Raw genomic sequence first — 57,671 nt, 5'->3', positions numbered from 1 at the left:
CGCCGACGAGCCGGGCGGTGCGCACATGCACCGGAGCCGGAGAGAAGGAGAGCCGAACGGTCGCCATCACGAAGCGGGACCGCTGCCGTCGCGCTCGGTGGCCGCATCGACGGTCGGGAAGATCGGGAAGACCTGATCCAGAGCGGTGATCCGGAAGATCTTGAGAAGTGGCTCCTTGGCGCAGACGAGACCGAAAGTACCGTGCGCGGTACGCAGCCGCTTCAAAGCGCCGACCAGCACGCCCAGCCCGGTCGAATCGAGGAAGTCCACCCGCTCCAGATCGACGACAACGTCACGGGCGCCCGCGTCCACCAACTCGATCAGCCGCTCGCGCAGCCGGGGGGCGGTGTAGACATCCACCTCACCGCCGACCTCCAGCACGGTGTGCTCGGCGACGGTCCGGGTCGTGAGTGACAGCTCCATCGGTCCTCCTCCCTGATCTCTCCCCCCGCGAAATCTAACCACCGACCGATCGGGGCCGACGCGTGGCACCCACCCGTCCTACCCGTTTGAGGTTCGGGGCATACCGGTGTCACAGTGCAATGCGTGACCTCCACCGCCTTCGGTCCTGCTGAACTGCTGCACCGGCTGCGGGCCCGCACCACTGGAACGGCGGTGTCGCCGGTCACGCACATCGAGCGGGTGCCCGCCCGTGCCGGCCGCACGGCGCCGTGGCCCGCATGGACCGACCCCGCGGTGCGTGCCGCCCTCGTCGCGCAGGGGATCGCCGCACCGTGGGAACACCAGGCGACCGCGGCCACCCTCGCCTGGGAGGGCGCCCATGTGGTGCTGGCCACCGGTACGGCGTCGGGCAAATCGCTCGCCTACCAACTGCCGGCGCTCAACGCGCTCGCCACGGACCCTAAGGCGACAGTGCTGTATCTGTCACCCACCAAGGCGCTCGCCGCCGACCAGCTGCGTGGTCTGGTGCGGCTGGGAGTCGACGGGGTGCGGCCGGCCACCTACGACGGTGACACCCCGCGCGAGGAACGGGAGTGGATCCGGCAGCACTCGCGCTTCGTGCTCACCAACCCCGACATGCTGCATCACAGCCTGCTGCCGGGCCACAGCCGCTGGGGGGTCTTCCTCCGCCGGCTTCGGTACGTGGTGATCGACGAATGTCACACGTACCGCGGTGTGTTCGGCTCGCACGTGGCGCACGTGCTGCGGCGGCTGCGCCGGGCGGCGGCCCGCTACGGCGCCTCCCCCACCTTCGTGCTGGCCTCCGCCACGTCGGGCGATCCGGCCGGATCGGCGTCCCGGCTGACCGGCCTGCCGGTGACCGCGGTGACCGACGACGCCTCCCCGCGCGGCGCCGTCACCTTCGCCCTGTGGGAGCCGCCGCTGCTGCCGGTCTTCGACGGCCCGGAGGACGTGGCCGTCGAGGAGGCGGCGCCGATTCGGCGGTCCGCGCTGCGGGAGACCGCCGACCTGCTCACCGACGCGGTCGTGGCCGGCACCCGCACGCTCGCCTTCGTCCGGTCCCGGCGCGGGGCCGAGGTGGTCGCCTCGCTGGCCCGGCAGTCGCTGAACGAAGCCGTTCCCGGGCTCGGCGACCGCGTCGCCGCCTACCGGGCCGGTTACCTGCGGGAAGACCGGCGGGCCATCGAACGGGCGCTGCTCTCCGGCGAACTGCTCGGGCTGGCCTCCACCAACGCACTCGAGCTCGGTGTCGACCTGGCCGGGCTGGACGCCGTGCTGATCTGCGGCTATCCGGGCACCCGGGCGTCGCTGTGGCAGCAGGCGGGCCGGGCCGGGCGGGCCGGCGGGGAGGCGCTCGCTGTACTGGTGGCCCGGGACGATCCGCTCGACACCTACCTGGTGCACCATCCGGAGGCCGTGTTCGGGCGACCGGTCGAGGCCACCGTGCTGGACCCGGCGAACCCGTACGTGCTCGGCCCGCAACTGTGCTGCGCCGCGTCCGAGGCGCCGCTCACCGACGCCGACCTGGCGCTCTTCGGCGACGCGTCGGTGGAGATCGTCCAGCGGCTGGCCGCCGAGGGGGTGCTGCGGCGGCGGCCGTCCGGCTGGTACTGGACCCATCGCGGGCGGCCCGAGGTGGACCTGCGCGGAACCGGCGGGGCCCCGGTGGCGGTCGTCGAGGCGGCGACCGGCCGGCTGCTCGGCACGGTCGACCCCGGCTCGTCGCACGTGATGCTCCACCCGGGGGCCGTCTACCTCCACCAAGGCGTGTCGTACGTGGTGGACGACCTCGATCTGGAGGACGCCATCGCCCTTGTCCACCAGGAGGAACCGGACTGGACCACGCACGCCCGGGATGTGACGAATCTCTCGGTGGTGAGCGTTCGGTCGTACGTGGACGCCGGCCCGGTCGGCTTGTTCCTCGGCGAGGTGGACGTGACCAACCAGGTCGTCTCCTACCAGCGGCGGCGGATCGGCAGCGGCGAGGTCATCGACACGCGACCGCTCGACCTGCCGGCGCGGGAACTGCGCACCGTCGCCGTCTGGTTCACCGTCTCGCCGCGGGCGCTGACCGCGGCCGGGGTGGAGCCGAGCGAGTTCCCGGGCGCACTGCACGCCGCCGAACATGCCGGGATCGGCCTGCTGCCGTTGATCGCCACCTGCGACCGGTGGGACATCGGCGGGCTGTCCACGGCCAACCACGCCGACACCGAGGCGCCGACCGTCTTCGTCTACGACGGTCATCCGGGCGGCGCCGGATTCGCCGAACGGGCCTACGGCGCCGCGGCGGAGTGGCTGCACGCGACCCGCGAGGCGATCGCGTCGTGCGTTTGCGATGCCGGATGCCCGTCGTGCGTACAGTCCCCGAAGTGCGGGAACGGCAACAACCCGCTCAGCAAGGAGGACGCCGTGAAGGTCCTCGACATCGTCCTCGCGGCTCTCCCGCCCGGGTGACCGGGCAGCGGACGCCGCCGTCCCCCTTCGCGCCGGAAGCCGTGCGGGACCGAATGCGACGGGAGTGACCGGCCCGGCCCGCGAAGCCGCCTCCGCACCGAGAGGGGCGAGATCGAATCGGACCTCGGCCCGAACCACGATCTCCAGCCCGGAGACGGCGCAGCCGGTCATCCGGGCCCCGTTGGCCTCGACGTAACGCCGTGCCGTGGCGCAGGCCGCCTCCTGGCCCTCGATGGCATGCGCTCCACCGGCCAGGGCGCCGAAGTCGGCCGCCACCTTGGCCTGGTGGCGAGCCACCCGGGCGGCGCCGACGGCGGCCAGGCCCGCCGCCAGCACGATCAGAACCGATCCGACGGCCGCCACCAGGATCGTCGCCGACCCGCGGTCGCGGGAGTCACCGTCCCGTCCATGTGCGCGGTCCCACCTGGCAGAAGGTTCCCCGCCCTCGGGAAACCCTCGGTCGCGGGCCCTCACGAGATCATCGTTCCGCCCGCGTGCGCGGTCCCGCCGGCCCTCACGGAATCGCCGTTCCGCCCGCGTGCGCGGTCCCGCCGGCCTCACGGAATCGCCGTTCCGCCCGCGTGCGCGGTCCCGCCGGCCGGAAACCCTCGGTCGTGGGCCCCTCACGGAATCGCCGGCCCGTCCGGCTCGCGGGCCGCGTGGGCGCTCGCCCGCACGGTCATCCCGGGCAGGCCGGTCCCGAACACCCGGACCGGCGCCGACACCTCGGCCGTGACGGAGTCGCCGCCCCCGGACACCCGGACGGTGGCGCCTTCCGGCGCCGTCCGGGCCGCCGCGCCGGCAGGTTCGCCCCGAGCAGCGGCCAGTGCGGCCTCCCGGGCCGCGTCCAGGCACTGCATCCGGGTCGCCACCGCGGTGACGGCCGTGATCCCGGCACTGAGCAGCACCATCAGCGCCGGCAGCCCGGCCGCGAGCTCGGCGGTGAACGAACCCCGGTCCCGGCCGGGCCACCGGCGCCGTCTCACTTCAGCGCCCGGGCGATGAGCGCGCTCAACGCCGATTGCACGGCCCCGCTCGTGACGACCTTGAGCAGGACACCGGCGAAGGCCACCGCGGCGATGGTGGCCACGGCGTATTCGGCGGTGCTCATCCCGGCGTCCCCGGCTTCCGCCTGGAGCCGCCGGTAGTGGGCGATGAGTTTGTGCACAGGACCTCCTCGGTCGGTCGGGTACGGCGCCGGACACGCCGTACCGGGTTTCACAGCACGTCGCGGAGGATCGCGACCATCGTCGGCACCAGGCCGGCGAGTACGAAGGCCGGCAGGAAGCACAGCCCGAGCGGCAGCACGATGAGGACGTTCGCCCGTTGGGCGGCGGCTTCGTTCTCGACGGCCCGTTCAGCCCGCAGATCACCGGCGAACCGTTCCAGCGCACCGGCCAGGGCACCGCCGCTCGCACTGGAACGCACGGCCGCGGCGACCATCCGCTCGCTCTGCGGCACCCCGGCCAGGTGCGCCCACGCCTCGGCCGGGCTCGCCCCGAGCCGCAGCGACCGGGCCACCCGCTGAAGCCGGTCGCCGAGCGGCCCGCCGAGGGCGTCGGCCACGGCGGCGATCGACCGGTCCACCGAGGTGCCGCCCTGCAGAGCGGCGGCCAGGAGATCCGCACCGAGCGGCAGGTCGGCAAGCGCTTCGCGGCGCTCGCGGCGGACGTCGGCCGGCTCCCGGCCACGCAGGAATCGTTCGGTCCCGAGGCCGGCCGCGAGACCCAGGGGGATCCCCCAGCGGCCACCGAGCAGGCCGGCGACGGCCAGTCCGGCCAGCACCGACAGCAGCACCCGGGTCCGCGGCCCGCCGGGCTGCCGAGACCGGGGACGCGGCAACCGCCGCCGTCCCGCGGGAAGCATCACCAGCGCGGCGGCCAGCGCGGCACAAACGGCCACCACGATCATGGTCACCGGGCCACCTCGGCGCGCCGTCCCAGCCCGTCGTCAGGCCCGGCCGCTGCACCGAGCGGCGGCCCGGCAGCAGAAGAAACGGGCCTTTCGAACCCAGCCCTTTCGCGGCGCGGCGGCCCAGCCGCAGCCACACTCGCAGGCCCCGCCCCTTCCCCGCGCAACGGCCCAGCCACGGCCACACTCGCCGGCCCCGCCGCCTCCCGGCGCAACGGCCCAGCCGCAGCCACACTCGCCGGCCCCGGCCCTTCCCGGCGCAGCGGCCGGGCGGCGGCGCAGGCTGAGTCCTCACCGCCCGCACCGACCAGGGCGGCCGCGCAGCACTCGCGCAGCGGCACCCGGACCGGGCCGCCGGGCCGCAGCAGCTCCGCCACCCCGCACACCGGGGTCATCGCAGCACCCGCTCGCCGATCCGCTGCGCCCACTTCAGGCCGCAGCACTGAAGAACCAGCGCGCCGATCGCGCACGCGGCGCCACCGGGCGTGTGCAACAGGACGTCCATCGGGTCGCCACCCAGCACATATCCCGCCCCGATCCCGGCGAACGGCAGTACCGCGAGCAGCCCGGCGGTGACCTGTGCTCCGGCCGCCTGAGCACCCGCCTTCTTGGCGAGACGACCGGTCTCCCGGGCGTCCGACTCGATCCGCTCGAGCAGGTCGGCGGCCGGCGCACCGGTGTGTTCGGCGAGGCGCCACACCGCCACGGTCAGCCGCTGGATCCGCTCGTCCCCGGCCAGTCGTGCCTCACTCGCCGCGGTGTCCGCCACCACGGCCGCCGGGATGCCGGCTCGTAGGTCGGCGACCAGCGACGTCAGCTCGTCCAATGTGGTCATCCGGCGAGTCGTCGCCCGTTTCCGCTGGTCCAGGCGTTTCCATTCGTGAATGCCGAGGCCCGCGTAGGCGCCCGCCACGACGGCCGCGACCGGACCGCCGACGGATCCGGCTCCCAGCCCGGCGAGGACCGCGGCGCCGATGGCCGGCCGCCACACGGGCCCGGCCTGCACAGCGGTGAGCACGCGCCGGACCCCGGTGAGATCCAGCCGGGCGGATCGCCGCCCGGTCAGCCGGTCGCGCGCTCCGCCTTCCGGCCGGGCGACCAGGAACATCCCTGCCACCAGCGACGTCACGAGCAGCCAGGTCACGGCCGAAGCACCTCGGGGACCGTGATCCCCCGCTCGGTGAGCAGCCGGGCCAGCACCTCGGCACCCGGACCGGGCCCGCGGTCCCGCCGCCACGCCGGCACCACGGTGGCGAGCCGCTCCCGCCCCGACGGCACGAGCACGCTGATCGACTCCAGCATCCGCCCCGCACCGGTACGCCGGACGTGCAGCACCACCTGGAGCGCCGCCACCACTTGAGCGTGCAGCGCGGCGCGGGGCAGTCCACCGAGCAGCCCGAGCGCCTCGAGCCGGGCCGGCACGTCCCCGGGCGCGTTGGCGTGCAGTGTCCCGGCGCCGCCCTCGTGGCCGGTGTTGAGCGCGCCGAGCAGGTCGACGATCTCGGCGCCCCGGCACTCCCCGATGACGAGCCGGTCGGGCCGCATCCGCAGCGCCTGCCGGACCAGGTCGGTGAGCCCGATGGCACCGGCGCCCTCGACATTGGCGGTACGCGCTTGAAGCGCCACCACATGCGGATGCACCGGCCGCAGTTCGGCGGCGTCCTCGACGAGCACGATCCGCTCGGTGGACGGCACCAGCCCGAGCAGGGTGGCGAGCATCGTGGTCTTGCCACTGCCGGTGCCGCCGGTCACCAGGTACGCCAGCCGCCCCGCCACCACCGCCGTCAGCACCTCGGCGGCGGCCGGTTCGACGGCACCGTGCTGAACCAGGTCGGCGAGGCTGAACGGCCGTTGCCGAAAGGTCCGCAACGACAGGTACGGCCCGCTCGTTGCGACGGGCGGTAGCACGGCGTGCAGGCGGGTGCCGTCGGGCAGGCGCGCGTCCGCATACGGCTGGCCGTCGTCGAGCCGCCGCCCGCAGGCCGCGACCAGCCGCTGGGCGAGCCGTCGCACCTCGTCGCCGTCGCCGAAGCGGATCGCCGCACGTTCCAGCCCGGCGCCCCGGTCCACCCACACCTGCAGCCGGTTGACCAGCACATCGGTGACGGCGGGGTCGGCGAGCAGCGGTGCCAGCGGGCCGGCGCCGATCAGCTCGTCCCGCACCTGGCCGGCGAGCCGCAGCACGGCCGTGTCGCCGAGCACCGCGGTCTCCTGCCGGACGGCGTTCACCACGGCGGCCGGTGTCGCCTCGACCCCCTCGTACGCGAACCGTCTCCGCACCCGGTCGGTGACCCGCTCGTTCATGCCGCGGCCGCCTTCGGGCCCGTGGCCATCACTTCGCCGACGAGCCGCCGGCAGAGATCGGCGAGCGGTCCTTTGCCGTCCGCGGTCGGCGCTGTCCCGCGTTCGATGCCCTGGCAGACGCCGGGCTCGGGCCGCAACGTCCCGGCGAGCGGAAGGCCCAGCACGCGGGCGATGTCCCGCGCTCTCAGCCGGCCGGGCGCCGGACCGCGCACCACCACCGCGATGTCGTCGCAGTGGACCGCCACGGTGGCCGCGATCCGGGCCGCCGACGCGGTGGCCCGCAGCTCGGCCGGGACGACGAGCAGCGTGCGCTCGGCCGCCTGGAGCGCGAGGACGGCCGCGTCGTCGAGCTGCCGGGGCAGGTCGGCGACGATGACGTCGCGGCCGCGGCGGGCCGCGTCGAGGGCGGCCGCCATCGCCTCGACCGGCACTCCGGGCAGTTCGTCCCGGTCGAAGGAGAGCAGCACCAGATCACCGCGGTGCGGTAGGGCCCCGAGGAGGGTGGGCGGGTCGACCCGTCCGTCGGCGCCGGCCAGGGCGGGCCAGCGCATCCCGTCCACCTGTTCCCAGCCGAGGACCAGGTCGAGGCCGCCGCCCAACGGGTCGGCGTCGACCAGCAGGGTCCGATAGCCGGAGCGGACCGCGGTGGTGGCCAGCCCGGCCGCGAGGATGCTCGCCCCGGCGCCGCCGCGCCCGCCGATCACCGCGACGGTCCGCGAGGTCGCGGGCTGGTGGTCCCGCCCGGCGAACCGGTCGACCACCCAGGGCTCCGCCTCCGGCAGGACCGCCACGTTGTCGGCGCCGATCAGGTCGGCCACCGTGAAGGCCGGCTCGGCCGTGCCGGCGTGGCCGACCAGGATCAGCCGGGACCGCCGGGGCATCCGGGCTCGCAGGCAGGCGACGGCCTGGTCGGCGCCGACCAGCACGAGGGGCGCGCCGGTCCAGCGGGCGCGGGCGGCCGCCGGGTCGGGGGCGACCTCGACCTCGCTGCCACCGGCTGCGGCGAGGCGCAGCAGGTCGTCGAGCAGGTCCTGGTCGGCGGTCACGATGAGGGGACGGCGCGGAGCGGGCATCTGGTCTCCAGCGGGGCGGCGGGGGTTGGGCGCCCACCGTCGCCGGACCCGTACGGCCACGACAACCGCACCCCGCCTCGGCTGTGGATAACCGCAGGCCCTGTGGATAATCGCCACACGCGGCGGTGATCTGATAAGCGACAGGCATGCCCGAGGCCGGGTTGGGTATCTTTGGGTGCCACACGGACCGATGGAGCTGGCATGGACAACTCGATCCGGACGACGCGCGCCGATGACGGGTCGGTCATGGTCACGGTGCGGGGAGAGATCGACTTCTCGAACTCCGACGGAGTGGCCCAGGGCATTCACGACGCGGTCACCGAGTGGTCCCCCGCGATCATCCACGTGGATCTGCGCGATGCCACGTTCATCGACTCGACGGGCCTCGGCGCGCTGATCGAGGGCTACCGCACCGCCACGGGCAAGGGCGTGACCTTCAAGGTGATCAACCCGAGCGACACGTTCCGGAGGGTGCTGTCGGTGACCGGCCTCTCCGATTTCTTCGGCCTGATCGATGAGGACCGCGACGAGGAGCACAGCCAGGCGTCCGGGGTGTGAAAGGAACGACCCCCGTCGGGGGAGACGGGGGCCGCCCTGGGATTCGGCTCCGGGGGGGTCGAGCCGAATCACTCGGCGATCACGGGGGGCGCGATCGCCGAGGGTCGAGATCACCGGGTGCAACCACATCAACACAGAACCCGGAGGCAAACACAAGTTTGCCTCAGACTCTGTCCCCCGTCGAGTACCGATTGTGGCTCCGTGCGACGCTCCTGCCCGTCTGACCGTTCTCACGGCCTGTCACCGAGGGGCTCATCGCAGACGCGGGGCAGTCGTTGCGCACAGGTTGCGGCTACACTTTCGGCCCGTGGGCCTGAGCGCCGCGTTTTTCGACCTCGACAAGACCGTCATCGCCAAGTCCAGTGCTCTGGCCTTCGGACGGCCGTTCTATCGTGATGGGCTGATCAGCCGCCGTGACGTGGTGAAGACCGCCTATGCGCAGCTGATGTTCCGGCTCGGCGGCGGCACCGACGAGCAGTCGATGGCCCGCACCCGCGACTACATGGCGGCCCTCTGCAAGGGCTGGCGGGTCGAGCAGGTGCAGCAGATCGTCGCGGAGACCCTCAACGATCTGATCAATCCCTATGTCTACGCCGAGGCGGCCGCGCTGATCGCCGAGCATCAGGCGGCCGGCCGTGATGTCGTGCTGGTGTCCGCCTCCGGCGACGAGATGGTCCGCCCGATCGGCGCGCTGCTGGGCATCACCGATGTGATCGCCACCCGGATGGCCATCGTCGACGGGCGGTACAGCGGGGCCGTCGAGTTCTACTCCGCCGGCCCGGCCAAGGTCGTCGGCGTCAAGCGGCTGGCCGAGGAGCGGGGCTACGACCTCACCGAGTGTTACGCCTACTCGGATTCCAGCAGTGACCTGCCGTTGCTGGAGGCGGTCGGCCACCCGAGCGCCGTCAATCCGGATCGGGCCCTGCGCCGGGTCGCCGCCCTCCGGTCCTGGCCGGTTCTGGAGTTCCGCCACCCCGTACCCCTCGGTAGGCGCCTGCGTGACCGCCCGGCCGTGCCGGTCGCCGCGGCCTTGGGCGTCGGCGTCGGCGTGGCCATCGGCGTGGCGCTCTACGGCCGCCATCGCCGGACCCGCGCCGCGGTTGCCTGAACCCCATTTTCGGTACGCCTACCCGAACCCGCCGTGGAGGACCCGCGAGCATCTGCCACTCCAGACCGTGCCGCGCCCGCCGGGCATGAGTGGTGGGTCCAGTTGTCCCTCAGGGCTGCCTCAACCCCCAGCCGGCCGCCCCACCGCACGGCCGGCCAGGATCGGGCTGGCACTCGGGCTGCCTCAAGCGCACGGAGACAACCCCCACGGCCAGCCGGTGGCACAAAAGACCGGTGGCAGCCGGGACCATTGGGCTGAGTATTGCCCTTACTGCCTTCTTCTCGTCCGAAATCTGGTGATCAAGCGGCAAGCGGCGTAGAAATGACTCGCGGGCCCGGAATCATCGGGCACCGTGCACGGCCACCGGGAACCCACGCGCGATCAGCCACGGCAGGCACGTTGCGGCGGGACCTCCGCTCGGATGAGCGTCAGGACCGTCGACAACGACCCAGGTGCACGCTTGATAACCCGGTCTGGACGCGCATAGCCGGCGCCCCCGTGAGGGACGCCGGCTCTTCCTGTCTCAGGCCCCGCGACGCCGCGCCCGGCGCTCGCCTCAGAGTTCCGCCGCGGCCACCGGGCTCAGTGCTCGGCGGCGGCCCGGTGCCGGTTGCGGATCTCCTGGTAGACGGCGCGGAAGAGTTTGGGCCGGGTGTGGAAGTCGACGCCCTGGGCCCACAGTTCGGTGTTCACGGTGGCGCCGTCGTGCCGCTCGATCAGCACGGTCGTGTCGTTCTGTAGCTCCCACCGGCCGAGCTTGTGGGTGGACTGGTGCAGGTGCACGCCGGCGATCTCACGCCATCGCATGCTCCGCGACCGCAGCAGGCCGCGGATGAGCACGCCGTCGCTGCTCACGTAGACGCCGTGCTGGAGGATGCGCCAGGCGCCGATCACCCAGACCGCGGCGAGGGTGCAGGCGACCGCCCGCACCCCGTGCCCGATCAGGTCGAACTGGCGGATCGAGGCCCAGGTGAGCAGCGCCAGTGCGACGGCTTCCCAGACGATGACGAGCCAACGGCCGTTGCCCGGCGTGTACGGGCGGACCCAGTGCGAACCCACGGAAGAAAGTATGCCGCCGGTCAGACCGAGGCCAGTACACCGTCTCCGATGATGACGATTTCCTCGGCACCGGTTGTGATCGCCGCGGCGTAGTGGCGCAGCCAGGATCGGACCCCGTCGGTGGTGCCGGTGGCGTAGGCGCCGGCCGATCCCACGTACTCCGGCTCTCGGGATAGGTGACCCACCTCGGCCGTGACCAGGCCGCGGGGGTCGAAGCCCCGCCCGATCAGGGTGAGACGGGCGGCGGCCCGGGCCACGATGCCGGCCGGCCCGGCGAACGGGCGCAGGGTGATCAGCTCGGCGTGCACCACGGCGGCGAGCAGCATCGGTGGGGTGGTGTCGTTTCCGGCGATCAGCCCGGCGAGCGCGTCGATCCGCTCGGCGCCGGAGGTGAGGCGGCCGAGGTCGTGGTCGTGGACGACGCCCCGGGCGGCGAGCACGTGCAGTTTGGCCAGCACCTGCCGGGGTGCGCGGGGCCAGAGGTCGACCAGGCCGGGGAGCGCCTCGGCGACCCGGAGCGCGCCTTGGACGACCGGGTCGGTGACCGTGCCGCCGCGAACCTCCTCGAGGTCGTAGCGGCTGCCGTCGAGCGCCGCGCTGGCGACGGCGGCCCGGAGGCTGGCCTCCGCGGCGACCTGGCCGCCGTGTTTACGCAGAGCCCGGTGCCGGTGTGCGGCGTCGACGGCGTCGCGTGCGCTCGCGAAGGCGGGCCCCACGTCGGCGAGGTCGAGCAAGGGTGCAAGTGGATCCACCTGAACACGGTAACCGGTAAGGCGCCGGAAACATGGGGTGCACAAACGAGCGTGGAACTGGCAGGATTCGCGCAGTAGCGAGCATCTATTCGCCGGTCAGCGCGCGCACGACACCATCGGGCGCGGGCTGCGGCGCAAACCTTCGCGTGGCTCTCCAGCGCAACTAGTGTGCACGGAGAGAGACCCCGGTCACGGCAGAGGAGCCGCCCTCATGAGCGAGACACTGGAGAATCTGTACTCGGAGACGCGGCAGTTCCCGCCGCCCGCCGACCTCGCGGCGAACGCGAACGTCAAGGCCGACGCGTATGAGGCGGCCGCCGCCGACCGGCTCGCCTTCTGGGCGGAGCAGGCCGGACGGCTCACGTGGACGAAGCCGTGGGATCAGATCCTGGACTGGTCGAACCCGCCGTTCGCGAAGTGGTTCGTCGGCGGCGAACTGAACATCGCCTACAACTGCGTGGACCGGCATGTCGAGGCTGGCGACGGTGACAAGGTCGCGATCCACTGGGAGGGCGAGCCCGGCGACACCCGCACGGTCACGTACGCCGATCTGCTGAAGCTCGTCAGCCAGGCCGCCAACACGCTCACCGACCTGGGTGTGACCGCCGGCGACCGAGTGATGATCTACATGCCGATGATCCCGGAGGCCGTGGTCGCGATGCTGGCCTGCGCCCGGATCGGCGCCACGCACAGCGTGGTGTTCGGCGGTTTCTCGGTGGACGCGCTGGCCACCCGGATCGAGGACGCCGACGCCAAGGTGGTGATCACCGCCGACGGCGGCTACCGCCGGGGCAAGCCGTCCGCGCTGAAGCCGACCGTGGACGAGGCGGTGGCCCGGACCGGGCGCATCGAGCACGTGCTGGTGGTCCGCCGGACCGGCGAGGAGGTCGCCTGGACGGACAAGGACAAGTGGTGGCACGAGACGGTCGAGCAGGCCAGCCCGGAGCACAAGGCGCAGCCGTTCGACTCGGAGCACCCGCTCTTCATCCTCTACACGTCGGGCACCACCGGTAAGCCGAAGGGCATCCTGCACACCACCGGCGGCTACCTGACCCAGACGTCGTACACGCATCACGCGGTCTTCGATCTGAAGCCGGAGACCGACGTCTACTGGTGCACGGCTGACGTCGGCTGGGTGACCGGGCACTCGTACATCGTCTACGGTCCGCTCTCCAACGGCGCGACCCAGGTGATGTACGAGGGCACCCCGGACACCCCGGACCGCGGCCGGTTCTGGCAGATCGTCGACAGGTACAAGGTGTCGATCCTCTACACCGCACCGACCCTGATCCGCACCATGATGAAGTGGGGCGACGACATCCCCGCCGGGTACGACCTGTCGTCTCTGCGGGTCCTCGGCAGCGTCGGCGAGCCGATCAACCCGGAGGCGTGGATCTGGTACCGGCAGCACGTCGGCCGGGAGCGCGCCCCGATCGTGGACACCTGGTGGCAGACCGAGACCGGCGCCATCATGATCTCCCCGCTGCCCGGTGTGACGGCCGCGAAGCCGGGTTCGGCGATGACGGCCCTGCCGGGCATCAGCGCCGACGTGGTCGACGACGAGGCGCGGTCGGTGCCGGACGGTGGTGGCGGTTTCCTGGTGCTGCGTGACCCGTGGCCGTCGATGCTGCGCACGATCTGGGGCGACGACCAGCGGTTCCTGGACACGTACTGGTCGCGGTTCGGGGCCGGCTCGGGTTCCGGCTCCGCGTCCGGTGAGTGGATCTACTTCGCGGGCGATGGGGCGAAGAAGGACGAGGACGGCTCGCTCTGGCTGCTGGGCCGGGTCGACGACGTCATGCTGGTCTCCGGGCACAACATCTCCACCACCGAGGTGGAGTCGGCGCTGGTGTCGCATCCGGCGGTGGCCGAGGCCGCGGTGGTCGGTGCGACCGACGCGACCACCGGTCAGGCGATCGTCGCGTTCACCATCCCGCGTGGCAATGTGGACACCTCGGGCGATGCGGGCGAAGCGCTGATCAAGGACCTGCGCAACCACGTGGCCAAGACGCTCGGGCCGATCGCCAAGCCGCGTCAGATCATGCTCGTCGCGGAGCTGCCGAAGACCCGCTCCGGCAAGATCATGCGACGGCTGCTGCGTGACGTCGCGGAGAACCGGTCGCTCGGCGACGTGACCACGCTCCAGGACTCGACGGTGATGGACCTGATCTCCTCGGGCCTTCGAACCGCCAAGTCGGAGGACTGACGACAGCTCATAAAGGCTGGTAGCGCTCCTGCGCTACCAGCCTTTGTCGTTTATGCCAGTTTTCGTGATATGGCTGGACCATATCGAATAACCGTTGGTCATCAATATCCTCGACGTTCCCCGAACATCGGCTCGTTTGCATACGTTCACCTCAGTCCCGAACCCCCGGGGCCGTTGGACGCCGGATCCGCACCCCGGAGCCGGCTTCGAAGACGGAGGTAAACGTAGTGCGCAAGGTGGTCGCAGGACTGCTCGGCGCCGTGGTCGTGACCAGCGTCGGGGCGATGGCGCCGACGATGGCCGTGGCCGCGCCGCCAGTCGATCCAGCCCTGACGGTGTCGGCCGGCGAAGCCACACCGCACGACGACGACCTGCCGAACCCGCTCGAGGAGAAGCGCCGGTCGCTACGTGAGCAGGCGGTCAGCCAGGTTCTCAGCGGCGAGTCCGAGGTGGAGACCCGCCACGGCAGCAAGGTCGTCAACCTGGGCAGGTCGCACGGCCGGTTCGGCAAGAACCAGTACGTCGAACTGGGCCGCGAGCGGACCGACCGGATCTTCGTGATCCTGGCCGAGTTCGGCGACGAGCGGCACCCCGACTTCCCGGACAAGGACACCACGACCGCGTACGCGGGCCCGTCGACCTTCGAAGGGCCGCTGCACAACGTCATCCCGGCACCGGACCGCTCGGTGGACAACTCCACGATCTGGCGGTCCGACTACTCGCAGGAGTACTACCGGAACCTGTACTTCGGTAAGGGCGCGGGCGTCGAGTCGGTCAAGACCTACTTCGAGACCCAGTCCTCCGGGCGCTACAGCGTCGACGGCGAGGTCACCGACTGGGTGAAGGTCAAGTACAACGAGGCGCGGTACGGCCGGTCGCACGACAACCCGAACGACGCGAACGGCAACGACCCCGCGGTGTGCAGCGGCAGCAACTGCACGAACGTGTGGGAGCTGGTCAAGGACGCCGCCAACCAGTGGGTCGCCGACCAGAAGGCCGCCGGGAAGACCGACGCCGAGATCGCCGCCGACATGAAGCCGTTCGACCAGTACGACCGCTACGACTTCGACGGCGACGGTGACTTCAACGAGGCCGACGGCTACATCGACCACTTCCAGATCGTGCACTCCGGCGGCGACCAGGCCGACGGCGACCCCTACCAGGGTGAGGACGCGATCTGGAGTCACCGCTGGTACGCGTACAACAACGTGGCGGGCGGCCCGTCCTACAACCGGGCCGGTGGCACCCAGATCGGCGGCACCGGCATCTGGATCGGCGACTACACGATCCAGCCGGAGAACGGCGGCCTGAGCGTCTTCGTCCACGAGTACGGCCACGACCTGGGCCTGCCGGACGACTACGACACCAGCGGCGGGGGCGACAACAACAGCGAGCACTGGACGCTGATGGCGCAGAGCCGCCTGAGCGCCAAGAAGGATCAGGGCATCGGCACCCGGCCGGGCGACCTGGGCGCCTGGAACAAGCTGCAGCTCGGCTGGCTGAACTACGAGCTGGTCAAGGCCGGCACGAAGAAGGTCGTCCAGCTCGGCCCGGAGGAGTACAACACCAAGAAGAAACAGGCCCTGGTGGTGGAGCTCCCGGAGAAGCCGGTGACGTTCGATGCCGGAGCGCCGTACGCCGGGGAGAAGCAGTACTTCTCCGGCAACTCCGACGAGCTGAACAACACCATGACGCGGGAGATCGACCTCACCGGCAAGACCACCGCGAGCCTGTCGCTCAAGGGCCGGTACACGATCGAACTGGACTACGACTACCTGTACTTCGAGGCGTCGGCCGACGGCACCGACTGGACCCCGCTGTCCGGCACGGCGGCCGGTGTCCCGTTCACCGCGCTGACCGGTTACTCCGAGGGCAAGTGGGTCGACATCTCGGTGCCGCTGGACGCGTACGCCGGCAAGAAGATCTTCTTCCGGCTGCGTTACGCCACCGACACGGCGGTCTCCGAGGGCGGCTTCTACGGTGACGACCTCACCGTCACCGCCGACGGCGCGGCGATCCTCACCGACGGGGCCGAGACCGCCGGCGGCTGGACGCTCAACGGCTTCGAGGCGGTCGCCTCCACCTACCTCAAGTACTTCCCGAACTACTACATCGCCGGGTACCGCAGCTACACGTCCTACGACAGGTACCTGGAGACCGGGCCGTACAACTTCGGCTTCCTCAACACGAAGCCGGACTGGGTGGAGCACTACAACTACCAGCAGGGCCTGCTCATCTCGTACTGGGACACCTCGCAGGCGGACAACAACACCAACGAACACCCGGGTGAAGGTCGCAACCTGTACATCGACGCGCACCCGAAGCCGTTCCTGAACCCGAACGGGGTCCCGTGGCGGTCCCGGGTCCAGGTGTACGACGCCCCGTTCGGCTTCTACCCGACCGACGGTATGAAGCTGCACCTCAACGGCGTCGAGTCGGTGGTCAAGCCGCTGCCCGGCAACCCGGTCTTCAACGACAAGGACAAGTACTACTACGAGGAGCTGCCGAACCACGGCGTCAAGCTCCCCGCGGCCGGTGTGAAGATCGCGGTGCTGAGCCAGGCCGGCACGTCGATGACGGTCGCCGTCCTCTGATCTCACGGCAACACGCGGCGCCCGGGTCCAGCGGCCCGGGCGCCGTCCCACGTTCGGGAACCGATCGACCCGGCGTTTCGTCCTACCTTCGACACCGTACGCGGGAAGGATTCAGTCATGCGCGCACGTACCCCGTACCGGATCGGTTGGGCTTTGACGGCCGTGGCGATCGTCGCCGGTTGCGCCTCCTCCCCGTCTTCCGGCACTCAGCCGGCGTCCTCCCTGCCATCGGTCTCGCCGGATGTCTCCTCCGTTCCGGTCTCGCCCGAGCCGTCGGAGACGACGCCGGCGGCCCCGCCGGAAAAGCCACTGCCGACGATCACCACGACGGAGAAGCCGCCGAAGGAGCCGACCGATCAACAGCCGAACACCGGCTGGGTGGCCGGAATGGTCACTCGTGGGGGTAAAGGTCCGTGCTACGGCATGATCGCCGATGACGGTCAGCGGTACGCGCTCTACTCCACCGGGGGCATCGAGCTCGCCAAGGGCGACCGGATAAACGCGCACCTGGAGACCACCATGCTGCGCATCTACTGCGGTCCCGGCACTCTCATGGCGATGACCGAGGTCAAACAGATCAAATGATCACGGTGTGGTTCGATTTCGCCGCCGCTCGGCATCGTGCGCGACAGCGGCGCATAGGCTGACGGCATGGGCGGTCGGGTGGACGAGTCGTGCGTGCTGACCGAGGGACCGTGGAAGCACCGGTTCGTCGGTGCGAACGGCAGCCGGTTCCACGTCGCCGAGGTCGGCGCCGGCCCGCTCGTGCTCTTCCTGCACGGCTTCCCCGAGTTCTGGTGGGCCTGGCACGACATCATGATCCGCGTCGCGGACGCCGGCTTCCGGGCCGCCGCCATCGATCTGCGTGGTTACGGCGCGAGCGACAAACCACCCCGGGGGTACGACGGCTACACGATGGCCGCCGACGTCACCGGCCTGATCCGGGCCCTCGGCGAGCGGTCGGCGACGGTGGTCGGCGCGGGCGCGGGCGGCATGATCGGCTGGGCGGCGGCCTCGTTCCACCCGAAACTGGTCAACCGGCTCGTGGTGCTCGGTGCGGCGCATCCGCTGCGGTTGCGGGCCGCTCTCTTCGCCGACCCCCGCGGCCAGTTCGCCGCGTCGTCGCCCGTCCTGCGCTTTCAGGTGCCCCGCTTCGAACATGTGCTGACCCGCGACGACGCCGCCCTGGTCGGCGAGCTGATGTCCCAGTGGTCCAGCCCGCGATGGCGGGACACACCGGAGTTCACGGAGTACACGGCACGCTGCCGGGAGGCGATGCGGATCCCGCAGGCGTCGTTCTGCGCGCTGGAGGCGTACCGGTGGGTGGCCCGCAGCGCTCTGCGGCTCCAGGGATACCGCTTCGTGAAGCTCATGCAGCGCCCGTCGAGTGTCCCCACCCTGCAACTGCACGGTGAGGTGGACACCGCCGTGCTGCCCCGGACCGCACAGGGTTCGGGACGCTACGTGACCGCGCCGTACGAGTGGCGGCTGATTCCGGAGGCCGGGCACTTCCTTCATCAGGAAGCACCCGACGTGGTCACCGGCGAGATCCTGCGGTGGCTGAAGACCCCGGCCTGAGCAGCCCCTTACGGTCCTCTTAAATGATCATTAAGGAACCGGTCAAGTCCGCTTCGTGTCGCTTAATCTCACGGGCATTGCGGTGGTATCGCTCCCAGAGACATCACTGACCGTAGCCGATTGCGCCCGGCCGGCGCTGACCAACACCCGTCCCCACAGATCTGCCGGCAACCCCCGAACGACCCCCGCCGGCTCAGATCTCCGAGTGCCGGCTCCGGCACTCGGCAGACCGCCGCCGCTTCCCACCCCCCACCCGGAAGCGGCGGCCGGTCCCCACCGTCCGAACCGAACCCCGGCGGCCATTTCCCCTTCTCTCCTCGCGGTCGCCGGAGAACCGGAACGGACAAAGGGCTCCCCGCCACCAGGCGGGGAGCCCTTCTCCTGCTTGTCGTCAGCGCCTCAGATGCGGTGCTCGTAACGGTCACGGACCTCGTTGACCGGGGCCCAGCCCTGGTAGACGCCGTAGTCGAACTCCTCGAGACCCAGACGGCGGGCCACCGGGGCACGACCGCCGGTGTACTCCAGTCGCAGCCAGTTGTCCGCCTCGGCCAGGACGACGAACGGCTCACCCCGCCACGTGCAGAGGGTCCGGACGTACGACATCTCGTCATACTCCTCCGGCTCCAGGACCCGGACGTAACGACCCGGCTTGACCTCCTCGAAGCCGTCCGCCGGGGTGGTGCTGTAGATCCGGACCCGGTCGCCGTCCGGAGCCGCGTCATACTCCTGGCCCTGCCAGCTGACCACGTAGCCGTCGCGCATCACTGCTCACCCACCCGGCGCCACAGCGGGCCGTCCGCGTCGAAGATCGCCATCATCCGCTCGTTGCCGTCCGCGTCGATGCTCCACAACTGCGCGCCGTGCGGCAGCCGGACGCTGTCCACCTTGAATTCGGCGATGACGTCACGGCCCTCACCGGGCGCGAACCCGTTGCCGCGGAACGGGGGACGCTCGATCACCCAGCCGTCCATCGCGCGCAGAGCCTGCTCGTTCTGTCCGCCGTACGGAATCCGGTAGAGACTCGGCCGGTACGCCGGCCAGCGCAACACGAACGCCTCCTCGGCGCCCGGCTGGAACGGGGACGCGTCGTAATACAGCCCGAGAGCGCTGAACAGCTCCCCCGGCGTCCGCAGATGCTCGACCTCGGACGCCCGGTGCACGAAACCGGCCACCCGGTCGTAGCCGCGGTCCAGGTAGTAGTCGACCTGTTCAGCCGAAATGGTCTTCTGCATGACGGTGGCCTGCTGCGCCTCATCGCTGGCGGGCTCCGGAGCGGGCACCGGATCGGCCAGAGCCTCGGAGACCGGGCCCTCCACGGGCTCGGAACCGAGACCGGCCTCGGTGGCCCAGTTCGCCAGCGCGATGATCTGGGCGCCCGGGTACTTGGCCCCGACCGGCGTGCCCGGGTTCACCGCGAACGACCAGGCCGGATCCGGCCAGTTACGGATCAGCTCGTAGAACCGGACCCCGACCGTGCGGGTCGGCTCGCCGAAGTGCTCCGACAGCCGGTCCTTGCTGGTGAAGACGATCAGGTAACGCTCGCCCTCCACCTCCTCCGGCAGGAAGGCGAAACCCGACTCGCCGGGCGCGCTCCCCGGGCGGGAATGGCTGGCGACCGGCACCAGGACCTTGGCGAGCAGCAGCGTCGACAGGAACACGTCGTTGTTGCCGGTGTCCGCGGCGTCCTGCAACTCGCGCTCGACGTCGTTCGCCGGAACGAACTCGGCGGCGGCCGGACCGCGCGCGCCCGTCGCCGAACCCGTGACACCCATGTTGGTGGCGCCCGGCGGGGTGTAGCCGACCGTCGAGACGGGCAGCACCTGCGTCGCGAAGGCCTGCGTGGCGTAGGCGGAGGCCGGGCTGCCCTGAGGCGGCAGACCGTAGGCGACCGGGCCGGGAACCGACGGGGCGGGCGGTCCGGAGACCGTCGCCGGGTAGCCGCCGGCCGGAACCGCGGAACCTTGACCCATCCGGTCGAATCCCGCTGGCGCCGGAGGCGAGTAGGCCCGGTCGATGCCGGGAGAACCGGGGATCACCGGCGGCATCAGATTCGTCTTTGTCGTGGCCGCGGGATGCTCGCCGGGAACGGACGGCGCGGGCGTGATGGAGGGCGCCGGGCCCGAGGGTCCGAAGCGGTCCGCGGCCGGCGGCGGTGCCGCCCTGTCCCAGGGGCCCGGGACGGGCGGCTCGGTCACCGGGGTACGGCTCGCGCCGAGCGCCTGCGCGGCGGCTGCCATCGAGGCCGGGCGCTCGGACGGGGGCGTGACCTGGCGGCGCGGCAGTCCACCGGGCCCACCGAGAGCGGGAGAAGCGGGCTCCGGCGCCGACGGGCTGACCGGGCGCGCACCGAAGGCCCCGGGCGCCGACGGGCTGATCGGCTGGGCGCTCTCGGCGGAGCCTGCCGGACCGAACCCGGGTGTCGCCGAGTCCCGGCCGGCCCCGGGCATCCCCGGCCCGTAGCCACTCGCATCCGGGCCGAACCCGGAACCGGACGCCGCGGGACCGAACCCAGGCCGGGAGCCTGCCGGACCGGCGCCGGAAACGGATGAGACGGGACCCGCCCCGGAGCCGGGCGGACTGGAGACCGACCCGGCACTTGCCGGGCCGAACCCGGAAGCACCCTGCCCGTAGCCCGAAGCGCCCGAGCCCGGGCCGAAGCCGGGTGCGGGCGAACCCGGAACGGGCGAGCCCGACGGACCTGGGCCGAAGCCGGAGCCGCCCGAGCCGGAGGAGTCCGGGCCGAAGCCCCGAGCGGATGCACCCGAATCAGGAACGGCTCCGGCGGAGCCGGTGCCAGGGCCGGGTGCCGGTGATCCCGGGACCGGGCCGGTGGGCGCGGACGGGCCGAAGCCGGCCGCCGGGGCGGGGCCACCGGCAGGCGGGGCCGGGCGAAGTGGAGGCGGTGTGGAAGCGGGCGGGGCGGACGCCGGCCGCCCGGCATTACTCACATTCTTCGCGGAGGGGACGAATCCAGCCATGCTCGACATGGAACCGCCACCAGCCGACTGGCCGGGCTGACGCCGTGGAAGCGCGGGACCCCCGAGCGGGGCACCTGACGAGGGGGCACTGAGCGGGGCGCCCGCGGGCGGCCCGCTGTTCGGCGGTGCGCTCGCGGGAAGGGCGCTGCCGGACGGCCGCGTGCCGGTGTTCTCGGCCCAGCTCGGATTGATCTGCGCCTCGGCCGGGTCATACGGCGCGACGTGCTCGGGCACCGGTGGCGTGTTGGCCATCGGGGTGCGCACCGGCAACGGCGCGTTCAGATCCTGCAGTGGCCCGCGAGGGTCCTCGGCGGGGCTGAACGGCATCCCTGGCCGCTCCCACCCGGGCGTGGCCATGCCCGCCCCGGTGCCGCCCCGGCCCGAAGCCGGAACGCCGGAGGCGGGAACCGCCGACGCCGGCGCGAGACCGGGCGGAACGGAACGGGGGCCTGCCGGGCTCTGCGGCACCGCGCCGGGAACCGGGGGCACCGGATAGGCCGCGGGTGCGGGCGGAGCCGGGTAGGCGGCCGGAGATCGGTGGTCCGCGGGAGCCGAAGGCTGATAGCCGGGCGGAACGGGCGGAGTCTGATAGGCCGGTGAGGCAGCCGGCGGCGTGCCGGCGGGACTGCGTACCGGCAGGCCGCTGGGCGCGGTACCACTGGGTGTGCGCACCGGGAGGCCACCGGGCCCGACCGGCGGCTGGGCCGGCGGGGGCGGCTGTGCGCCTCCGATGGTGCCCACCGGCGGAATCGGGGCCACCGCGGGCGCCACCGGAACCGGGGCGGGAGCCGGCGCCGGGTCATATGTCGGCCCACCGGCCGCGTTCTCCCCGGCCCGGCTCGCCGCCAGCGCTGCCGCGCCGATCTCCTGGATCTTCGAGGTGGTGTGCGCCTCCCGCCCGGGACCCCGGGTGGGCAGCCGCAGATCACCACGGGCGAGCTGGGCCACGAACCAGGCCGGCAGGTATCCCTCGATCGGCAGGCCGGGGTTGACCGCCAGCCACCATTCGAGGTTGGGCCAGGTGTTGGCCAACTCGGAATACGGCACCCGCCGCGCCGAGCCGGTGTAGTCGGCGAGGCAGGCACGCAACGAGGCGTTCGACGTGAACGCCAGCACGTGGGTGCGCCCTCCGGTGCTCCACGTGCCCCAGCCGAGCGGGGCCAGGCCGGCCAGCACGTCGGCGGAGACCGGTAACAGGAGGTCGACCCCGGCGAGAATACGGAAGTAGGACTCCTGGTCATCGGTGCGCAACGCATCGCGCATCGCGACCTCGGCGTCCGTAGCCGGTTCCCACTCGGACACGTCCACCCTCTCCCCACGCGTGCCAACGAGCCAACTCAACGCGTATAACCTACAAGGTCAGGCCACAATCACAATGGGCGGCGGCATGCTGACAGGCAGGTCGCAACATCGACACGCCGGGGACGAGACGACCCAGGCCTCACGAGCGCCGCTCGATCGCTTGCCGCGATCGGCCGACAACCGATGGTAACCGCGAGAGCGGGGCAGACCATTACGCGAATGGGCGACCCCGACAGCTCACTGGAACCGCTGGGTCGCCGCCCGCTCGGTGTCGAGGTAGTCGTTGCACGACTGGTCCACGGCGCCCCGGATCTGCCGCAGGATGTTCGACAGGTCCTCGGAGGCCTGCCGCCACCGGGCCTGGCGCTCCGCATAGGCCTCCTGGGCCGAACCCTCCCAGGTCTGGACCAGTGGGCCCGCGTCGCGCTCGAGCTGGTCGAGGTTCGACCGCAACGTGTTCAGCGCCTTCTCGATGTCGGCGCCGGCCTGCTGAAGCGCGCCGAAGTTGACGAGCAGAAGACCGTCATTCATGGGTTTCCTCCGATCGATCAGAGCGGCAGAGTGAACGTGCCGCCGGTCTGGCTGACCCGGGACGCGGCCTCACTGTCGGCGGCGTCGTAACTGGTGCCGGACGAGCGGATCGCCTCGGCGGTCTCGGCGAGCGCGTTGTTGAGACTCTTCAGATCCGCCGCGTACTGCGACTTGACCTGCTCGAACGCGTTCGCGCCCATACCCTTCCACGCACCGCTGAGAACCGACAACTCGGACATCAGTGTGCTCAGCATGCTTTGCAGTGCGGTGTTCGTCTCGTCGAACTTGGTGGCGGTACTCGCCATCACCGCGGCTTCGGCTTGCGTCTGCGCCATCGGACGTCACTCCTCCCGTTATGAATCCGACTTGGACCAACGCTTCATCGACGTGGGCCACTAGGCTAGCCGCCCGCGGCCTGGACCGGGGCCCGCCGTGAACGACATCCGCGACGACGTTAGCCGCCCGGAGCGAGACACGGCAGTCCTGGTTACGAACCTGTGGACAACTACGTGATCGTTTCAGGGCCTGTGGACGAGCCCCGAACCGGACATCGCGCTGCCCTACGATATGGGCCGCGCATGAACGACGGAGAGGGGCGGGTCGTGAGCACCGATGTCGCGGTCCCCGTGACCGAGTCCCTGGTTCGCCCCCGGCGGCGTGGCCACCGGCTCGGCGCGGGCCCGGAGCAGATCGTGGTCACCCAGGTCGCGGCGGTGCTGCTGCTGGCCGGCTTCGCCGCCGGCGGGGTGGCGATGGTGCCCGCCGTGGCCGCCGCGGCCGCTCTGCTGGCGCTGACCTGGCTGCGTCTTCGTGGCCGGTGGGCGTTCGAGTGGCTGGGCGTCGCGATGCGGTTCGCGAGCCGCCGCCGGAGCGCCCCGATCGACAGCACCACCGCGCTGCTGGCCTATGCGGCGCCCCGGGTCCGCCCGGCGACGCTGGACCTGCCGGGCGAGCCGGCCGCGGCCCTGGCCGACGACGCCGGCCTCACCGTCATGATCGAGCTCGGTGACCCGGCCGACGAGGCGTCGCCGATCCCGTCCTTCGCGACAGTGCTCCAGGCCACCGGGCGGGACGGGGTTGCCAGCAAGGATCAGCCGGTCGTGCGGGTGCAACTGGTGCTGAGCGCGGTCTCTGCGCCGACCGCCGGGTCCGGCACCGGCCCGCCGCAGAGCTCGTACCGGACTCTTGCCGAGGGCAGCTCGCTCGGCCACCTGCGTGCGGTGCTCGCGCTGCGCGTCTCACGGGCCGGCGGCTGGTCCGAGGAGGAGCTGCATCGCGGTCTGGCCGGCGTCACCCGCCGGGTGACCCGCCGCCTCGGCGCGAGCCGGGCCAGGCCGCTGGGTGAGGTGGCTGCCCTACGTGCGATCGCCGACCTGGCGAACACCGACGCTTCCGGCGGTCCCGGCCCGGCCCAGGAGAGCTGGACCGGGTTGCGGCTCGGCGGCCTGCTCCAGGCGACGTTCCGCTGCCGGCCGCCGGCCGGCCACGACCTGTCCGGCGCGCTGATCACCCGCATCCTGCACCTGCCCGCCGCGGCGACCACGGTGTCGTTGACGGCGACCGCCCTGCTGGTCCGACTCGCCGCTCCGGACGCCCCGAGTCTGGAGGCCGCCGGCCGGGCGCTGCGCACCCTGCTGGCGGCCGAGCGGATCAGGCTCCGCAGGTGGGACGGCGCGCACCTGCCGGGTCTGGCCGCGACGTTGCCGTTCGGCGGGCCGGCGCCGGACGGACCGGCGTTCGGTGTTCCGGAGGTGCCGATCAGCCCGGCCGGGCTGATGGTCGGGCGCAACCGGCACGGCGGCCCGGTGCTGGTCCGGCTGTTCCGTCCGGAGCCGACCAGGGCCCTGCTCGTGGGCGGTCTGGGTGGGGCGCAGATACTCGCGTTCCGGGCCATGGCGACCGGTGCCCGGGTGCAGGTCCGCACGACTCGACCACACAGCTGGGAGCCGTTCGCCCGGGGCGCGGCCGTGCCCGGCGAGTCGATCACGATTCTTTCGCCCGGCAGTCCGTTCGAGGCGCCGGCCGGATCGGTGCGGCATCCGGTGCTCACCATCCTCGACACCGGCGCGACGACGGCCGGCCGGGAGCCGTCCCGGGAAGGCGGCTGGCAGACGACGCTGGTGTTCCGGGACGAGTTCGGAGCGGCGGACGTGCCGCACGCCACCGAGGCCGACGTGGTGGTGCTCCAGCCGATGCTCCCGGCCGAAGCGACCCTGCTCGGCAGCGCGCTCGGGCTCGGTGACACCACGCCGTACCTCACCCGGATGCGGGCCGACATGATCGCGGTGGTGAACCGGCGGGCGGTCCGCTGGGCCACCCTCTCGCAGACGCCCATCGAGCAGTCCCTGATCGGACCACCGGCACGGTATCAACCTGCCGGGTGACACCCCTCGGGCATGGATCTCGAAAAGATCGCGAGTTGCCGTATCCACAGGTGGATCACGCATGGCACGATCGCACGCCATGGGCATCCTCATTCGGCTGGTGATCACCGCCGTTTCGCTGTGGATCGCGACCCTGGTGATCGACGGCATTCAGCTGACGGCCGATACCGCCGCGGCCAAGGCGGGCACGCTTCTCGCCGTCGCGGTGATCTTCGGCCTGATCAACGCGATTCTGCGGCCGATCATCAAGACCATCGGCTGCGGGCTGTACGTTCTCACGCTCGGTCTGGTCGCGATCATCGTCAACGGTCTGCTGCTTCTGCTCACCAGTTGGGTCGCCGGCCGTCTCGACCTGGGCTTCCACGTCGACGGGGTGGTCGCCGCGATCCTCGGCGCGCTGCTGGTCGGTGTCGTGAGCTGGGCGCTGAACATGCTCGTCCCGGACGGCGACGACTGATCGCGGTCTCCGCCCACGAGCGCCGGACCGGCCTCGTGACCTGGTTCATATGCAAGGACCGCTGAGTCCCCCCGCCCTTACCGTGGGGGGATGAGCGACGAGCGGCGCGGATATCTGTACGGGCTCACGGCGTACGTGATATGGGGTTTCTTCCCCATCTACTTCAAGCTGCTCCGCCCGTCCCCGCCGCTGGAGATCCTGGCCCACCGGGTGCTGTGGTCGGTCGTCTTCGTGGCGCTGCTGCTCACCGTGATGCGGAACTGGCGTTTCCTGGGCCGCCTGCTGCGGACCCCGCGCCTGCTCGGCGGGATCGCCCTGGCCTCGGTGCTGATCGGCGTCAACTGGGGCACCTACATCTACGGCGTCAACTCGTCGCGGGTCGTGGAGACGGCGCTCGGCTACTTCATCACACCGCTGCTGGTCATCCTGCTGGGCGTGACCGTGCTGCGGGAGCGGCTCCGGGCCCTGCAGTGGGTGGCGGTGGGGATCGGTGTCCTGGCGGTGGCCATCCTGACCGTGGACTACGGGCGGCTGCCGTACATCGCGCTCACCCTGGCCGCGTCGTTCGGCTGCTACGGCCTGATCAAGAAGCGGATGTCGCTGCCGCCCGCGGAGGGCCTGTTCGTCGAGTCGGCCGTTCTGGCGTTGCCCGCGCTGGCTTTCCTCACCTGGCTCAACCTGTCCGGGGAGGCGGAGTTCGGGCACGTGTCGGCTCTGCACACGGTGCTGATGCTGTTCGCGGGGGTGGCGACCGCGGTGCCGCTGCTGCTGTTCGCGGCGGCGGCGAACCGGGTGCCGCTGGTCGGTCTCGGCATTCTTCAATATGTGGCGCCGATCCTGCAGCTCGCGGTCGGCCTGCTGATCTACCACGAACCGATGCCGCCGGCCCGGCTCGCCGGATTCGGCCTGGTCTGGCTGGCTCTGATGATCTTCACGGCGGACGGCATCCGCGGCGCCCGGGCCACGGCCCGGAACCGCGCGGCAGCCGTCCGCGAGGCTGCGACCCTGCCGGCCCGGCCGTAACGATCAGCAAAGACGGCCCGGCGGGCAACGGTCAGCGAGGCGGCTCGTACGCCAGCATCACCTTGCCGTCGTAGCGGACCAGCTCCAATCGCGACAGACTCCCGTGCGCGAAGTGCGTGGCGGCCGGCAGCAGGAACTCCGCTCCCGGCTGCGCCAGCCACGACCCCAGCTGCTCGGTCTGCTCGTCCGGCCCGTACGCGATGAGCCGGAACGTGTAGGGCTTGGCCGTCTTGCTGTAGGAGCACTCCATCTCCACCCGGCTCCCACTGGGCGTGCTGGTGATCCGTACCGTGGCGGTGATCGGCGTGAGGTCGTCGACCGGCGTCATGGCGATGGCCGGCCCGGGTGGCGGCGCGGTGGGTGAGGAGTCCCGCAGCCCCCAGAAGGCGAGCCCGCCCCCGATCATCAGCACGAGCACGAGTGCCACAGCGGTGCTGAGGAGCCGCCGGGTAAGTGCCCGTACCCGGGGTTCCGGACGCGGCGCGGGGCGGGCCGGCGCCGACAGGCTGGGGTCCAGCAGGCGGGCGAAGTCTTCCGCGTCCAGCCGGTCGAGCATGTCCGGAACCTGGGCGAGGCCGGCCACCGCTTCCCGGCAGAACGAGCATGTCGCCAGGTGGCGTTCATACGCGGCACGTTCGATCGGCGACAGGGCGCCGAGGACGTAGGCGGCGTCGTCGTGCCCGTCCTCGCATCGCATCCGTACCGCCTCCCACCGGGTTGCTGTTCCCGGTTTGTGGTACGCGGCATCGGGCGTGAAGGTTCAACGAAGCCTTAAACCCCCACCTCAAGCCGTGGCGGCCCGAATCCGGAGAGCGATCACCCGTTCAGGCGGTTGCGGACTCGCCCCCGGACAGGGCTTCGGCCACGTTGCGGGCGGCGGCGGTGAGTTTGGCCCGCACCACACGGGCCGAGGTGAGCATCTCGGCGGCGGGCATCGAGCAGGCGAGCACGAGGCGGCGCTCCATGTCCCGGTCGGCGACCACGACGACGGCGGCGGATGCCAGACCTTGCCGGAACTGACCCATCTCGATCTGCATGCCGCGTCGCTCACCGGCGGCCAGATCGGCTTCCAGTGCCTCGGGTGTGGTGAGGGTGGCCGGGGTGAAGGCCCGCATCCCATAGTCGCGCAGGTAGCGGGACCGCTGGTCGGGGGTGAGCGTGGCGAGGAGCGCCTTGCCGAGTGCGGTGGCGTGGCCGCCCTCGTCGAAGCCGGGTGCCACCTCGTCCATGAACGGGGACCGGGCGCCTTCGGCGGACGCGGTGACGGCTATCCGTCCGCCGACGAACCGGCCGAGGTAGTGGCTGTATCCACTGTCGACGGCGGCCCGGCGCAGCGCTTCACCGACGGCGGGCGGGCCGCGGAAGGCGGAGACCAGCTCCCGATATCGATCAGCGATCTCGAGGCCGACGATGTAGGTGCCGTCCTCACGGCGGATCACGTAGCCCTCGTAGGCCAGTGTCCGCACGAGGTGATAGGTCGTCGCGACGGTCAGCTCGCACCTGCGGGCGATCTGCTTCACGGTCAGCCCTCGTGGAGCCCGCCCCACCGACTCCAGCACACGCAGGGCACGCGAAACGCTCCGGATGAGATCTGACGGCTCCGCTAGGGGGTCACGCACAGCTACCTCCGAAACCAGGGACTTACACCATATGAAGAAACGTCCGTCGACGGAATGCCAAATGCGTGTGGATCACGATCGATCTTCACAGCGGGTGTGATCAATGGGACTGTCCGCATCCGGACGACCCCGGTACGGCATTAATACGAGAGGCCGGATACGCCCGTCTCGAACCGCTTCCACCAGCAAAAAAGCCGGCGCCGCACGAGGCGGCGCCGGCTTTGCAGCGAAGAATGGAGATCAACCGGTACGGTCGGCGATGAAGTCGCAGAGGGACTCCATGGTCCGCTTCGGCTCGCCGTCGGGCAGCGGAGCCAGCCGCGCCCGGGCCTCCTCGGCGTAGCTGCGGACCGTTTCCCGCGCCCGTTTCATCGCCGCCGACTCCCGCAGCAGGGTCAGCGCCTCCGCGTGCAGCGCCTCGTCGGTGATCGGGCCGGCAGCCAGCAGCTCGCGCAGCCGGACCGCCGACGCGTCGGTGTCGTCACCGGCCATTGCATACAGCACCGGAAGGGTCGGGATGCCCTCACGCAGGTCGGTGCCGGGCGTCTTGCCGGACTGCACCGACTCGCTGGCGATGTCGAGCAGGTCGTCGGAGAGCTGGAAGGCGATCCCGATCGAATCGCCGTACCCGGCGAGAGCCTCCACGAACTCCGGCCGGGCACCGGAGAACAGGCCACCGAACCGGGCCGAGGTGGAGATGAGCGACGCCGTCTTCTCGGTGATCACATAGAGGTAGTGCTCGATCGGGTCGGTGCCCCGCGGCCCCACCGTCTCGGCGATCTGGCCGTGCACCAGGCGGGCGAACGTCCGCGCCTGGAGGTGCACCGCCTCGGTGCCGAGGCTCGCCGCCAGATCGGCGGCCTGCGCGAAGAGGTAGTCGCCGACCAGAATGGCCACCGAGTTGTCCCAGCGCGCGTTGGCGCTGGGCGCGCTGCGGCGCACGGCCGCCTCGTCCATCACGTCGTCGTGGTAGAGCGTCGCGAGATGGGTCAACTCGACCACGTTGGCCGCGTCGACGATCTGCGGCGCCGTCGGGTCGCCGAACTGCGCCCCGAGAGCGACGAGCAACGGCCGGAACCGCTTGCCGCCCGCGTCGGCCAGATGCCGGGCCGCCTCGGCCACCAACGGGTCGGCGCTTGACACATGGGCTCGGAGCGCCTCCTCCACAGCGGCCAGAGTCGCCGACACCGACTCGTCCATTGCGGGATCGACGTCGAGGCCCAGCGATGACAACACCATTTCGCGAGGGCTCAGATCACCGGTGCTCACCACGCTTTCACGATGCCATACCCGCTATCCGGTTTCTGTCCCAGGGTGGCACGCGACAAGATCAAAAATCCGACAGCCGGGGTACGGGCGACGAAGCCCCACCGACACGGCGCCGATCGCCCGGCACGCGTGGCAGGACTCGGCCGGTCCAGGTAGGCCTGCGAGCACGGCCACCGTGGCACGGGCCGGCCCCTGCGGAGTGCTCCAGAGCGCCGCTGAGCCCCGTGTGGACCTCTTCCGCCGGCCGGATGCCGTACGGCGTACCCGAATCTGTGCGGGGTGTTCCAGAGCCCTGGAGGTGCAGCGCCGCCCGGCCGAAGACGAGAGCCCCGGCCGACGGCCGGGGCTCTCGGGTGCTGATCGGTTTCAGCGGACGAACTGTGACGCTTCCCGGGTCAGATCGATCAGCGGAGCGGGCACCACGCCCAGCGCCACCGTCACGATCACGCCGATCCCCAGCACCGCCGAGGTGAGGAAACCCGGGATCGACACGGCCGGCGTCGACTCGCCCGGCTCGGACAGCCACATCAGCACGACGACCCGCAGGTACGGGAACGCCAGCAGCATGCTGGTGATCACACCGAAGATGACGAGCCAGGACTGCCCACCCTCGACGGCCGCCCCGAAGACCGCGAACTTGCTGGTGAAGCCGCTGGTCAGCGGAATGCCCGCGAAGGTGAGCAGGATGAAGGTGAAGACACCGGCCAGCAGTGGGCTCTTCCGGCCGATGCCGGCCCACCGGGACAGGTGGGTGGCCTCGCCGTCCGCGTCACGCACCAGGCTGATGATCGCGAACGCCGCGAGCACCGAGAACCCGTACGCCACGAGGTAGAACATCGTGCCGCTGAGGCCCTCCTCGTTGAGCGCGAGCACACCCACCATCAGGTAGCCGGCGTTGGCGATCGACGAGTACGCCAGGAGCCGCTTCAGGTCGGTCTGGGTGACCGCCAGGATCGCGCCGACGAACATGGTGAGCACCGCGATCGCCCCGAGGATCGGCTGGAAGTTCCAGCGCACCCCCTCGAACGCGACGTAGAGGATCCGCAGCAGGGCACCGAACGCGGCGACCTTGGTGCAGGCCGCCATGAAGGCGGTGACCGGCGTCGGCGCGCCCTGGTAGACGTCCGGCGTCCACACGTGGAACGGGGCCAGCGCCGCCTTGAAGAGCAGGCCGATCGACACCATCGCCAGGCCCACGTAGAGCAGCACCTCGCTGCGCTGCGGGTTGGCGACCGCCTCGTGCACCACGTCGAGCTGGATGCCGCCCGCGTAGCCGTAGACGAAGGCCACCCCGAACAGGAAGAACGCCGAGGCGTACGAGCCGAGCAGGAAGTACTTGAGCGCGGCCTCCTGACTGAGCAGGCGCCGCCGGCGGGCGAGCGCGCACAGCAGGTAGAGCGGCAGCGAGAAGACCTCCAGCGCCACGAACATGGTGAGCAGGTCGTTCGCCGAGACGAACAGGAGCATGCCGCCGAGTGCGAAGACGGTCAGCGGGTACACCTCGGTGGCGCCGGGGCGGCCACCGGCCTGCTGCATGTCCTTCTGCGAACCGACGGTGATTGCGGCCTGCGAGACGAACGCCCCGCCCTTCTCGATCGAGCGCTCACCGATCAGCATCAGCGACACGCCGCCGAGCACCAGGATCGAGCCCTGAAGGAACAGGGTCGGCCCGTCGACGGCGACCGCGCCGCCGATGGTGACGATCCGGGTGCCGCGCTCCACGATCACGGCGACCAGGGCCGCGACCACGGCGACGAGCGCCAGGCCCAGCTGTACGCCGTTCCGCACCCGCTGCGGGACGAGCACCTCGACGAGGACACCGGCACACGCCGCCCCGAAGAGGATCAGCATGGGCAGCAGTGCCCCGTAGTCGATCGGGGGCAGTTGTAGGGGTTCCATGGTCAGCCGCCCACCTTTCCGCCGGCCTCCACAGCGGGGGCCGGGTCATTCGCGCCGACATCCTGCATCGTCGCCTGCACCGCGGGGTTGATCACGTCGGTGACCGGCTTCGGGTAGAAGCCGAGCACCAGCAGGAGCAGGATCAGCGGCGCCACGACCGCCTTCTCCCGCAGGGTGATGTCCTTGGACATGGCCGGCACCTCGGCGAGCGCCGGGTTGAGCGTGCCCTGGGTGGTCCGCTGGATCATCCACAGCACATACGCCGCGGCCAGCACGATCCCGAGGGTGGCCACCACGGCGTACCCCTTGTGGGTGCTGAACGTGCCGATCAGCACCAGGAACTCGCTGACGAACGGAGCCGTTCCGGGCAGGGCCAGCGAGGCCAGACCGGCGAAGAACAGCACCCCGGCCAGCACCGGAACCAGCTTGCCGGCCCCGCCGAAGTCGCTGACCAGCGCCGATCCGCGCCGGGCCACGAACATGCCGACCACGAGGAACAGCAGGCCGGTGGCCAGACCGTGGTTGACCATGTAGAGCACCGCGCCGGTCCCGGCCTGCGTGGTGAAGGCGAAGATGCCGATGCCGATGAAGCCGAAGTGGGCGATCGACGTGTACGACACCAGCCGCTTCAGGTCGTTCTGTCCGACCGCGAGCAGCGCCGCGTAGATGATGCCGATCACCGCGAGAGCCATGGCGGCCGGGGCGAACCAGCGCGACGCCTCCGGGAAGAGCGAGAGGCAGTAGCGCAGGATGCCGAACGTGCCGACCTTGTCCATCACGCCGACGAGCAGCGCCGCGGCGCCGGCCGGGGCGGCCCCACCGGAGTCGGGCAGCCAGGTGTGGAACGGGAAGAACGGCGCCTTGATCGCGAACGCCACGAAGAAGCCGAGGAACAGCCACCGCGCGGTCTCCTGGTCGATCTGGGCGGTGCCCTTCACCAGCTCGGCGAAGTCGAACGTGTGCCCGCCGAGCGCCCACAACCCCACCACCGAGGCCAGCATGAACAGGCCGCCGACCAGGCTGTAGAGGAAGAACTTGACTGCCGCGTACTGCTTCTGGCCGCTGCCGAACGAGCCGATGATGAAGTACATCGGGATCAGCATGATCTCGAAGAACACGTAGAACAGGAACACGTCCGCCGCGGCGAACACCCCGATCATCGTGAACTCGAAGGACAGCAGCAGCGCGAAGTAGGCGGGCGCCGACCGGGTGCTCTGGTCGACGTCGTGCCAGCTCGCCAGGATGACGATCGGGAACAGGATCGCGATCAGCAGCAGCATGACGAGCGCGATGCCGTCGGCCGCGAAGGTGAGCCGGGCGTCCCAGGACGGGATCCACGCATACGACTCACGGAACTGGAACCGGTCGCCGCCGATGGTGAACGCGCCCCACATGACGGCGCTGAGCACCAGGACGACCAGCGACCAGCCGAGCGCCACGATCTTGGCCAACTGCGCTTTCGTACGCGGAATGAAGGCCACCACCAGGGCCCCCACCAGCGGCAACGCCGTCAGGATGGACAGGAACGGGAAGTCTTTCACGCCAACCACCCCAGCTGGATCGCAAGGAACGCGCCGACCACGAGCATGGCGCCGGTGAGCATGGACAGCGCGTACGAACGAACGAATCCGGTCTGGAGCCGGCGCAGTCTGCCGGACCCACCGCCTACCGCGGCCGCAAGGCCGTTGACCAGTCCGTCGATGCCCTTACCGTCGAGGTAGACGAGCGCCCGGGTGAGGTAGATGCCGGGCCGTTCGAAGACCGCCTCGTTGAACGCGTCGGTGTAGAGGTTGCGCCGCGCCGCGGTGACCAGGACGCCGGCCGGCTGCGGCTCGAGGTCCGTGCCGTTGCGGAAGAGCGACCAGGCCAGGCCCGCGCCGATGATCGTGACCAGCAGCGACAGGATGGTGATCACGGTGTGCGAGAGGACGCCGTGCGCCTCCTCGCCGTGCTCCCCGAGGACGGGGGTCAGCCAGTCCGGCACGCTGGTGCTCATCAGGAAACCGGCGCCGACCGAGCCGATCGCCAGCAGGATCAACGGGATCGTCATGATCGCCGGAGATTCGTGCGGGTGCTTGTTGTCCTCGGTCCAGCGGGCCGGGCCGTGGAAGGTCAGCACGAAGAGCCGGGTCATGTAGAAAGCGGTCAGGCCGGCGCCGATCAGCGCCGCCATCCCGAAGACCCAGGCCTCCCAGACGACCTCACGCTCGAAGGCGGCCGCGATGATCGGCTCCTTGGAGAAGTAGCCGGACAGCGGCGGGATGCCGATGATCGCGAGCCAGCCGGTGCCGAAGGTCAGCCAGGTGATCTTCATGTGCTTCGACAGGCCACCGAACCGCCGGATGTCGACCTGGTCGTGCATCCCGTGCATGACCGAACCGGCCCCGAGGAACATGTTGGCCTTGAAGAACCCGTGCGCCAGCAGGTGCACGATGGCCAGCGCGTACGCCCCGCCGCCGAGCCCGACGCCGAGGAACATGTAGCCGATCTGGCTGACCGTCGACCAGGCCAGGACGCGTTTGATGTCGTCCTTGGCCGCGCCGATGACACAGCCGATCAGCAGGGTCAGCGCGCCGACGCTCACCACGACCAGCTGCAGCGTGGTGTTCGCCGAGAAGATCGGGTTGGACCGGGCGATCAGGTAGACGCCGGCGGTGACCATGGTCGCCGCGTGGATGAGCGCGGAGACCGGGGTCGGGCCCTCCATGGCGTCCGGGAGCCAGGCCTGCAACGGGAACTGGCCGGACTTGCCGCAGGCGCCGAGCAGCAGCAGGATCCCCATGATCAGGATGGTTCCGGCGGCCAGCGAGTCGACACCGCTGAAGACGTCGGAGTACTGGGTGCTGCCCAGCTCCGTGAACATCAGGAAGATGCCGATCGCCAGGCCGGCGTCGCCGACCCGGTTCATCAGGAACGCCTTCTTGCCTGCGGTGGCCGCCGACGGCCGGGTGTACCAGAACGAGATCAGCAGGTAGGACGCCAGACCGACGCCCTCCCAGCCGAAGTACAGCATCACGTAGTTGTTGCCCAGGACCAGCAGCAACATCGCCGAGACGAAGAGGTTGAAGTAGGCGAAGAACTTGCGCCGGCCCGGGTCGTGCTCCATGTACCCGACCGCGTACAGGTGGATCAGCGAACCGACGCCGGTGATCAGCAGGACGAAGACGCCGGCCAGCGGGTCGAAGAGCAGGCCGAAGTCGACGTTCAGCCGGCCGACGACGATGAAGTCCCAGAGGCTGAGCTCAGCCGACCTCTGCGAGGCCTCCAGCCCGGCCAACTTCACAAAGAAGATCAGCCCGAGTACGAACGAGGCCGCCACCGAGGCGACGCCGAGCCAATGGCCCCATCTGTCGGCCCGTTTGCCGAGCAGCAGCAGGATCGCCGCGCTGGCCAGCGGGAGCGCGACGAGCAACCAGATGTTGCTCAGCACTCCCGTCGCCGGGGCGTAAGTGATTTCCACGTCAAGCCCCTTCAGTACTTCAGGAGGTTCGCGTCGTCGACGCTCGCCGAGCGCCGCGTACGGAAGATCGACATGATGATGGCGAGGCCCACCACGACCTCGGCCGCCGCGACGACCATCACGAAGAACGAGATGATCTGGCCGTCCAGGCCGCCGTTGATCCGGCTGAAGGTGACGAGCGCCAGGTTCGCCGCGTTGAGCATCAACTCGATGCACATGAACAGGACGATCGCGTTACGGCGGACGAGCACCCCGGCGGCGCCGATGGTGAAGAGAATCGCCGACAGCACCAAGTAGTAATCAGGTGTCACTTCGCTGACCCCCCTGCGATCCGTTCGCTGCGCTCACTTCTCGGTTCCCTTCGGCGCGGCCTCGGTCGGAGACAGCTCGCGGATCGGGAGGATCGGCGAGATGCTCCGCTCGGCCCCGTTGCCGTCCGGCAGACGACCCGGCGCGGCCACCGACATGGTGTTGGCGTAGACGCCGGGGCCGGGCTTCGGACCGGGGTAGTTGCCCGGACGGAAGCGCTCCTTCATCAGGGTCAGCTGGTCCCGCTTGTCCTCCTTGGCCTTCTCGACGTGCGCCAGGATCATGGCGCCGACCGCGGCGCTGATCAGCAGCGCCGAGGTCACCTCGAAGGCGAAGACGTACTTGGTGAACAGGAGCGAGGCCAGCCCCTCGACGTTGCCGTTCTTGTTGGCCGCGTCCAGGCCCACCGTCGGGTCGCCGCCGAGAGCGCGTGCCAGGGCGGTGCCGATCAGGGCGGCGAAGCCGACGCCCAGCACGATCGCGGCGATCCGCTGGCCCCGCAACGTCTCGATCAGCGAGTCCGACGCGTCCCGGCCGACCAGCATCAGCACGAACAGGAAAAGCATCATGATCGCGCCGGTGTAGACGATGATCTGGACGAAGCCCAGGAACGGCGCCGAGTTGATCACGTAGAAGAACCCGAGGTTCAGCATCGTGACGACCAGCCACAGCGCGGAGTGCACCGCGTTGCGGGCCAGCACCATGCCGAGCGCGCCGATCACCGCGAGGGAGCCGAGGATCCAGAAGGCGACCTGCTCACCGGTGGAGACGGCGGTCATGCCGCACCTCCGGTGGCGTCCTCGGCCTGGTTGGTGGCCCACGGTGCCCGCTCGGCGCCGACCGACGTGCCCGGGTTGGTGAGCGCGCCGACGTAGTAGTCCTTGTCGGTCTCGCCCAGGCGCATCGGGTGCGGCGGCTGCTCCATGCCGGGCAGCAGCGGGGCCAGCAGCTCCTTCTTCGTGAAGATCAGATCCTGCCGGTTGTCCCGGGCCAGTTCGTACTCGTTGCTCATGGTCAGCGAACGGGTCGGGCAGGCCTCGATGCACAGACCGCAGAAAATGCACCGGGCGTAGTTGATCTGGTAGATCTTCGCGTACCGCTCACCCGGCGAGAACCGCTGCTCGTCGGTGTTGTCGCCACCCTCGACGTAGATCGCGTCAGCCGGGCAGGCCCAGGCGCACAGCTCGCAGCCGATGCACTTCTCCAGCCCGTCCGGGTGCCGGTTGAGGATGTGCCGCCCGTGGTAACGCGGCGCCGGCTTCGGCGGGGAGAACGGATAGTCGGTGGTGATCACCTTGCGGAACATGTGCGCGAAGGTCACGCCGAACCCTTTGAAGGAGCCGGTAAACGTGCCCACGTCACACCTCCTTCGTTTCGGGCTCGCCGCCGACGGTGGCGGGGGCGCGTTCGGCCACGGCGCGACGGGCGCGGGGGCTCGGCGGGACCTGGAGGTCCATCGGCGGGACCGGGAAGCTGCCCGGTGGCCGCTGATGCAGCTCTTCCTCGATGGAGAGCTGCTTCGGTTTCTTCGGTGACGGCCAGCCCCAGGCGACGGCCAGGACGAGCACCGCGACGATCGCGGTGGTGGTCCAGCGGGCGGTGTCCGAGATCTGGCCGCTGCGGGCGACCTTGAAGAACGCCAGGAAGAGGATCCACACCAGGTTGACCGGGATGAGGACCTTCCACCCGAAGCGCATGAACTGGTCGTAACGCATCCGGGGGAGCGTGGCCCGCAGCCAGATGAAGCCGAACAGCAGGATCAGCACCTTGCCGAAGAACCAGAGCAGCGGCCAGTAGCCGGAGTTGGCCCCCTCCCAGAACGTGGTGATCGGGGCCGGAGCCCGCCAGCCGCCCAGGAACAGCGTCGTGCAGAACGCCGAGACGGTGATCATGTTGATGTACTCGGCGAGGAAGAACAGCGCGAACTTGAACGACGAGTACTCCGTGTGGAAACCGCCGACCAGCTCGGACTCGGCCTCGGGGAGGTCGAAGGGTGCCCGGTTCGTCTCACCGACGGCCGCGATCATGTAGATGATGAAGCTCGGCAGGAGCTGGACCGCGTACCAGCCGGGGGCGGTCATCTCCATCCCGAAGATCTCCACCGGGTTGCCGGACGCCTGCGCCTTGACGATCTGCGAGGTGCTCATCGTGCCGGCGGTCATGAACACCGCGACGATGGACAGGCCCATCGCGACCTCGTACGAGATCATCTGCGCGCTCGACCGCAGACCGCCGAGCAGCGGGTAGGTCGAACCGGACGCCCAGCCGGCCAGCACCACGCCGTAGACGCTCATCGACGAGCAGGCGAGCAGCACCAGCACCGAGACCGGCACGTCGGTGAGCTGCAGCGCGGTCTGCTGGCCGAACATGTTGACCACGCCGCCGAACGGCATCACCGCGAAGGCGGTGAACGCGGTGGTCGCGGAGATCACCGGAGCGATGAAGTAGACCACCTTGTCGGCGGTCTTCGGGATGATCTCCTCCTTGAACGGCAGCTTCACGCCGTCGGTGAGGCTCTGCAACCAGCCGTTCGGGCCGACCTGGTTGGGGCCCGGCCGGACCGCCATCCGGGCCACGACCTTGCGCTCGTAGTTGATCGTGAAGAGCGTCAGGAGCAGCAGCATCACGAACAAGCCGAACAGCTTGATCAGCGAAATCCACCAGATGTCGTTCTCGAACGTCTCCAGGGTGGGGTCGACGGCGTGTGCCGCCAGCACGAACGAACCGCTCATCGCGCCACCTCCGCTGCGCTCCGGCGTCGCGACGAGCCTTCGACTGTGCTCATGAATCCGCTCGCAAGCTCGCTCATTGCGCCATCTCCTCGGCGAGGATCGGGCCGGGCACCCCGGCGGTCAGCTTGACCACCGCGCCGGAGGTGACGCCGAGACTGCGCCGGACGGTCGAGCCCGGCGAGTTGGTCGGCAGCCACACCACCCGCGGCGGCAGGTCGGTGATCGCGGCCGGCAGCGTGACCGAGCCGCGGACGGTGCTCACCGTGACCAGGTCACCGTCGCCGGCGCCGATCGACTCGGCGAGATCCTTGCCGATCCTGGCCACCGGCGGGCGGGCCGTGCCGGCCAGAACCTCGTCGCCGTCGAGCAGGGAGCCCAGATCGATCAGCTGGTGCCAGGTGGCGAGGATCGCCTCGTCGTCGGCCGGTGAATTGGGCCGGGCCGCCTCGGCGGTGGGCTGGGCCGGGCTCGGCGCCGTGCTGCCGGGCAGGGCGCCCAGCTCACGACGGATCGCCATGACGTCCCCGGTGTTCAGGGTGACGTCGAGCAGGGCGGCGATCGCCTCCAGCACCCGGCCGTCGGTCATCGCCGGGCTCTTCAGCACCGCACCGAACGACCGCAGCCGGCCTTCCCAGTCCATGTAGGTGCCGGCCTTCTCGGCGGCCGGCGCGATCGGCAGGACCACGTCGGCCCGCCGGGTCACGGCACTCTGCCGCATCTCCAGGCTGACCAGGAAGGGCACCGCGTCGAGCGCCTCCTCCGCCAGCCGCGGGTCGGCCAGGTCGGCCGGGTCCACACCGCCGACCAACAGGGCGCCGAGGGTGCCGTCCGCGGCCGCCGCGATGATCCGGTCGACGTCCCGGCCGACCGTCGCCGGCAGCGTGCCCGGCTCTGCCTTCCAGGCCAGCGACAGCTCGGCGCGGGCCGCCGTGTCGGTGACCGGACGGCCACCGGGCAGCAGGTTGGGCAGGCAGCCGGCGTCGATCGCGCCGCGGTCGCCGGCCCGGCGGGGCACCCATGCGAGGCGGGCGCCGCTGCGGGCGGCCAGGGCCGCCGCCGCGCTGAGACCGCCGGGCACGGTGGCGAGCCGCTCGCCCACGATCAGCAGCGAGCCGGGCGCGCTGAGCGCTCCGGCGACGGCCGGATCGGTGCCGAGCAGGTGCGCCTCATCGCCCGGGACGGCCACGACGAGGGCGGCGCCGAGCTTCTCCAGACCCCGGGAGAGGTACGGGGAAACCGCGGTGATCCGGAGCTTGCCCTTCCGGTGGCCCTTGCGCAGCCGCAGGAAGAGGATCGGCGCCTCCTCCTCCGGCTCCAGGCCCACGAGCAGCACCGACGGCGCGTTCTCCACGTCCTCGTAGGTCACTCCGGTGGCCCCGGCGACGTTGGCGGCCAGGAAGTCGGCCTCCTCGGTGGTCCCGGTCGACGATCCGGTGGCACGGACCGGCCGGGCCCGGAAGTCGATGTCGTTGGTGCCGAGGACGGTTCGGGCGAACTTGGCGTACGCGTACGCGTCCTCCACCGTGAGCCGGCCGCCGGGAAGGACCCCGACGCCGCGTTCCCGTGCGGCTTTCAGGCCCTCGGCCGCCGTCAGCAGCGCCTCGCTCCAGGCCGCCTCGCGCAGTTCACCGGTGGCCGCGTCGCGGACCAGCGGTGTCATGATGCGGTCGGTGGCGGCGGCGTAGCGGAAGCCCCAGCGGCCCTTGTCGCAGTTCCACTCCTCGTTGACCGCCGGGTCGTCGCCGGCCAGCCGGCGCAGCACCTTCCCGCGCCGGTGGTCGGTGCGCTGGGCGCAGCCGGAGGCGCAGTGCTCGCAGGCGCTGGGCGTGGAGACCAGGTCGAACGGGCGGGCGCGGAACCGGTACTGCTCGCCGGTGAGCGCCCCGACCGGGCAGATCTGGATGGTGTTGCCGGAGAAGTACGAGTTGAACGGGACGTCACCCTCGCCGTCGCCGACCTGGCCGTCCCCGGTGCCGTCGCCGCCGAAGAAGTCGTCCCGGTAGACGTTGATCTGCTCGCCGGAGGAGCGGTCCATCAGGTCGATGAACTTGTCGCCGGCGATCTCCTCGGAGAACCGGGTGCAGCGCTGGCAGAGCACGCACCGCTCCCGGTCCAGCAGCACCTGGCTGGAGATGTGGATCGGCTTCTCGTACTCCCGTTTGTGCTCCTTGAAGCGGGAGTCCGCCCGGCCGGTGCTCATGGCCTGGTTCTGGAGCGGGCACTCGCCGCCCTTGTCGCAGGTCGGGCAGTCCAGCGGGTGGTTGATCAGGAGCAGCTCCATCACGCCGGCCTGTGCCTTCGCGGCGACCGGCGAGCTGAGCTGGGTCTTGACCACCATGCCCTCGGCCACCGTCTGGGTGCAGGAGGCGACCGGCTTGCGCTGGCCCTCCACCTCGACGAGGCACTGCCGGCAGGCACCGGCGGGGGCGAGCAGCGGGTGGTCGCAGAAGCGCGGGATGGCGATGCCCATCCGCTCCGCCACGCGGATGACCAGCTCACCCTTCGCGGCGGTCACCTCGACACCGTCGATGCTCAGGTTGACGCTGTCGGGCTTCTTCTCTACGTCGGTCATCAGTGCGCTCCAACCAGGGACTTCTCGGACAGCCGCGGGGCGGTCCGGCCCTCGATGTAGTCCAGGTAGTCCTGCCGGAACCACTTCAGCGTCGACACGACCGGCGTGGCCGCGCCGTCGCCGAGGCCACAGAAGGACCGGCCGAAGATGTTGTCCGCGGTGTCCTGGAGGGTGTCCAGGTCGGCGTAGGTGCCCTGGCCGGCGAGGATCCGCCGGTAGGTGCGAACCATCCAGTAGTTGCCTTCACGGCACGGTGTGCACTTGCCGCACGACTCGTGATGGTAGAACTCCAGCCACCGCCACGTGTTGTAGACCGGGCAGTCCTGGTCCGAGAAGATCTGCATGGCCGTGGTGCCGAGAATCGAACCGGCGGCCGCCACCCCTTCGAAGTCCATCGGGGTGTCGATGTGCTCGGCGGTCAGGATCGGCGTCGACGAGCCGCCCGGCGTCCAGAACTTCAGGTTGTGGCCCTGCTTCATGCCCCCGGCCAGCTCGATCAGCTCGCGCAGGGTGATGCCGAGGCCGCACTCGTACTGGCCCGGGTTGGTGATCCGGCCGGAGAGCGAGTAGATCATCGGGCCGGCCGACTTCTCGGTGCCCATGCTCTTCCACCAGTCCGCGCCGCCCAGCACGATGTAGGGCACGCTGGCGATGGTGCCGACGTTGTTGACCACGGTCGGGCTCGCGTACAGGCCGGCGATCGCCGGGAACGGCGGACGCAGCCGCGGCTGCCCGCGGAAGCCCTCCAGCGAGTCGAGCAGCGCGGTCTCCTCACCACAGATGTACGCGCCGGCGCCGCTGTGGACGACCAGGTCCAGGTCGAATCCCGAGCCGAGGATGTTCTTGCCGAGATAGCCCTTGGCGTACGCCTCCTGGACCGCGTGGCGCAGCCGCCGCGCGGCGTGCACCGCCTCGCCCCGGATGTAGATGTAAGCCCGGTTCGCCCGGATCGCGTAGGAGGCGATGATCGCGCCCTCCACCAGCGAGTGCGGGTCGTAGGTCATCAGCGGCAGGTCCTTGCAGGTGCCCGGCTCGCCCTCGTCCGCGTTGATCACGAGGTAGTGCGGCTTGCCGTCGCCCTGCGGGATGAACCCCCACTTGAGGCCGGTCGGGAAGCCCGCACCACCGCGACCGCGCAGACCGGAGTCCTTGATCAGCTGGATCAGGTCGTCCGGGTGCACGTCCAGCGCCTTGCGCAGCGCCGCGTAGCCGTCGAGCCGTTCGTAGACCCCGATCCGCCAGGCGTCCGGCGAGAGCCAGCGCTTGGTCAGCACCGGTGTGAGCTTCTGGAGGACCTCCGGCCGTGGCTGGGTCACTTGCCTTCCTCCTTGACGCTCGGGATCGGCTTGTTCGCGGCGGCCTGCTCACTGACGATCCGCTCGCCCCGGGTGCTGTCCCCGGCGGGTTTGCCGTCGCCCGCCGGTTCGTTGCTCGCCACTCCGGCCTTCTCGGCGGGAGTCGTCGGCGCCGGGCTGGTGGTCTCCGGCTCGCCGGGCGTGTCAGCGGTGGGGTTACGGGACTCCGCTGCCCGTACCTCCGGGTCCTTGACGTCTCCGGTCCGGGCCGTCACCGCGCCGCTCACCGTGCCCACCGCGCTCTTGACCGTGCCGGCGACCTTCTTCGCGACCGCCGCGAGGCGGCTCTCGGCCGGCTCGGCCGGCTTCGGCGGCAGCGCCGTCTCGTCACGCGCCGGCTTCGTCTTGGTGATCGGGGTGTCCGGGTCGAACCCGGCCACCGCGACGCCGTGCTCCTGTGCCAGCCGCACGCCGCGCAGGGTCGGCGCACCGGCCACCCCGTCGGCCACCGCGCCCTCGCGCGGGTCGGCGAAGCCGGCCAGCTGGACCTGCATCTCGCGCAGCGAACAGATCCGGGCGCCCCGGGCCGGCGTCGGCCGCTCTCCCTTGCGCAGGCTGTCCACCAGCTCGACCGCGCTCTCCGGGGTCGCCTGGTCGACGGTGAAGTCGTAGTTGACCGTGACCACCGGCGCGTAGTCGCAGGCGGCGAGGCACTCGGCGTGCTCCAGCGTGATCCGGCCGTCGGGCGTGGTCTCGTCGTGGCCGACGCCGAGATGCTCGGACAGCTCGTCGTAGACCTCTTGGCCGCCCATCACGTTGCACAGCGTGTTGGTGCAGACGCTGACCAGGTACTCACCGGTGGGCCGGCGCTTGTACATGGTGTAGAAGGTCGCGACCGCGCCGACCTGGGCCTTGTTGATGCCGAGCAGGTCGGCGCAGAACGCCACCCCGTTCGGGCTGACGAAGCCCTCCTCGGTCTGCACCAGGTGCAGCAGCGGCAGCAGCGCGGAGCGCTCCCGGCCGGCCGGGTAGCGGCCGAGAATCTCGAGCGCGGGCTCGAGGAGTTTCGCCGCCAGTGGCTCGGCGGCCGGCGAGAATTCCACCGTTGTCATCGGTCACACCCACCCATCACGGGATCCAGCGAGGCGCCGCCGGCGATCACGTCGGCCAGCAGGGCGCCCTCGGCCATCGCGGGGATGGCCTGAAGGTTGACGAAGCTCGGCTCGCGGTAGTGCACCCGGTACGGATGGGTGCCACCGTCGGAGACCGCGTGCACGCCGAGCTCACCGCGCGGGTGCTCGATGGCGACATAGACCTGGCCGGGCGGAACCCGGAAGCCCTCGGTCACGAGCTTGAAGTGGTGGATCAGCGACTCCATCGACGAGCCCATGATCTTGGCGACGTGTTCGAGGGAGTTGCCGAGCCCGTCGAGGCCGAGCGCGAGCTGAGCCGGCCAGGCGATCTTCTTGTCCTCGATCCAGATAGGCCCGGGACGGAGACGGTCCAGCGCCTGCTCGACGATCTTGAGTGATTCCCGGATCTCCGCCATCCGGACCAGGTAGCGGCCCCACACGTCGGCGGTCGTCGCGGTGGGCACGTCGAACTCGTAGTTCTCGTACCCGCAGTACGGCATCGTCTTGCGCAGGTCCCAGGGCAGACCGGCCGAGCGCAGCACCGGCCCGGTGACGCCGAGGGCGAGGCAACCGGTCACGTCCAGCACCGCGACACCCTGGGTGCGCTGCTGCCAGATGATCTGGCCGGAGAGCATGGCCTCGTATTCCTTGAGCTTCTTCGGCAGGTACACGAGGAAGTCGCGGATCTTCTTGATCGCGGACTCCGGCAGGTCCTGCGAGAGGCCGCCCGGGCGGATGTAGCCGTTGTTCATCCGCAGGCCGGAGGTCTCCTCGAAGATGTCGAGGATGTATTCGCGCTCACGGAAGCCGTACAGCATCATCGAGATCGCGCCGAGCTCCATGCCGGTGGTGGCGATCCAGACCAGGTGCGAGGCGATCCGCTGCAACTCCATGAACATGACGCGGATCGTGTTGGTCCGCTCGGTGATCTGGTCGGTCACGCCGAGCAGCTTCTCCACGGCGAGGCAGTAGGCCACCTCGTTCGACATGTTGGAGAGGTAGTCCATCCGGGTCACGAAGGTGACGCCCTGGGTCCAGTTGCGGTACTCCAGGTTCTTCTCGATCCCGGTGTGCAGGTAACCGACGACCGGACGGCACTGGGTCACCGTCTCGCCCTCGAGCTCGAGCACCAGCCGGAGCACACCGTGCGTGGACGGGTGCTGCGGGCCCATGTTGACGACGATCTTCTCGTTGCTGAGCGGGTCGACGGTGGCGGTGAGGGAGTCCCAGTCGCCACCGGTGACCGTGAAGACCCGGCCCTCGGTCGTCTCGCGCTCGCTCGCGTACTCAGATGTGGTCACTGGTAGACCCTCCGCTGGTCGGGAGGCGGAATCTCGGCGCCCTTGTACTCGACGGGCACGCCGCCGAGCGGATAGTCCTTGCGCTGGGGGTGGCCCTCCCAGTCGTCCGGCATGAGGATCCGCGTCAGGTTCGGGTGGCCGGTGAAGACGACGCCGAACATGTCGTAGATCTCCCGCTCCTGCCAGTCGGCGGTCGGGTAGACCCGGGTGACGGTCGGAACCGGGACGCCGTCGGCGACCGCGACCTCCAGCCGTACGCGCCGGCGATAGGTCATCGAGGTCAATTGATAAGCGATATGAAAACGGCGCTCGTCGGACCCGAGATAGTCCACCGCATCGACGGAAGAACAGAGTTCGAACCGGAGCGCGGCGTCGTCACGCATTGCCTGACACACCTCGACGATATGCTCGACACGAACGTGAAGTGTGAGTTCCGCCCTATCCACCACCACTTTTTCGATGGCTTCGGAGAGAGCTGGATAAGCTTCCTCCAGCGCGTCGTAGACGTCGTCGAAATACTCACCATAGGGCCGCGGGCTGTCAAGAACAGCAGGCCTGGGGCGTTCCAGGCGACCGAAGCCGGAGACGTCCCCGGTGCCTTTGACTCCGAACATGCCTTTATCCGGGCTGGGCGGCGTCTGTGCGGGAGCACCCAAATGCGCGCCCACCGGGGCGCCACCATCGGTTCCGGGCTGAATACTCATTTGTGAACCTCCCGCAAATGCGGCTGGAGCTTCATCCAGTTCTCGATCCGCAATTGCTCCTCGCGCCCCTCTTTCACAGCCTGGGTCCATTCCGCGCGGCGTGCCTTGTCCACGCGGTAGGAAGACGGCATGGCGCCCGGCGCGACGATCGGACCCCGGCCCTCGGCCAACCGGGCTTCGAGCATCTTGCGGCCGTTGGGGCCGAGAGGCTGCGCCATGACCTTCTCGCGCATCTTGAGAATCGCGTCGATCAGCATCTCGGGCCTCGGCGGGCACCCCGGTAGGTAGATGTCGACCGGGACGATGTGATCCACGCCCTGCACGATGGCGTAGTTGTTGAACATGCCGCCGGACGAGGCGCACACGCCCATCGAGATGACCGACCGCGGCTCCGGCATCTGGTCGTAGATCTGCCGGACGACCGGGGCCATCTTCTGGCTCACCCGGCCGGCCACGATCATCAGGTCGGCCTGTCGCGGGGAGGCGCGGAACACCTCCATCCCCCAGCGGCCCAGGTCGTAGTGGGGACCGCCGGAGGCCATCATCTCGATGGCGCAACAGGCGAGGCCGAAGGTGGCGCCCCAGAACGACGACTTACGGGCCCAGTTGGACAGTTTCTCCACGCTCGTCAGCAGGATGCCCGACGGGAGCTTCTCTTCGATTCCCATAACGCATCAGTCCCAGTTGAGTCCGCCACGCCGCCACACATACGCGTAGGCGATGAAGACGGTGAGGATGAACAGGACCATCTCCACGAAACCGAACAGACCGAGCGCGTCGAAGGACACGGCCCACGGATACAGGAAGATGGTCTCGATGTCGAAGATGATGAAGAGCATCGCGGTCAGGTAGAACTTCACCGGAAACCGCCCGCCACCGATCGGTTGAGGCGCAGGCTCGATCCCACACTCGTAGGCGTCGAGCTTGGCCCGGTTGAAGCGCTTGGGCCCGACGATCGGCGCGATGGACACCGAGAACAACGCGAAGAGGGCGCCGAGGATCAGCAGCCCGACGATCGGGACGTAAGGGTTGATCGTCATGTCTACTCCCGTACGACTGTTAGCCGCTTCACACTAGTTACTTAGGTTGTGCTGTCCTTTGGTCGGGGGTGCCCCAGTTCGTGCTGACCGTGGTCAGACAGAGGGCGCCACCTTGGTCAGTCCGTTGATGATGCGGTCCATGGCGTCGCCACCCCGTGGATCGGTGAGGTTGGCCAGGAGCTTGAGGACGAACTTCATCAGCAGCGGCTGCGGCATGCCGTACTTGGTGGCCAGCCGCATGATCTGCGGGTTGCCGATCAGCTTCACGAAGATCCCACCGATCCGGTAGTACCCACCGAACCGGAGACTCAACTCGGCGGGGTACGCGTGCAGCGCACGCTCGCGCTCCGGCCCGGCCGGCCGGGCCAGGGCCTGCACAGCCACCTCGGCCGCCATCTCACCGGACTCCATTGCGTACGCGATACCCTCGCCGTTCATCGGGTTGACCATGCCGCCGGAGTCACCGACCAGCATCACCCCACGTGTGTAGTGCGGCACCCGGTTGAAGCCCATCGGCAACGCGGCACCCAGTGTCGGGCCGTCCGCGTTGGCCTCCTCGCGCAGTCCCCATTCCTCCGGCGTGCTGCCCAGCCAGTCGGTGAGCAGACTGCGGTAGTTCGTCTTGCCGAACGCGTCCGAGGAGTTCAGGATGCCGAGACCGACGTTCACCCGGCCGTCGCCCAGCCCGAAGATCCAGCCGTAGCCGGGCAGGAGGCGCCCCGGATTCTGCGCACTGCGCAGCTCGAGCCAGGACTCCAAGTAGTCGTCGTCCGCTTTGACAGCCGACCGATAGTATCGCCGGACCGCGACGCCGAGAGGCCGATCGTCCCGCTTTGCCAGCCCGAGCGACAGGGGGAACTTGCCCGATACGCCGTCTGCGGCGATCACCAGGGGGGCACGGAAGGAGACCGGCTCACGCCCCGGGCCGGCCTTCGCCTCGACGCCGATCACGTAGCCGTCGCCGTCGGTCACCGCACCCGTCACGTTGATCCCGGTACGCAGCTCGGCACCGGCCTCGACCGCACGCCGGGCCAGCATGTCGTCGAAATCCATCCGGGTACGGACGAGCCCGTAGTTGGGGAAGCTGGCGAGATCGGGCCAGTCCAGTTCGAGCCGGACCCCGCCGCCGATCACCCGAAGGCCCCGGTTGTGGAGCCAACCGGCCTTCTCCGAGGTGTCGATGCCCATCCGGATCAACTGGCGCACGGCACGCGGCGTGAGGCCGTCGCCGCACACCTTCTCACGGGGGAACTCGGTCTTCTCCAGCAGCAGGACGCGGACACCGTGCCGGGCCAGGTGGTACGCCGCCGCGGAACCGCCTGGACCTGCCCCGACCACGATCACGTCCGCCTCGTCTGCGACGGGTCCACTCGCTACGTGGTCGCTCACGGTCTACCCTCCGTATCACCGGGGACGCTCGTGAATTAGTTCACAAGCATGCCTCGATCGGAGTCTAGGCCGACAATCGAAGATCTTTGCGCTTAGGCTGCCCTAATTGTTTGACGGGGACTATCGTCCCTGCTCAGGGACCGGAAGGACCCGCTCCGCCACACCGAGAGCCGGGCCGTCCAGGTGGTCGCGGATGGTTCCGCCCATCGCCCGGTCGAGCGCCACGATGAGCCCCTCCACGAGGTCCTGGGCAAGATCGGGATCCTCCGCCGCGACCCGGCGGAGTCGGCTGGCCAGTTCGGTGGCGCGGCGCTCACCCGCCTCACCCTCGTCGATCGCGAGGTCGATGTCGGTGTCGTCGAGTTGTCCGATATCAGTCATGATTCGAACTAAGCAGGACATTTACTGGCCTGCGGCCAAAATGGTGCATTTACACCCGAGTGGCGCGGTGCAGGGCCACGATGCCGCCGCTCAGATTGCGCCAGCCGACCCGGTCCCACGGCCCCGACTCGATGATCCGGTCTGCCAGACCCCGCTGATCCGGCCAGGCCCGGATGGACTCGGCAAGATAAACGTACGCCTCCGGGTTGCTCGACACGCCCCGTGCCACGACCGGCAGCGACCGCATCAGGTACTGCATGTAGACCGTCCGGAAGGCCCCGTTCACCGGGTGACTGAACTCGCACACCACGAGCCGCCCACCCGGCCGGGTCACCCGGGCGAACTCACGCAGCGCGGCGCCGGTGTCCACCACGTTGCGCAGCGCGAAGGAGATCGTCACCGCGTCGAACACACCGTCCGCGAACGGCAGCCGCAGCGCGTCACCCGCCAGCAGCGGCACCTCGGCCCGCACCCGGCGACCGGCCCGGAGCATGCCCACCGACAGGTCGGCGCCGACCGCGAACGCGCCGGACCGGCTCAGCTCCTCGGTGGAGACCCCGGTGCCGGCGCCCACGTCCAGCACCCGCTCCCCCGGCCGCAGCCCCAGAGCGGCACGGGTGGCCCGGCGCCAGCTCCGATCCTGCCCGAAGGAGAGCACCGTGTTGGTGAGGTCATAGCGCTCCGCCACGCCGTCGAACATCTCGGCGACCTCGTGCGGCTGCTTGTCCAGATCTGCGCGCGTCACAAGCAGTAACTCTGCCCCATCCGGCCGCCCCGCCCATCACCCATCAGGCGGAAGAGACTGCCTTCACACGGAAAACAGCGCGGGCGGGATGGTTGACCATCCCGCCCGCGCCTTGTGCGTTATATATACGACCGTCGTCGGTCGGGTCCGAATGCTCGTCACCGACGCGATCGCGACTGGCGACGTATGAGTGTTCCGTTGCCTTACATGGGCAACGTAACCAGCGGGAACGAGCCGGTACAGGCAACCGGCGGGCTCGTTACGAAGGAGCAACCCAGCCTCACCGGTCCGACGATCCGAACCTGGCCGAACGGACGATCACCACCCCCCGAAGGGGCCAGTCTCAGCTCGCCTCGACCAGCGGGAGCTGCTTGCGGGCCCCTCCACCGGGCAGAGCGATCGAGGAGAAATGCGAGACCACGCGGTCGTCGGTGGGGTCGTCGGCGGCCGTCCGGTGCACGGCGAGATGCCTGTACCAGGTGTCACGCCACGCCGGGATCCGGTCCGCGGTGCGGATCATCGAGATCAGCTCCTGCAGGTTCGACCGGTGTTTCGCGCCGGCCGAGGAGATCACGTTCTCCTCCAGCATGATCGAGCCCAGGTCGTCGACGCCCATGTGCAGCGAGAGCTGGCCGATGTCCTTGCCGGTGGTGAGCCAGGACGCCTGGAGATGGGCCACGTTGTCGAAGAACAGCCGGGAGACCGCGATGAAGCGCAGGTACTCCATGGTGGTGGCCTGGGTGCGGCCCTTGAGGTGGTTGTTCTCCGGCTGGTACGTCCACGGGATGAACGCCCGGAAGCCGCCGACCCCATGCGACTGCTCGACGGGGACGTCACGGTAACCGTTCGCCACGGCCAGGTCCTGCACGTCACGGATCATCCGGATGTGCTCGATGCGCTCGGCGTTCGTCTCACCCGTACCCATCATCATGGTGGCGGTGGACGAGAGGCCGTGCCGATGCGCGACGGCCATCACCTCGAGCCATCGCGCGCCGCTCTCCTTGAGCGGCGCGATGGCCTTGCGCGGCCGCTCCGGGAGCATCTCGGCGCCGGCGCCGGCGATCGAGTCGAGACCGGCGGCCTTGATCCGGATCACCGCCTCCTCGATGGAGACGCCGTCGACCTTGGCCATGTGCAGGATCTCGCTCGGGCCGATCGAGTGGATGGCGAGCTGTGGAAACGCCTGCTTGACCGAGGAGAAGAGCTTCTCGTAGTACTCCACCCCGAACTCGGGGTGGTGGCCACCCTGGAGCATCACCTGGGTGGCGCCCAGCTCGACCGCCTCACCCGCGCGGCGCAGGATCTCCTCGATCGGGTGCGCCCAGCCCTCCCGGTGCTTCGGGGCACGGAAGAACGCGCAGAACTTGCACGCCGTGACGCACACGTTGGTGTAGTTGATGTTCCGGTCGATCAGGTACGTGACGATGCCGTCCGGATAGCGCCGGCGCCGAACCGCGTCGGCCGCCTCGCCCAGCGCGTGGAACGGGGCCTCCGTGTAGAGCAGCAACGCCTCCTCGGGCGTGATCCGCCCGCCGTCGGCTCCGCGCTGCAGGATGCTGTCGATCTCCGGATTCGCGGTCACGTCAGGAAGCGTACGTCCACCGGGCGTCAGCCGTCAGCGGCGAGGGTCACCGCGGGGCCGTCCGTCCCGATCAGCGCGGCCAGGCCGTCCAGCACCCGGGCCAGGCCGAACTCGTACGCCTGGACGGGGTCGTAGGCGGCGCCCATCGCGGCGCCGGCTGCGGCGCCCACCCTCGTCGCGGTGGGGAAACGGTGATGGTCGAAGACCACCTCGAAGATCGGTCCGCGTTCCTGCCACCAGGCGAAGTCGGTGGTGCCGGACCGCGCCTCGGCGGCCCGCACGTCCGCCTCCGAACGGGCCGCCGCCTGCACGAATCCGATCAGGAAGGTGAGCGCCGCGTCCCGGGCCACGTCGTCCAGCCCGCAGCCGTCGAAGGCGCGCAGCTCGTGCTCGTACTTCGCCATCAGGCCGGGGCCCAGCGGAGGGCGGCTGGCGGGAAGGGTCGCCGCCCACGGATGGTCGGTGTAGAGGCGGCGGTTCTCCGCGGCGATCGCGGCCAGCCGCTCCCGCCACGGGCGGTCCGGGTGCGCGGGCCGGGGCATCTCCAGGTAAAGGCGGTCCAGCATCAGATCGAGCAGGGCGTTCTTGTCCGGGACGTACGTGTAGAGGGTCATCGGCACCACGCTCAGCTCGTGGGCGACGCGGCGCATCGACACCGCCTCCAGGCCGTCGGCGTCGGCCACCGCGATCCCGGTCTCGACCACTCGCGCGACGGTCAGGCCCGGGCGGCGGCCACGGCGCTTGCCCTCCGGCTCCGCGTCCGGGAACCAGAGCAGGTCGATGGTGCGGCGCGCTTCGGCCACGGGTGGCACTCCTTTCTTGTACGGCGTATTGTGTACAGCGTACCGGTAACCGCTCCGGGAGGTCCCGTTTCATGGCAGGCACCGTGCAGATCATCTCGTCCGCCATCTCGCTCACCGTCGACGATGTCCCGGCTTCCAGCAAGTTTCTCGCGGACCACTTCGGCTACACCGAACGGATGGCGGCGGACGGCTTCGCCTCGCTGGGCCGCGACGACGCCGGGGTCGACCTGGTCTTCCTGCGCCGCGGCATCGAGGTGCTGCCACCTGAGCTGCGTCACGTGCACACCGCGGGCACGATCGTCGCCTTCGTGGTCGAGGATCTGGAGGCCGAGCAGGCCCGGTTGCGCGCCGAGGGTGTGGAGCCCACTCTGCCCATTCGTGAGGAAGCGTGGGGTGAGCGCCTCCTCCTGGTGACCGACCCCAACGGTGTCGTCTACGAGTTGGTGGAGTGGGCAGACCGATAGGTTCTGTCTCGCGGATCGTTCAGGGGGTGGGTGTGCTCGTCGTTCACGGCGGCTGGGTGGCCGGGGCCGGGCGCCCGGGCCGATTGATCATCTGGGCCGAGGATCCGGCTCTTCCGCCGTCGTCGGCGTCCCGGGCGAGGATCCGTCCGCACCCGTTCGCAGCGCCGGCCGAGGCGCTCCGGCAGGTGGTGCCGGGAGCCGAGAGCGGGTCGCTGACGCTCACCCTGCCCGGGACCGGGCGCGGCCCGCTGCCGTCACCCGAGACCGGGGTCGAGCCGGCCACCCGCGGGATCAAACTGGGCACCTGGACGGTGCCGGCGCTGTCGGTGCCCGGCGACGAGGCCATGGCGGTCCTCGGTGAGCTCGCCGACCCCGACCCGGAGGGCCCGTGGCTCGCCGGGCCGTCACTGCGCTACCTCACCCTGCTCGCCGGCTACGCGTGCGACCTGGCCCGGCGTGGGCGGATGCTGCCGCAACTGACGGTCGAGGCGCGGATGCCGACCGCACGCTGGCGGCCGGTGCTGACCGGAGGCGACACCGCCACCTTCCGGGACTTCGCGGCCGGCATGCCGCCCGTGGTCCGGGCCGCGGGAGACGGGCAGGCCGTCGGGCGTGTCTTGCGGGACGCTCTGGAGTCGCTGCTGGACTCGGCGGCCCGGGCCACCCTGCCGGAGCGGCTCATGGTCGGCCAGCGGCCGGGCCTGAAATCCGCCCTGCCGGACCGCTGGCTCGCCGCCCTGACCGGCGCCGATCCGGCCCTGCCCGGGGCGGCCGACGCCGACGTGCGTGACCTGCGCCGCGCTCTGGACGACTGGATGCGCGCGGCCAACGACGCCCACGGCCCGATCCGGGTCAGCTTCCGCCTGTTCGAGCCCGCACCGGAAGCGCCGCCCGGCGAGGACGGTTGGTCGCTGGAGTTCGCCCTGCAATCGGCCGAGGACCCCGGTCTCTATCTGCCCGCCGCGGACCTGTGGGAAGGCGCGCGTTTCCCCGGGCTGCCGCGCCGGCCCGACGAGACCCTGCTCGCCGGTCTGGGCCGGGCGGTCCGGCTCTTCCCGTTGCTGCACGTCGCCCTGCTCGAGCAGCGGCCGGCCGCCATGCCCCTCACCACCGGCGAGGCGTATGACTTCTTGCGCCAGGCCGCGCCCCTGCTCCAGGCCGCCGGGTTCGGTGTGCAACTGCCGTCGTGGGCCGGGCGGAAGGCGGTCGGGCTCAAACTCACCACCCGCAGCAAGTCCAAGGCCGGGACGTCGCGAGCCGTGGCGGACTCCGGCTTCGGGCTGTCCGAGCTGGTCGATTTCCGGCTGGACCTGGTCATCGGCGACGGGGTGGTGACCGCCGAGGAACTGGCCGAGCTGGCCCGGCTCAAGGTGCCGCTGGTCCGGGTCCGCGGCCAGTGGGTGGAGCTGGACGCCCGGCAGCTGAAGGCGGCGCTCAAGGCGGTCGGGGAGCGACGGGAGGGGCAGCTCACCGCAGGTGAGCTACTGCAACAGGTGGTCGACGGCGGCGAGGAGGATCTGCCGCTGGTGGAGGTCGACGCCGACGGCGACCTCGGCGATCTGCTGTCCGGTCAGGCGGCCGAGCGGCTCAGTCCGTTGCCGACGCCGGCCGGGTTCCAGGGGGCGCTGCGGCCGTACCAGGAACGGGGTCTGTCCTGGTTGCACTTCCTCAGCCGACTCGGCCTCGGCGGGATCCTGGCCGACGACATGGGCCTCGGCAAAACCGCGCAGACCCTGTCCCTGCTGCTCACCGACGAGGGCTCGCGGAGCCTGCTGATCTGCCCGATGTCGCTGGTCAGCAACTGGCACAAGGAGGCCGGGCGGTTCGCGCCGGGCCTACGGGTCTACGTGCATCACGGCGCCACCCGGATGCGCGGGCCGGAGTTCGACGAGGCGGTCGCCGGTGCCGACCTCGTCATCACGACCTACGGCACCGCGCTACGCGACCTCGAGACGTTGCGCGGTGTGACGTGGAGCCGGGTGGTCTGCGACGAGGCGCAGGCGATCAAGAACAGCGGGACCCGGCAGTCGCAAGCGGTCCGCGCCATCCCGGCCCGCACCCGGCTGGCACTCACCGGCACGCCGGTGGAGAACCACCTGGCCGAGCTGTGGTCGATCATGGACTTCTGCAATCCGGGGCTGCTCGGGCCGGCGAAACGGTTTCGCCGCCGGTTCCAGGAGCCGATCGAGAGCCGGCAGGACGAGGACGCCACCGCCGCCCTGAAACGGGCTACCGGCCCCTTCGTGCTGCGACGGCTCAAAACCGACAAGAGCATCATCTCGGATCTCCCGGAGAAGAACGAGATGAAGGTGTGGTGCTCGCTCACACCCGAGCAGGCCACCCTCTACCAGGCGGTCGTCGAGGACATGATGGCCGAGATCGAGAGCACCGAGGGCATCCAGCGGCGGGGCAACGTCCTGGCCGCCATGATGAAACTCAAGCAGGTCTGCAATCACCCCGCCCACCTGCTCAAGGACGGCTCCCGGCTGCCCGGCCGCTCCGGCAAGCTGGCCCGGCTCGAGGAGCTTGCCGACGAGATCGTGGAGGACAGCGACAAGGCCTTGGTCTTCACTCAGTACGCGGAGTGGGGGACGCTGCTCCAGCCGTATCTGGCAGCCCACACCGACCGGCCGGTCCTGTGGCTGCACGGCGGGCTGAGCAAGGCCCGGCGCGACGAGCTGGTCGAGCGGTTCCAGACCTCCGACGAGCCGATGCTGTTCCTGCTCTCGCTCAAGGCGGCCGGCACCGGGCTCAACCTGACGGCCGCCAACCACGTCGTGCACTTCGACCGCTGGTGGAACCCGGCGGTCGAGGACCAGGCCACCGACCGGGCGTTCCGGATCGGACAGTCACGCGACGTGCAGGTCCGCAAGTTCATCTGCACAGGCACTCTGGAGGAGAAGATCGACGCGATGATCGAGCGGAAGAAGGCGCTGGCCTCCTCGGTCGTCGGCACCGGCGAGGAGTGGATCACCGACCTCAGCACCGACCAGCTGCGGGAGCTGTTCTCGCTCGACCCGGCGGCGGTGCGCTGACATGCCGTTCGACAGGTCCGGTCAGTTCTACGAGGCGGCCCGCCCGATCGAGGTGGACGGCGGCCTCAGCGTGCGGTCGAAACGCGGCAAGATCGGCGAGCAGTGGTGGTCACGGAAGTTCGTCGACGTGCTGGAGGGTGTCTGCGATCCGGGTCGGCTGGCGCGTGGAAGGGCGTATGCGCGCAAGGGCCAGGTGATGGACTTCGCGCTGAAGCCGGGACGGGTGCTCGCCCGGGTGCAGGGTTCCCGGCCGAAACCGTATGAGGTGACGGTCCGTATCACCGCGTTCGACGACGCACGGTGGGCCGACGTGATCGACGCGCTCGCGGCGCGGGCGCTGTATCGTGCCGCGCTCCTGGCCGGCGAGATGCCGCACGAGATCGTCGACCTCTTCACCGAGCTGGGGCTGCCGCTGTTCCCGGAGCAACTCGACATCGCCTGCTCCTGCCCGGACTGGGGCGTTCCCTGCAAACACGGCTCGGCGGTGCTGTATGTGCTGGCCGAGGCCTTCGACGACGACCCGTTCCTGGTGCTCGGCTGGCGGGGCCGGGGCCGCGATGAACTGCTCGACGCGTTGCGCGGCACTCCCGAGCCGGAGGAGACGGTCGACCCGCTGGCAGTCGACGAGGAGCCGCTGGACGGCCGGCTCGCCGACTTCTACTCCCCCGGGATCAGCCTGGGCCGGTTGCGGGAGCGGCCACCCCGGGGCGGCCTGCCACCGGAGCTGCTGCTGCGGGCGCTCGATCCGCCCGCGATCCGGGTCCGGCATGTGCCGTTGGTCGACGTGCTCCGGCCGGTTTACCGCGACCTCGGCGCGGCAGAGGAGTAGCCGAGCAGGCTTGTGCGCCCGTCGGACTCCGGTCCGGCACTCACGGCCGGGGCCGCGCCCATCGTGAACCGATCGTGGGCGAGTCCACGATGGACGCGGCGGCTTGTCACGCTACCCGGCTTCGCCCGGTTTCGCCTCCCCGGAGGGTGACCCCAAGCTAGATAGCTGTCACAAACTGTGTCAATAGAAAACTACCGATATCGGAGCGCTCCGTCATGAGTGAGATGACCTACCGCCGGCTGGGTGACTCGGGCCTGGTTGTTTCAGCGGTCGGGATCGGCTGCAACAACTTCGGCCGCAAGCTGGACGCCGACGGCACCCGCGAGGTGGTCGACGCCGCGATCGACGCGGGGGTCACGCTGTTCGACACCGCCGACACCTACGGCACCCCGCACGGGATGTCGGAGACCTACCTGGGCGCGGCACTCAAAGGCCACCGGGACGAGGTCGTGCTGGCCACCAAGTTCGGCATGGACATGGAAGGCCTCAACGGACGGGACTTCGGGGCGCGCGGGTCGCGACGGTACATCGTTCGGGCCGTTGAGGCATCGCTGCGACGGCTGGAGACCGACTACATCGACCTCTACCAGATGCACAGGCCGGACCCGGCCACCCCGATCGACGAGACCCTGGCCGCCCTCGACGACCTGGTCCACGCCGGCAAGGTCCGCTACCTGGGCAACTCGAATTTCACCGGCTGGCAGATCGCCGATGCGGACTGGACCGCCCGTACCAGCGGCCTCACCCGTTTCATCAGCGCGCAGAACCGGTACAGCCTGCTGAGCCGCGACGTCGAGTCCGAGGTGGTGCCGGCCTGTGAGCAGTTCGGGCTCGGACTGCTGCCCTTCTTCCCGATCGAGTCGGGCCTGCTGAGCGGCAAGTATCGGCGGGGCCTGCCGGCGGCCGCGGGGACCCGGATGACGCAGGAGCGCTACCAGCCGTGGCTCGCCGGCGCGGACTGGGACACCATCGAGGCGCTGACCGCCTTCGGTGCCGAACGCGGGCGCGGCCTCCTCGAAGTGGCGATCGCCGGGCTGCTCGCCCGACCAGCGGTGACCAGCGTGATCGCCGGCGCCACCACGCCCGAGCAGGTGCTGGCCAACGTCGCGGCCGGCTCCTGGGAGCTCACCGCCGCCGACGTGGCCGCCCTCGACGCCCTCCTGGACGCCTGAACGACACCCCCACACGCGACCCCCACACGCGGAAAGCCTTCCGCGCGGAGAACGGCCCCACGAACCCCGCACGGAGAACGGCCCCACGAACCCCGCGCGGAGAACGGCACCACGAAGCCCACGCGGGGGGAACACCACGTGAAACCCCACACGGAGGCGCCGGAGTGCCCTGTCCGCAGGGTACCGGCCGGTGATCCACTCCAGCCGGTTGTGAGTGCTGCCTCAACGTGCGTGAGGCAGCCCTGACCCTGCTGGCCAAATCGCCCGCCCCGCCCACCCGACTGCACGCCCGCCGGGCAGACGGGGCGCACAGCGCACCGACGGTGCGCCCCGAGCACCGCTGTGACACTCGTGAGCGACCACGCAGGGCTTTGCGTGCGTGCCGACTCGCTCGGCCCCGGCTGCCCACCGGGCGGGCGCCCCCAGCGCACCGACGGCACGCCCTGCCGCCCTGCCGCCCTGCCGCCCTGCCGCCCTGCCACCCTGCCACCCTGCCACCCTGCCACCCTGCCACCCTGCCACCCTGGCGTCCGGTGGGCGGAGGGCCGGCGTGCAGAGCGATGTGTGCTCGGAGAACACGACACCCGTAGTGGGTGTGACGACACCCGTTGCGGGTGTCCTTTGACAGCGAAGTATGTCCGTGCCAGGAAAGTCTGCCCGACCGCTGGTTTGTGCCAGTCGACTCTGTCTCAAGATCGTGGCCGAGGGGTTGGTGGGGTGGTGGTCTCCGCGCAGACAGGGCAGGCGCCGGCTTGTTGATAGCTGGTGTCTGCTTGCGGCTGGGTGTCCGTGACCGGTTCGTGTGTGCGCATAGGCTGATTGCGTGGTTGTGGATGAGGGAGCTGGCTCGTCCGAGGTCACTTTGGGCGGCGGACGCCTGACCGCTGGAGTCGTAAGGATCGGCGAGACGGTAAGGCGATCGAGCTCGTCAGCGTCACCTTTCACCGCGACGCTGCTGTCGCATCTGAATCGTGCCGGTTTTGATGGTGTCCCGCGGTATCTGGGTCGCGACGAGCTTGGTCGCGACGTCCTTACCTTCTTGCCTGGGGACGTTCCTGCCAAGTGGCGCGCCTTCGCAGATGTGCAGGTCGCGACCGCTGGCGTTTTGTTGAGTCGCTTTCACGATGCGAGCCGGCCTCTGGCCGAGCTGGGCCTGCCCCGTTTTGACGGACATCCAAGATCAGGGGACCTGAGGTCTCCGGGAGGATGTCCAGCATCATGGAGAGCGTGGGAAAGAAGCGAT

51 protein-coding genes and 1 pseudogene (1 of these 52 running past the window's edge) are annotated in these 57,671 nt (G+C 70.3%); 14 read left to right on the top strand and 38 right to left on the bottom strand.

Translation table 11 applies throughout. The features are described 5' to 3' along the window. Both AB0I88_RS07185 and AB0I88_RS07180 read right to left on the bottom strand, forming a co-directional pair. Nucleotides 1-70 carry the 5' portion of an ATP-binding protein gene (locus AB0I88_RS07185; protein WP_361019566.1) on the bottom strand. The gene continues 371 nt to the left of window position 1, outside the view, so only the first 70 of its 441 coding nucleotides appear in the window; its start codon is at nucleotides 68-70; its stop codon lies off the left edge, out of view. Then, complete coding sequence (locus AB0I88_RS07180) at nucleotides 67-423, bottom strand: STAS domain-containing protein (protein ID WP_093620099.1); 357 nt, start codon at nucleotides 421-423, stop codon at nucleotides 67-69. The genes AB0I88_RS07185 and AB0I88_RS07180 overlap by 4 nt, the downstream gene beginning before the upstream one ends. A gap of 114 nt (nucleotides 424-537) precedes the next feature. On the opposite strand from AB0I88_RS07180, the gene AB0I88_RS07175 reads away from it, so the two are divergent. After that, nucleotides 538-2,877, top strand: a complete 2,340-nt coding sequence (locus tag AB0I88_RS07175) for a DEAD/DEAH box helicase (protein ID WP_361019563.1) — start codon at nucleotides 538-540, stop codon at nucleotides 2,875-2,877. Between the two features lie 81 nt (nucleotides 2,878-2,958). Here the strand turns inward: AB0I88_RS07175 and AB0I88_RS07170 are convergent. The 7 genes and pseudogenes from AB0I88_RS07170 to ssd form a co-directional block, all read right to left on the bottom strand. After that, nucleotides 2,959-3,351 (bottom strand): annotated as a pseudogene (locus AB0I88_RS07170) (Rv3654c family TadE-like protein); the annotation flags it as partial. A 149-nt stretch (nucleotides 3,352-3,500) separates the two neighbouring features. Continuing rightward, on the bottom strand, nucleotides 3,501-3,863 hold the full coding sequence (locus AB0I88_RS07165) for a TadE family type IV pilus minor pilin (protein WP_361019560.1): 363 nt from the start codon (nucleotides 3,861-3,863) through the stop codon (nucleotides 3,501-3,503). Further along, nucleotides 3,860-3,988 (bottom strand): DUF4244 domain-containing protein, encoded by a 129-nt coding sequence (locus AB0I88_RS07160; RefSeq protein WP_361019938.1) that lies wholly within the window; start codon nucleotides 3,986-3,988, stop codon nucleotides 3,860-3,862. The genes AB0I88_RS07165 and AB0I88_RS07160 overlap by 4 nt, the downstream gene beginning before the upstream one ends. Nucleotides 3,989-4,095: 107 nt before the next feature. Beyond that, nucleotides 4,096-4,788 carry a type II secretion system F family protein gene (locus AB0I88_RS07155; protein ID WP_361019936.1) on the bottom strand — a complete coding sequence of 231 codons (693 nt, stop codon included), beginning with the start codon at nucleotides 4,786-4,788 and terminating at the stop codon, nucleotides 4,096-4,098. Between the two features lie 391 nt (nucleotides 4,789-5,179). Beyond that, nucleotides 5,180-5,932, bottom strand: a complete 753-nt coding sequence (locus AB0I88_RS07150; protein ID WP_361019557.1) for a hypothetical protein — start codon at nucleotides 5,930-5,932, stop codon at nucleotides 5,180-5,182. Continuing rightward, nucleotides 5,929-7,092, bottom strand: coding sequence for a TadA family conjugal transfer-associated ATPase (locus AB0I88_RS07145; protein WP_361019554.1), 1,164 nt, complete (start codon nucleotides 7,090-7,092; stop codon nucleotides 5,929-5,931). Before AB0I88_RS07145 ends, AB0I88_RS07150 begins: the two co-directional genes overlap by 4 nt. Then, the gene (gene ssd / locus AB0I88_RS07140) at nucleotides 7,089-8,138 is read right to left on the bottom strand and encodes a septum site-determining protein Ssd (protein ID WP_361019934.1); all 1,050 of its coding nucleotides are present in this window, start codon (nucleotides 8,136-8,138) and stop codon (nucleotides 7,089-7,091) included. Before ssd ends, AB0I88_RS07145 begins: the two co-directional genes overlap by 4 nt. A 228-nt stretch (nucleotides 8,139-8,366) precedes the next feature. On the opposite strand from ssd, the gene AB0I88_RS07135 reads away from it, so the two are divergent. Both AB0I88_RS07135 and AB0I88_RS07130 read left to right on the top strand, forming a co-directional pair. Beyond that, on the top strand, nucleotides 8,367-8,723 hold the full coding sequence (locus AB0I88_RS07135; protein WP_361019551.1) for an STAS domain-containing protein: 357 nt from the start codon (nucleotides 8,367-8,369) through the stop codon (nucleotides 8,721-8,723). 307 nt (nucleotides 8,724-9,030) lie between these two features. Beyond that, nucleotides 9,031-9,831, top strand: a complete 801-nt coding sequence (locus tag AB0I88_RS07130) for an HAD-IB family hydrolase (RefSeq protein WP_361019548.1) — start codon at nucleotides 9,031-9,033, stop codon at nucleotides 9,829-9,831. A 582-nt stretch (nucleotides 9,832-10,413) separates the two neighbouring features. Here the strand turns inward: AB0I88_RS07130 and AB0I88_RS07125 are convergent. After that, the gene (locus tag AB0I88_RS07125) at nucleotides 10,414-10,890 is read right to left on the bottom strand and encodes a PH domain-containing protein (RefSeq protein WP_361019546.1); all 477 of its coding nucleotides are present in this window, start codon (nucleotides 10,888-10,890) and stop codon (nucleotides 10,414-10,416) included. A gap of 20 nt (nucleotides 10,891-10,910) precedes the next feature. Next, nucleotides 10,911-11,642 carry an oxidoreductase gene (locus AB0I88_RS07120; protein WP_361019545.1) on the bottom strand — a complete coding sequence of 244 codons (732 nt, stop codon included), beginning with the start codon at nucleotides 11,640-11,642 and terminating at the stop codon, nucleotides 10,911-10,913. A gap of 211 nt (nucleotides 11,643-11,853) precedes the next feature. On the opposite strand from AB0I88_RS07120, the gene acs reads away from it, so the two are divergent. From acs to AB0I88_RS07100, 4 genes are all read left to right on the top strand, one after another. Beyond that, complete coding sequence (gene acs, locus AB0I88_RS07115; RefSeq protein WP_361019542.1) at nucleotides 11,854-13,848, top strand: acetate--CoA ligase; 1,995 nt, start codon at nucleotides 11,854-11,856, stop codon at nucleotides 13,846-13,848. A 227-nt stretch (nucleotides 13,849-14,075) separates the two neighbouring features. Then, on the top strand, nucleotides 14,076-16,442 hold the full coding sequence (locus AB0I88_RS07110) for an immune inhibitor A domain-containing protein (RefSeq protein WP_361019539.1): 2,367 nt from the start codon (nucleotides 14,076-14,078) through the stop codon (nucleotides 16,440-16,442). 117 nt (nucleotides 16,443-16,559) lie between these two features. Next, nucleotides 16,560-17,027 (top strand): hypothetical protein, encoded by a 468-nt coding sequence (locus tag AB0I88_RS07105; RefSeq protein ID WP_361019536.1) that lies wholly within the window; start codon nucleotides 16,560-16,562, stop codon nucleotides 17,025-17,027. A 66-nt stretch (nucleotides 17,028-17,093) separates the two neighbouring features. Then, complete coding sequence (locus AB0I88_RS07100; protein ID WP_361019533.1) at nucleotides 17,094-18,020, top strand: alpha/beta hydrolase; 927 nt, start codon at nucleotides 17,094-17,096, stop codon at nucleotides 18,018-18,020. Nucleotides 18,021-18,419: 399 nt separating this feature from the next. Here the strand turns inward: AB0I88_RS07100 and AB0I88_RS07095 are convergent, their stop codons facing one another. From AB0I88_RS07095 to AB0I88_RS07080, 4 genes are all read right to left on the bottom strand, one after another. Next, a complete protein-coding gene (locus AB0I88_RS07095; protein WP_361019530.1) occupies nucleotides 18,420-18,785 on the bottom strand; it encodes a hypothetical protein in 366 nt (121 codons plus the stop codon). Then, nucleotides 18,782-22,300 carry an SseB family protein gene (locus AB0I88_RS07090; protein ID WP_361019932.1) on the bottom strand — a complete coding sequence of 1,173 codons (3,519 nt, stop codon included), beginning with the start codon at nucleotides 22,298-22,300 and terminating at the stop codon, nucleotides 18,782-18,784. The genes AB0I88_RS07095 and AB0I88_RS07090 overlap by 4 nt, the downstream gene beginning before the upstream one ends. A 237-nt stretch (nucleotides 22,301-22,537) precedes the next feature. Then, nucleotides 22,538-22,831 (bottom strand): WXG100 family type VII secretion target, encoded by a 294-nt coding sequence (locus AB0I88_RS07085; RefSeq protein WP_361019527.1) that lies wholly within the window; start codon nucleotides 22,829-22,831, stop codon nucleotides 22,538-22,540. 17 nt (nucleotides 22,832-22,848) lie between these two features. Continuing rightward, a complete protein-coding gene (locus AB0I88_RS07080) occupies nucleotides 22,849-23,166 on the bottom strand; it encodes a WXG100 family type VII secretion target (protein WP_361019524.1) in 318 nt (105 codons plus the stop codon). 267 nt (nucleotides 23,167-23,433) lie between these two features. On the opposite strand from AB0I88_RS07080, the gene AB0I88_RS07075 reads away from it, so the two are divergent. The 3 genes from AB0I88_RS07075 (at nucleotide 23,434) to rarD (ending at nucleotide 26,695) form a co-directional block, all read left to right on the top strand. Further along, nucleotides 23,434-25,215: a type VII secretion protein EccE gene (locus AB0I88_RS07075; RefSeq protein WP_361019521.1), complete on the top strand. Its 1,782-nt coding sequence runs from the start codon at nucleotides 23,434-23,436 to the stop codon at nucleotides 25,213-25,215. A gap of 79 nt (nucleotides 25,216-25,294) precedes the next feature. Further along, entirely contained in the window at nucleotides 25,295-25,672 is a 378-nt protein-coding gene (locus tag AB0I88_RS07070) for a phage holin family protein (protein ID WP_361019930.1), read from the top strand. Between the two features lie 90 nt (nucleotides 25,673-25,762). Beyond that, nucleotides 25,763-26,695, top strand: coding sequence for an EamA family transporter RarD (gene rarD, locus AB0I88_RS07065; protein WP_361019518.1), 933 nt, complete (start codon nucleotides 25,763-25,765; stop codon nucleotides 26,693-26,695). Between the two features lie 31 nt (nucleotides 26,696-26,726). Here the strand turns inward: rarD and AB0I88_RS07060 are convergent, their stop codons facing one another. The 22 genes from AB0I88_RS07060 to AB0I88_RS06955 form a co-directional block, all read right to left on the bottom strand. After that, on the bottom strand, nucleotides 26,727-27,392 hold the full coding sequence (locus AB0I88_RS07060) for a zf-HC2 domain-containing protein (RefSeq protein ID WP_361019515.1): 666 nt from the start codon (nucleotides 27,390-27,392) through the stop codon (nucleotides 26,727-26,729). Between the two features lie 127 nt (nucleotides 27,393-27,519). Then, a complete protein-coding gene (locus tag AB0I88_RS07055) occupies nucleotides 27,520-28,314 on the bottom strand; it encodes an IclR family transcriptional regulator C-terminal domain-containing protein (protein ID WP_361019512.1) in 795 nt (264 codons plus the stop codon). A 240-nt stretch (nucleotides 28,315-28,554) separates the two neighbouring features. Continuing rightward, a complete protein-coding gene (locus AB0I88_RS07050) occupies nucleotides 28,555-29,553 on the bottom strand; it encodes a polyprenyl synthetase family protein (RefSeq protein ID WP_361019928.1) in 999 nt (332 codons plus the stop codon). A 396-nt stretch (nucleotides 29,554-29,949) separates the two neighbouring features. After that, on the bottom strand, nucleotides 29,950-31,482 hold the full coding sequence (gene nuoN / locus AB0I88_RS07045; RefSeq protein WP_361019509.1) for an NADH-quinone oxidoreductase subunit NuoN: 1,533 nt from the start codon (nucleotides 31,480-31,482) through the stop codon (nucleotides 29,950-29,952). A 2-nt stretch (nucleotides 31,483-31,484) separates the two neighbouring features. Then, the gene (locus AB0I88_RS07040; RefSeq protein ID WP_361019506.1) at nucleotides 31,485-33,023 is read right to left on the bottom strand and encodes an NADH-quinone oxidoreductase subunit M; all 1,539 of its coding nucleotides are present in this window, start codon (nucleotides 33,021-33,023) and stop codon (nucleotides 31,485-31,487) included. Continuing rightward, complete coding sequence (gene nuoL, locus AB0I88_RS07035) at nucleotides 33,020-34,942, bottom strand: NADH-quinone oxidoreductase subunit L (RefSeq protein ID WP_361019503.1); 1,923 nt, start codon at nucleotides 34,940-34,942, stop codon at nucleotides 33,020-33,022. Before nuoL ends, AB0I88_RS07040 begins: the two co-directional genes overlap by 4 nt. A gap of 11 nt (nucleotides 34,943-34,953) precedes the next feature. Continuing rightward, on the bottom strand, nucleotides 34,954-35,253 hold the full coding sequence (gene nuoK, locus AB0I88_RS07030) for an NADH-quinone oxidoreductase subunit NuoK (protein ID WP_183225904.1): 300 nt from the start codon (nucleotides 35,251-35,253) through the stop codon (nucleotides 34,954-34,956). 33 nt (nucleotides 35,254-35,286) lie between these two features. Further along, nucleotides 35,287-36,030 (bottom strand): NADH-quinone oxidoreductase subunit J, encoded by a 744-nt coding sequence (locus AB0I88_RS07025; protein WP_361019500.1) that lies wholly within the window; start codon nucleotides 36,028-36,030, stop codon nucleotides 35,287-35,289. After that, nucleotides 36,027-36,608 carry an NADH-quinone oxidoreductase subunit NuoI gene (gene nuoI, locus AB0I88_RS07020; protein ID WP_361019497.1) on the bottom strand — a complete coding sequence of 194 codons (582 nt, stop codon included), beginning with the start codon at nucleotides 36,606-36,608 and terminating at the stop codon, nucleotides 36,027-36,029. The genes AB0I88_RS07025 and nuoI overlap by 4 nt, the downstream gene beginning before the upstream one ends. A 1-nt stretch (nucleotide 36,609) precedes the next feature. Further along, nucleotides 36,610-37,965, bottom strand: a complete 1,356-nt coding sequence (nuoH, locus tag AB0I88_RS07015) for an NADH-quinone oxidoreductase subunit NuoH (RefSeq protein ID WP_361019926.1) — start codon at nucleotides 37,963-37,965, stop codon at nucleotides 36,610-36,612. Nucleotides 37,966-38,056: 91 nt separating this feature from the next. Continuing rightward, nucleotides 38,057-40,555 carry an NADH-quinone oxidoreductase subunit G gene (locus tag AB0I88_RS07010; protein WP_361019495.1) on the bottom strand — a complete coding sequence of 833 codons (2,499 nt, stop codon included), beginning with the start codon at nucleotides 40,553-40,555 and terminating at the stop codon, nucleotides 38,057-38,059. Continuing rightward, complete coding sequence (gene nuoF / locus AB0I88_RS07005) at nucleotides 40,555-41,871, bottom strand: NADH-quinone oxidoreductase subunit NuoF (protein ID WP_361019492.1); 1,317 nt, start codon at nucleotides 41,869-41,871, stop codon at nucleotides 40,555-40,557. The genes AB0I88_RS07010 and nuoF overlap by 1 nt, the downstream gene beginning before the upstream one ends. Beyond that, the gene (nuoE, locus tag AB0I88_RS07000) at nucleotides 41,868-42,962 is read right to left on the bottom strand and encodes an NADH-quinone oxidoreductase subunit NuoE (RefSeq protein ID WP_361019489.1); all 1,095 of its coding nucleotides are present in this window, start codon (nucleotides 42,960-42,962) and stop codon (nucleotides 41,868-41,870) included. Before nuoE ends, nuoF begins: the two co-directional genes overlap by 4 nt. Continuing rightward, nucleotides 42,959-44,284: an NADH-quinone oxidoreductase subunit D gene (locus AB0I88_RS06995; RefSeq protein ID WP_361019486.1), complete on the bottom strand. Its 1,326-nt coding sequence runs from the start codon at nucleotides 44,282-44,284 to the stop codon at nucleotides 42,959-42,961. Before AB0I88_RS06995 ends, nuoE begins: the two co-directional genes overlap by 4 nt. Next, the gene (locus AB0I88_RS06990; protein WP_361019483.1) at nucleotides 44,281-44,988 is read right to left on the bottom strand and encodes an NADH-quinone oxidoreductase subunit C; all 708 of its coding nucleotides are present in this window, start codon (nucleotides 44,986-44,988) and stop codon (nucleotides 44,281-44,283) included. The genes AB0I88_RS06995 and AB0I88_RS06990 overlap by 4 nt, the downstream gene beginning before the upstream one ends. Continuing rightward, a complete protein-coding gene (locus AB0I88_RS06985) occupies nucleotides 44,985-45,656 on the bottom strand; it encodes an NADH-quinone oxidoreductase subunit B family protein (RefSeq protein ID WP_361019481.1) in 672 nt (223 codons plus the stop codon). Before AB0I88_RS06985 ends, AB0I88_RS06990 begins: the two co-directional genes overlap by 4 nt. A gap of 6 nt (nucleotides 45,657-45,662) precedes the next feature. After that, nucleotides 45,663-46,022, bottom strand: a complete 360-nt coding sequence (locus AB0I88_RS06980) for an NADH-quinone oxidoreductase subunit A (RefSeq protein ID WP_092557921.1) — start codon at nucleotides 46,020-46,022, stop codon at nucleotides 45,663-45,665. Between the two features lie 99 nt (nucleotides 46,023-46,121). Then, on the bottom strand, nucleotides 46,122-47,417 hold the full coding sequence (locus tag AB0I88_RS06975; RefSeq protein WP_361019478.1) for a geranylgeranyl reductase family protein: 1,296 nt from the start codon (nucleotides 47,415-47,417) through the stop codon (nucleotides 46,122-46,124). 120 nt (nucleotides 47,418-47,537) lie between these two features. Next, nucleotides 47,538-47,798, bottom strand: a complete 261-nt coding sequence (locus AB0I88_RS06970) for a hypothetical protein (protein ID WP_361019475.1) — start codon at nucleotides 47,796-47,798, stop codon at nucleotides 47,538-47,540. Nucleotides 47,799-47,847: 49 nt separating this feature from the next. Then, nucleotides 47,848-48,543 (bottom strand): demethylmenaquinone methyltransferase, encoded by a 696-nt coding sequence (locus tag AB0I88_RS06965; RefSeq protein WP_361019472.1) that lies wholly within the window; start codon nucleotides 48,541-48,543, stop codon nucleotides 47,848-47,850. 343 nt (nucleotides 48,544-48,886) lie between these two features. Beyond that, nucleotides 48,887-50,125 carry a cyclic dehypoxanthinyl futalosine synthase gene (gene mqnC, locus AB0I88_RS06960; protein ID WP_361019469.1) on the bottom strand — a complete coding sequence of 413 codons (1,239 nt, stop codon included), beginning with the start codon at nucleotides 50,123-50,125 and terminating at the stop codon, nucleotides 48,887-48,889. 26 nt (nucleotides 50,126-50,151) lie between these two features. Continuing rightward, a complete protein-coding gene (locus AB0I88_RS06955; RefSeq protein ID WP_361019466.1) occupies nucleotides 50,152-50,928 on the bottom strand; it encodes a TetR/AcrR family transcriptional regulator in 777 nt (258 codons plus the stop codon). Between the two features lie 83 nt (nucleotides 50,929-51,011). On the opposite strand from AB0I88_RS06955, the gene AB0I88_RS06950 reads away from it, so the two are divergent. From AB0I88_RS06950 to AB0I88_RS06935, 4 genes are all read left to right on the top strand, one after another. Then, nucleotides 51,012-51,392, top strand: coding sequence for a VOC family protein (locus tag AB0I88_RS06950; protein WP_361019924.1), 381 nt, complete (start codon nucleotides 51,012-51,014; stop codon nucleotides 51,390-51,392). 32 nt (nucleotides 51,393-51,424) lie between these two features. After that, nucleotides 51,425-54,427, top strand: coding sequence for a DEAD/DEAH box helicase (locus AB0I88_RS06945; RefSeq protein WP_361019922.1), 3,003 nt, complete (start codon nucleotides 51,425-51,427; stop codon nucleotides 54,425-54,427). Nucleotide 54,428: 1 nt separating this feature from the next. Continuing rightward, nucleotides 54,429-55,256: an SWIM zinc finger family protein gene (locus AB0I88_RS06940; protein WP_361019464.1), complete on the top strand. Its 828-nt coding sequence runs from the start codon at nucleotides 54,429-54,431 to the stop codon at nucleotides 55,254-55,256. Between the two features lie 224 nt (nucleotides 55,257-55,480). Further along, the gene (locus tag AB0I88_RS06935) at nucleotides 55,481-56,428 is read left to right on the top strand and encodes an aldo/keto reductase (RefSeq protein ID WP_361019919.1); all 948 of its coding nucleotides are present in this window, start codon (nucleotides 55,481-55,483) and stop codon (nucleotides 56,426-56,428) included. 934 nt (nucleotides 56,429-57,362) lie between these two features. Here AB0I88_RS06935 and AB0I88_RS06930 read toward each other — a convergent pair. After that, entirely contained in the window at nucleotides 57,363-57,602 is a 240-nt protein-coding gene (locus AB0I88_RS06930) for a hypothetical protein (RefSeq protein ID WP_361019461.1), read from the bottom strand. Between the last annotated feature and the right edge of the window lie 69 nt (nucleotides 57,603-57,671).

The sequence above is a fragment of the Actinoplanes sp. NPDC049802 genome (assembly GCF_040656595.1).
Taxonomy (GTDB): Bacteria; Actinomycetota; Actinomycetes; order Mycobacteriales; family Micromonosporaceae; genus Actinoplanes.
Note: the sequence above shows the minus strand (reverse complement) of the source record. Positions and strands in the feature narration are given on the sequence as shown.

What these genes read in the sequence shown, in the direction of transcription:
- AB0I88_RS07180 (WP_093620099.1), bottom strand. Translation starts at nt 423, where the DNA reads ATGGAGCTGTCACTCACGACCCGGACCGTCGCCGAGCACACCGTGCTG.
- AB0I88_RS07160 (WP_361019938.1), bottom strand. Translation starts at nt 3,988, where the DNA reads ATGAGCACCGCCGAATACGCCGTGGCCACCATCGCCGCGGTGGCCTTC.
- AB0I88_RS07155 (WP_361019936.1), bottom strand. Translation starts at nt 4,788, where the DNA reads ATGATCGTGGTGGCCGTTTGTGCCGCGCTGGCCGCCGCGCTGGTGATG.
- AB0I88_RS07145 (WP_361019554.1), bottom strand. Translation starts at nt 7,092, where the DNA reads ATGAACGAGCGGGTCACCGACCGGGTGCGGAGACGGTTCGCGTACGAG.
- AB0I88_RS07135 (WP_361019551.1), top strand. Translation starts at nt 8,367, where the DNA reads ATGGACAACTCGATCCGGACGACGCGCGCCGATGACGGGTCGGTCATG.
- acs (WP_361019542.1), top strand. Translation starts at nt 11,854, where the DNA reads ATGAGCGAGACACTGGAGAATCTGTACTCGGAGACGCGGCAGTTCCCG.
- AB0I88_RS07105 (WP_361019536.1), top strand. Translation starts at nt 16,560, where the DNA reads ATGCGCGCACGTACCCCGTACCGGATCGGTTGGGCTTTGACGGCCGTG.
- AB0I88_RS07100 (WP_361019533.1), top strand. Translation starts at nt 17,094, where the DNA reads ATGGGCGGTCGGGTGGACGAGTCGTGCGTGCTGACCGAGGGACCGTGG.
- AB0I88_RS07085 (WP_361019527.1), bottom strand. Translation starts at nt 22,831, where the DNA reads ATGAATGACGGTCTTCTGCTCGTCAACTTCGGCGCGCTTCAGCAGGCC.
- AB0I88_RS07080 (WP_361019524.1), bottom strand. Translation starts at nt 23,166, where the DNA reads ATGGCGCAGACGCAAGCCGAAGCCGCGGTGATGGCGAGTACCGCCACC.
- AB0I88_RS07070 (WP_361019930.1), top strand. Translation starts at nt 25,295, where the DNA reads ATGGGCATCCTCATTCGGCTGGTGATCACCGCCGTTTCGCTGTGGATC.
- rarD (WP_361019518.1), top strand. Translation starts at nt 25,763, where the DNA reads ATGAGCGACGAGCGGCGCGGATATCTGTACGGGCTCACGGCGTACGTG.
- AB0I88_RS07060 (WP_361019515.1), bottom strand. Translation starts at nt 27,392, where the DNA reads ATGCGATGCGAGGACGGGCACGACGACGCCGCCTACGTCCTCGGCGCC.
- AB0I88_RS07050 (WP_361019928.1), bottom strand. Translation starts at nt 29,553, where the DNA reads ATGGTGTTGTCATCGCTGGGCCTCGACGTCGATCCCGCAATGGACGAG.
- nuoN (WP_361019509.1), bottom strand. Translation starts at nt 31,482, where the DNA reads ATGGAACCCCTACAACTGCCCCCGATCGACTACGGGGCACTGCTGCCC.
- AB0I88_RS07025 (WP_361019500.1), bottom strand. Translation starts at nt 36,030, where the DNA reads ATGACCGCCGTCTCCACCGGTGAGCAGGTCGCCTTCTGGATCCTCGGC.
- AB0I88_RS07010 (WP_361019495.1), bottom strand. Translation starts at nt 40,555, where the DNA reads ATGACCGACGTAGAGAAGAAGCCCGACAGCGTCAACCTGAGCATCGAC.
- nuoE (WP_361019489.1), bottom strand. Translation starts at nt 42,962, where the DNA reads ATGACAACGGTGGAATTCTCGCCGGCCGCCGAGCCACTGGCGGCGAAA.
- AB0I88_RS06990 (WP_361019483.1), bottom strand. Translation starts at nt 44,988, where the DNA reads ATGAGTATTCAGCCCGGAACCGATGGTGGCGCCCCGGTGGGCGCGCAT.
- AB0I88_RS06985 (WP_361019481.1), bottom strand. Translation starts at nt 45,656, where the DNA reads ATGGGAATCGAAGAGAAGCTCCCGTCGGGCATCCTGCTGACGAGCGTG.
- AB0I88_RS06970 (WP_361019475.1), bottom strand. Translation starts at nt 47,798, where the DNA reads ATGACTGATATCGGACAACTCGACGACACCGACATCGACCTCGCGATC.
- AB0I88_RS06940 (WP_361019464.1), top strand. Translation starts at nt 54,429, where the DNA reads ATGCCGTTCGACAGGTCCGGTCAGTTCTACGAGGCGGCCCGCCCGATC.
- AB0I88_RS06935 (WP_361019919.1), top strand. Translation starts at nt 55,481, where the DNA reads ATGACCTACCGCCGGCTGGGTGACTCGGGCCTGGTTGTTTCAGCGGTC.
- AB0I88_RS06930 (WP_361019461.1), bottom strand. Translation starts at nt 57,602, where the DNA reads ATGTCCGTCAAAACGGGGCAGGCCCAGCTCGGCCAGAGGCCGGCTCGC.